At 41.1% G+C, this 57,671-nt stretch carries 41 protein-coding genes and 1 pseudogene (1 of these 42 running past the window's edge); 16 read left to right on the top strand and 26 right to left on the bottom strand.

Annotation, left to right across the window (positions count from 1 at the left end; translation table 11 throughout):
* From glpK to argC, 3 genes are all read left to right on the top strand, one after another.
* Window positions 1-104, top strand: partial view of a glycerol kinase GlpK gene (gene glpK, locus RMZ95_RS05700; RefSeq protein WP_322685010.1) — the final stretch only. The gene continues 1,411 nt to the left of window position 1, outside the view; only the last 104 of its 1,515 coding nucleotides appear in the window; the start codon falls outside the window, past its left edge; it ends in the stop codon at window positions 102-104.
* A gap of 103 nt (window positions 105-207) precedes the next feature.
* Window positions 208-792 (top strand): hypothetical protein, encoded by a 585-nt coding sequence (locus RMZ95_RS05695; RefSeq protein ID WP_322684998.1) that lies wholly within the window; start codon window positions 208-210, stop codon window positions 790-792.
* 90 nt (window positions 793-882) lie between these two features.
* The gene (gene argC, locus RMZ95_RS05690) at window positions 883-1,857 is read left to right on the top strand and encodes an N-acetyl-gamma-glutamyl-phosphate reductase (RefSeq protein WP_322684999.1); all 975 of its coding nucleotides are present in this window, start codon (window positions 883-885) and stop codon (window positions 1,855-1,857) included.
* A 178-nt stretch (window positions 1,858-2,035) separates the two neighbouring features.
* Here the strand turns inward: argC and RMZ95_RS05685 are convergent, their stop codons facing one another.
* The 6 genes from RMZ95_RS05685 to RMZ95_RS05660 all read right to left on the bottom strand — a co-directional run bounded on the left by RMZ95_RS05685 (window position 2,036) and on the right by RMZ95_RS05660 (window position 15,121).
* Entirely contained in the window at window positions 2,036-3,025 is a 990-nt protein-coding gene (locus RMZ95_RS05685) for a DUF1350 family protein (RefSeq protein WP_322685795.1), read from the bottom strand.
* A 162-nt stretch (window positions 3,026-3,187) separates the two neighbouring features.
* Window positions 3,188-6,055, bottom strand: a complete 2,868-nt coding sequence (locus tag RMZ95_RS05680) for a hypothetical protein (RefSeq protein ID WP_322685794.1) — start codon at window positions 6,053-6,055, stop codon at window positions 3,188-3,190.
* 198 nt (window positions 6,056-6,253) lie between these two features.
* Window positions 6,254-10,150 carry a TonB-dependent receptor gene (locus RMZ95_RS05675; protein ID WP_322685793.1) on the bottom strand — a complete coding sequence of 1,299 codons (3,897 nt, stop codon included), beginning with the start codon at window positions 10,148-10,150 and terminating at the stop codon, window positions 6,254-6,256.
* On the bottom strand, window positions 10,147-11,583 hold the full coding sequence (locus RMZ95_RS05670; protein WP_322685799.1) for a hypothetical protein: 1,437 nt from the start codon (window positions 11,581-11,583) through the stop codon (window positions 10,147-10,149). The genes RMZ95_RS05675 and RMZ95_RS05670 overlap by 4 nt, the downstream gene beginning before the upstream one ends.
* 268 nt (window positions 11,584-11,851) lie before the next feature.
* Complete coding sequence (locus RMZ95_RS05665) at window positions 11,852-12,415, bottom strand: hypothetical protein (RefSeq protein ID WP_322685792.1); 564 nt, start codon at window positions 12,413-12,415, stop codon at window positions 11,852-11,854.
* Between the two features lie 177 nt (window positions 12,416-12,592).
* The gene (locus tag RMZ95_RS05660) at window positions 12,593-15,121 is read right to left on the bottom strand and encodes a hypothetical protein (RefSeq protein ID WP_322685791.1); all 2,529 of its coding nucleotides are present in this window, start codon (window positions 15,119-15,121) and stop codon (window positions 12,593-12,595) included.
* Window positions 15,122-15,951: 830 nt separating this feature from the next.
* Here RMZ95_RS05660 and thrC (RMZ95_RS05655) point away from each other — a divergent pair.
* Window positions 15,952-17,262, top strand: coding sequence for a threonine synthase (gene thrC, locus RMZ95_RS05655; protein WP_322685790.1), 1,311 nt, complete (start codon window positions 15,952-15,954; stop codon window positions 17,260-17,262).
* An 89-nt stretch (window positions 17,263-17,351) separates the two neighbouring features.
* Window positions 17,352-17,627: a ubiquitin-like small modifier protein 1 gene (locus RMZ95_RS05650; RefSeq protein ID WP_322672862.1), complete on the top strand. Its 276-nt coding sequence runs from the start codon at window positions 17,352-17,354 to the stop codon at window positions 17,625-17,627.
* Window positions 17,628-17,846: 219 nt separating this feature from the next.
* On the opposite strand, the gene RMZ95_RS05645 is transcribed toward RMZ95_RS05650, so the two are convergent.
* The 4 genes from RMZ95_RS05645 to RMZ95_RS05630 all read right to left on the bottom strand — a co-directional run bounded on the left by RMZ95_RS05645 (window position 17,847) and on the right by RMZ95_RS05630 (window position 26,315).
* Window positions 17,847-20,879: a S8 family serine peptidase gene (locus RMZ95_RS05645; RefSeq protein ID WP_322685789.1), complete on the bottom strand. Its 3,033-nt coding sequence runs from the start codon at window positions 20,877-20,879 to the stop codon at window positions 17,847-17,849.
* A 149-nt stretch (window positions 20,880-21,028) separates the two neighbouring features.
* On the bottom strand, window positions 21,029-21,433 hold the full coding sequence (locus RMZ95_RS05640; RefSeq protein ID WP_322685788.1) for a response regulator: 405 nt from the start codon (window positions 21,431-21,433) through the stop codon (window positions 21,029-21,031).
* The gene (locus tag RMZ95_RS05635) at window positions 21,417-23,702 is read right to left on the bottom strand and encodes a GAF domain-containing sensor histidine kinase (RefSeq protein WP_322685787.1); all 2,286 of its coding nucleotides are present in this window, start codon (window positions 23,700-23,702) and stop codon (window positions 21,417-21,419) included. Before RMZ95_RS05635 ends, RMZ95_RS05640 begins: the two co-directional genes overlap by 17 nt.
* Before the next feature lie 945 nt (window positions 23,703-24,647).
* Entirely contained in the window at window positions 24,648-26,315 is a 1,668-nt protein-coding gene (locus RMZ95_RS05630; RefSeq protein WP_322685798.1) for an iron uptake porin, read from the bottom strand.
* A gap of 318 nt (window positions 26,316-26,633) precedes the next feature.
* On the opposite strand from RMZ95_RS05630, the gene RMZ95_RS05625 reads away from it, so the two are divergent.
* Window positions 26,634-29,006, top strand: coding sequence for a hypothetical protein (locus RMZ95_RS05625; protein ID WP_322685786.1), 2,373 nt, complete (start codon window positions 26,634-26,636; stop codon window positions 29,004-29,006).
* A gap of 113 nt (window positions 29,007-29,119) precedes the next feature.
* Here RMZ95_RS05625 and RMZ95_RS05620 read toward each other — a convergent pair whose 3' ends face one another.
* Window positions 29,120-29,314, bottom strand: coding sequence for a hypothetical protein (locus tag RMZ95_RS05620; RefSeq protein ID WP_322672856.1), 195 nt, complete (start codon window positions 29,312-29,314; stop codon window positions 29,120-29,122).
* 931 nt (window positions 29,315-30,245) lie between these two features.
* Between RMZ95_RS05620 and thrC (RMZ95_RS05615) the strand changes: the two genes are divergently transcribed.
* The gene (thrC, locus tag RMZ95_RS05615) at window positions 30,246-31,337 is read left to right on the top strand and encodes a threonine synthase (RefSeq protein ID WP_322685785.1); all 1,092 of its coding nucleotides are present in this window, start codon (window positions 30,246-30,248) and stop codon (window positions 31,335-31,337) included.
* Window positions 31,338-31,459: 122 nt separating this feature from the next.
* On the opposite strand, the pseudogene RMZ95_RS05610 reads toward thrC (RMZ95_RS05615), so the two are convergent.
* Window positions 31,460-31,909 (bottom strand): annotated as a pseudogene (locus RMZ95_RS05610) (hypothetical protein); the annotation flags it as partial.
* Between the two features lie 150 nt (window positions 31,910-32,059).
* On the opposite strand from RMZ95_RS05610, the gene RMZ95_RS05605 reads away from it, so the two are divergent.
* The 3 genes from RMZ95_RS05605 to RMZ95_RS05595 all read left to right on the top strand — a co-directional run bounded on the left by RMZ95_RS05605 (window position 32,060) and on the right by RMZ95_RS05595 (window position 34,506).
* Window positions 32,060-32,959 carry a YihY/virulence factor BrkB family protein gene (locus RMZ95_RS05605; RefSeq protein WP_322685784.1) on the top strand — a complete coding sequence of 300 codons (900 nt, stop codon included), beginning with the start codon at window positions 32,060-32,062 and terminating at the stop codon, window positions 32,957-32,959.
* A gap of 87 nt (window positions 32,960-33,046) precedes the next feature.
* The gene (locus tag RMZ95_RS05600) at window positions 33,047-33,553 is read left to right on the top strand and encodes a DUF4112 domain-containing protein (RefSeq protein WP_322685783.1); all 507 of its coding nucleotides are present in this window, start codon (window positions 33,047-33,049) and stop codon (window positions 33,551-33,553) included.
* A 20-nt stretch (window positions 33,554-33,573) separates the two neighbouring features.
* Window positions 33,574-34,506 (top strand): alpha/beta hydrolase, encoded by a 933-nt coding sequence (locus RMZ95_RS05595; protein WP_322685782.1) that lies wholly within the window; start codon window positions 33,574-33,576, stop codon window positions 34,504-34,506.
* 296 nt (window positions 34,507-34,802) lie between these two features.
* Here RMZ95_RS05595 and RMZ95_RS05590 read toward each other — a convergent pair whose 3' ends face one another.
* The 3 genes from RMZ95_RS05590 to RMZ95_RS05580 form a co-directional block, all read right to left on the bottom strand.
* Entirely contained in the window at window positions 34,803-35,033 is a 231-nt protein-coding gene (locus tag RMZ95_RS05590) for a hypothetical protein (protein ID WP_322685781.1), read from the bottom strand.
* Between the two features lie 423 nt (window positions 35,034-35,456).
* A complete protein-coding gene (locus tag RMZ95_RS05585; protein ID WP_322685780.1) occupies window positions 35,457-35,951 on the bottom strand; it encodes a hypothetical protein in 495 nt (164 codons plus the stop codon).
* Between the two features lie 356 nt (window positions 35,952-36,307).
* Window positions 36,308-37,405 carry a D-alanine--D-alanine ligase family protein gene (locus tag RMZ95_RS05580; RefSeq protein WP_322685779.1) on the bottom strand — a complete coding sequence of 366 codons (1,098 nt, stop codon included), beginning with the start codon at window positions 37,403-37,405 and terminating at the stop codon, window positions 36,308-36,310.
* 295 nt (window positions 37,406-37,700) lie between these two features.
* Between RMZ95_RS05580 and RMZ95_RS05575 the strand changes: the two genes are divergently transcribed.
* Together RMZ95_RS05575 and RMZ95_RS05570 are read left to right on the top strand one after the other, a co-directional pair.
* Window positions 37,701-39,392: an NAD-binding protein gene (locus RMZ95_RS05575; RefSeq protein ID WP_322672848.1), complete on the top strand. Its 1,692-nt coding sequence runs from the start codon at window positions 37,701-37,703 to the stop codon at window positions 39,390-39,392.
* A 112-nt stretch (window positions 39,393-39,504) separates the two neighbouring features.
* Window positions 39,505-40,104 carry an arsinothricin resistance N-acetyltransferase ArsN1 family B gene (locus RMZ95_RS05570; RefSeq protein WP_322672847.1) on the top strand — a complete coding sequence of 200 codons (600 nt, stop codon included), beginning with the start codon at window positions 39,505-39,507 and terminating at the stop codon, window positions 40,102-40,104.
* Window positions 40,105-40,219: 115 nt separating this feature from the next.
* Here the strand turns inward: RMZ95_RS05570 and def are convergent, their stop codons facing one another.
* Both def and RMZ95_RS05560 read right to left on the bottom strand, forming a co-directional pair.
* Window positions 40,220-40,750, bottom strand: coding sequence for a peptide deformylase (def, locus tag RMZ95_RS05565; protein ID WP_322685778.1), 531 nt, complete (start codon window positions 40,748-40,750; stop codon window positions 40,220-40,222).
* Between the two features lie 118 nt (window positions 40,751-40,868).
* Window positions 40,869-42,113, bottom strand: a complete 1,245-nt coding sequence (locus tag RMZ95_RS05560; RefSeq protein ID WP_322685777.1) for an HhoA/HhoB/HtrA family serine endopeptidase — start codon at window positions 42,111-42,113, stop codon at window positions 40,869-40,871.
* Between the two features lie 165 nt (window positions 42,114-42,278).
* On the opposite strand from RMZ95_RS05560, the gene dnaA reads away from it, so the two are divergent.
* Entirely contained in the window at window positions 42,279-43,661 is a 1,383-nt protein-coding gene (dnaA, locus tag RMZ95_RS05555) for a chromosomal replication initiator protein DnaA (protein ID WP_322685776.1), read from the top strand.
* A gap of 448 nt (window positions 43,662-44,109) precedes the next feature.
* Complete coding sequence (locus RMZ95_RS05550; RefSeq protein WP_322685775.1) at window positions 44,110-44,688, top strand: Uma2 family endonuclease; 579 nt, start codon at window positions 44,110-44,112, stop codon at window positions 44,686-44,688.
* Between the two features lie 131 nt (window positions 44,689-44,819).
* Here RMZ95_RS05550 and RMZ95_RS05545 read toward each other — a convergent pair whose 3' ends face one another.
* The 3 genes from RMZ95_RS05545 to RMZ95_RS05535 form a co-directional block, all read right to left on the bottom strand.
* Window positions 44,820-46,751 carry a caspase, EACC1-associated type gene (locus tag RMZ95_RS05545; protein WP_322685774.1) on the bottom strand — a complete coding sequence of 644 codons (1,932 nt, stop codon included), beginning with the start codon at window positions 46,749-46,751 and terminating at the stop codon, window positions 44,820-44,822.
* Window positions 46,720-47,154, bottom strand: coding sequence for a sugar ABC transporter permease (locus RMZ95_RS05540; protein ID WP_322685773.1), 435 nt, complete (start codon window positions 47,152-47,154; stop codon window positions 46,720-46,722). Before RMZ95_RS05540 ends, RMZ95_RS05545 begins: the two co-directional genes overlap by 32 nt.
* Before the next feature lie 258 nt (window positions 47,155-47,412).
* Window positions 47,413-47,853, bottom strand: coding sequence for a hypothetical protein (locus RMZ95_RS05535; RefSeq protein WP_322685772.1), 441 nt, complete (start codon window positions 47,851-47,853; stop codon window positions 47,413-47,415).
* Window positions 47,854-48,398: 545 nt separating this feature from the next.
* Here RMZ95_RS05535 and dnaN point away from each other — a divergent pair.
* Window positions 48,399-49,562 carry a DNA polymerase III subunit beta gene (gene dnaN / locus RMZ95_RS05530; protein ID WP_322672679.1) on the top strand — a complete coding sequence of 388 codons (1,164 nt, stop codon included), beginning with the start codon at window positions 48,399-48,401 and terminating at the stop codon, window positions 49,560-49,562.
* A gap of 72 nt (window positions 49,563-49,634) precedes the next feature.
* Here the strand turns inward: dnaN and RMZ95_RS05525 are convergent, their stop codons facing one another.
* The 5 genes from RMZ95_RS05525 to RMZ95_RS05505 form a co-directional block, all read right to left on the bottom strand.
* On the bottom strand, window positions 49,635-49,958 hold the full coding sequence (locus RMZ95_RS05525; protein ID WP_322672680.1) for a hypothetical protein: 324 nt from the start codon (window positions 49,956-49,958) through the stop codon (window positions 49,635-49,637).
* 205 nt (window positions 49,959-50,163) lie between these two features.
* Complete coding sequence (locus RMZ95_RS05520; protein WP_322685771.1) at window positions 50,164-53,466, bottom strand: GAF domain-containing protein; 3,303 nt, start codon at window positions 53,464-53,466, stop codon at window positions 50,164-50,166.
* A gap of 255 nt (window positions 53,467-53,721) precedes the next feature.
* Window positions 53,722-54,909 carry a TRC40/GET3/ArsA family transport-energizing ATPase gene (locus RMZ95_RS05515; protein ID WP_322685770.1) on the bottom strand — a complete coding sequence of 396 codons (1,188 nt, stop codon included), beginning with the start codon at window positions 54,907-54,909 and terminating at the stop codon, window positions 53,722-53,724.
* 104 nt (window positions 54,910-55,013) lie between these two features.
* Complete coding sequence (locus RMZ95_RS05510) at window positions 55,014-55,295, bottom strand: hypothetical protein (RefSeq protein ID WP_322685769.1); 282 nt, start codon at window positions 55,293-55,295, stop codon at window positions 55,014-55,016.
* 136 nt (window positions 55,296-55,431) lie between these two features.
* On the bottom strand, window positions 55,432-55,587 hold the full coding sequence (locus RMZ95_RS05505; protein WP_322685768.1) for a hypothetical protein: 156 nt from the start codon (window positions 55,585-55,587) through the stop codon (window positions 55,432-55,434).
* Window positions 55,588-55,897: 310 nt separating this feature from the next.
* Here RMZ95_RS05505 and RMZ95_RS05500 point away from each other — a divergent pair, with 310 nt between their 5' ends.
* The gene (locus RMZ95_RS05500; protein ID WP_322685767.1) at window positions 55,898-56,713 is read left to right on the top strand and encodes an SGNH/GDSL hydrolase family protein; all 816 of its coding nucleotides are present in this window, start codon (window positions 55,898-55,900) and stop codon (window positions 56,711-56,713) included.
* 135 nt (window positions 56,714-56,848) lie between these two features.
* Here the strand turns inward: RMZ95_RS05500 and RMZ95_RS05495 are convergent, their stop codons facing one another.
* Window positions 56,849-57,571 carry an A/G-specific adenine glycosylase gene (locus RMZ95_RS05495; protein WP_322685766.1) on the bottom strand — a complete coding sequence of 241 codons (723 nt, stop codon included), beginning with the start codon at window positions 57,569-57,571 and terminating at the stop codon, window positions 56,849-56,851.
* Between the last annotated feature and the right edge of the window lie 100 nt (window positions 57,572-57,671).

The following is a 57,671-nucleotide window of genomic DNA, read 5'->3' as shown; positions in this document are numbered from 1 at the left end:
AACGGCAAATTGAGCGTGTGTTTGAGCCGAAGAGTGATTTCTCTTTGTCCAAATTTGGTACTTGGCAAAAAGCAGTGAAACGTACTCTAGCTTGGGAGGAGTAGCCAATCCAAAAACGAGTTAAAGCGAAATCCATATCCTGAAACGGGGAAGGCGAAGGAACAAATACTATTACAATCAAGCAAATGGATGGAGTATTGATTTATCATGCCCTACAGTCAATTTAACATTGACCGAGTGAAACAAGATTTTCATCTGAGTACTGTCGAAGGAGTCCGCTTTTTCCCAGACTCGATTGAACCCATTACTCCAAGCTTCAGACTGCAAGGTATTTTAGAGGATCTACCGTGGGCGATCGCAGTAGATACAGAAAAAGCTCGTTCAGAGGCGATAATTAATCCTATCTTACTGGAAGTGCGACGCATCTTTAATTCGACAATTAGCGTATTTTCAGGAGAAGAGTTTAACGTTGATCCGAGTATTGGACTCAACGATGTATGTAACTTCCTACTTTGCCGTTCACCTGAACAATTAACGGTGGAAGCACCTGCAATTGTCATAGTTGAAGCGAAAAAATCAGATTTAAAATCTGGATTGGGACAATGCATTGCAGAAATGGTAGCTGCACAGCGATTCAACCAAGCAAGAGAACAACCCTTAACAGCAGTTTACGGTACTGTAAGCAGTGGAACCCAATGGCGATTTCTGAAACTAGAGGGTCAAACAGTCACAATTGATTTAATGGATTATTCTCTTCCTCCTATCGAACTAATTCTGAGCTTTTTGGTGTAGATGGTGAAAGCAGGTTAATTTCATTCAAAAATCGATCGTTAAAATAACTCTTACTTTGTCAAAATATCACTCTCACATAATAAGAAGCGCATGACTACTAAACCGAAGATTTTCATTGATGGGGAATCAGGAACCACAGGCTTACAAATATACTCACGCCTGAACCAACGGGATGATATCGAGTTAGTTAGCATTGAAGCATCTAAACGTAAAGATGCAAATGAGCGAACCAAACTAATCAATGCTGTTGATGTTATCATTCTCTGCCTGCCTGATGATGCGGCTCGTGAAGCTGTTAGCTTAGTCAGTAATAATAGGGTTAAGATCCTTGATGCTAGTAGTGCCCATCGCACAGCTAAAGACTGGGTATATGGTTTCCCTGAACTAAATCCAGGACAGCGAGAGAAAATCGCCAGCGCGCAGTTTGTCAGCAATCCGGGCTGTTATCCCACAGGATTTTTAGCTTGTATCCGTCCGTTAATTGCTAAAGGACTCCTGAACAATAACTTTCCCATCACCGTTAATGCAGTGTCAGGTTACTCTGGTGGCGGAAAGAATCTGATTAAACAGTATCATAGCTTCCACGAGCAGCAAGCCGGAGCAGAATCACTCTATCCTTATGGAATCTACGGTTTGCAGTTTGGGCATAAGCACGTCAAAGAAATGCATGAGTATTCAGGGCTAGCATCACCGCCGCTGTTCGTACCAGCTGTGGGAGATTTTGAGCAGGGGATGCTAGTACAGATACCTTTACCACTGGCAACTTTGGATAATCCACCATCAGGTAAAGTTATCTATGAAGCGATCGCTGACTACTACCAAAGTGAAAAATTCGTACAGGTTGCTCCATTCCAAGATTCTACACTGCTCAGAGATGGAACATTTCTGGATGCGATTGCACTGAACGGGACTAATATTGTTCAGGTTTTTGTATTCGCCAATGACACCACCAAAGAAGTCTTGCTAGTTGCTCGTCTTGACAACCTGGGTAAAGGCGCATCAGGAGCCGCAGTCCAAAACCTAAATATCATGCTCGGTTTTCCAGAAGAGTTGGGATTGTCATGAAAAAGGGTTAAGCAGTAGGGAGCAGGGGAGCAGGGGAAGCAAGGGGACAAGGGGACAAGGGGACAAGGTGACAAGGTGACAAAAGTTTAGAACTTACAACAAGTCTTTCCCCTTGTCCCCAATTCTCCTTGTCTCCAAGTCCTCTTTCCAATGCCCCATGCCCAATGCCCAATGCCCATTATCTTGATTTTTCTTTCAATTCTTCAAGCAATTGAATTACGTTATGCTCAAATGCTTTGTTTCGCTCTTGAACTGATTCAATTAATGGTTTATCAAAAAGATTAACGACATATTTAGTTAGCTGAATACCTAAAGGTCTTAAATGTCCACCTGCTACAGTGTTGCGAAAATTTTGCGGTGGCTTTTGCAGAATATTAGTAAACCATTTACAGGTTGATTTAGCAATATTGTCTGATTTGAAACAGACTAAACCCATGATATTAAATAGCCCACTATCCTTGATTAAATAATGAGTTTCTTCAACAGTTGGTTTCACACCCCAACCAAGATTGTCGATGATATCCGCTAAAAATTGAGGACGAATTGCGCTCCCTGTGTCAGCAATAGCAGGTGCTAATAGGATAGAAACCTGTCCTTTAATGAAGACACTGTTAATGTTGATATTCTTATGTACATAAGTGTAAATTAATTTTTTAACTTCATCCCTTTTTCGCGTTAGTTCATCAAAGAGAATGTTAATGTCTGCAATCACACTTTCTATCTGTGATTCATCGGAAGTTTTAAATAGTAGCTTCCGAATAAACTGCTCTCTATCTTGAGCATCTGGAGGTAGAGCAGTAAATCCTTCTAACAGCGAGATATATTTACAGCCAAGGCTATGTCCAATCCAAGAAAAGTTTTTATCATCTAGATAAGCTTCATAATCATATTCTGCAACACTTGCCATTTTCACAAGCTCTGGCAGAATTTCATACTGTTCTCTCATGAGAAAACCAGCTTCTAGATAATGGTTAAAAGTAAAATTAAACGGCAAAAGAATAATTGTATATCCTTGCTCAAATAGAGATTGAAGCAGATAACGATAAAAAAGCATAGGGCCAAATGTACCAAAGAAAGCCCCAGCAATAAATTGAATTACCCCTTTAGGCTTTGGATGTAGAGCAACCCAACTGTGAGAAACTGGTTTAAATCTCAGTTTTAGATTCATATTTACCATGACTTATTTGTAGGTATATGCTGAATCTCCAAACTGAAGTTATTGCTTTTCGGATTATTCAAAAGATATTTTTACAAAACTGCGATCGCTTTGTTACCGAACAGCCGGAACTTTCCTAATGGCCTTAATTCCACTAGTTAGCCGTGGTTAAAACTATTTCACCTTAGCGCGGAAGCGAACAAAACCATAAGAATTCGCTGGTGTGCCAGATCCAGTAGCTGCGGGTAGATTGGGAAAACTTGGGACTGTAATATTGACCACTACTGCCCCATTGGTGTTAGTACCACAGTATGATGGTGTACCTGCTTCATTAACTGTATAAAAATGTCCGCGATCGCTATCTCCTACATTAGTGAGATAAAGGGTAGGTGTAGTAGAACCAATAGCTAGGGCAATTCCTCGATCTGCTCCTGGTAAGCCACCATCGCTAGGAGTCATACCATTAAAAGCAGTAGGAATAAAATTAACATTAGTCGGAACTAAGTCACAGAATTTTACATTAGTTGCATTACCAAGACCATTGGAAAGGAAATATATAGTGTATTCCAATTCATCTCCCGGTTTGACAGTGCCAGCATTAATTAATCCTCGCAAGTAGCCAGCAGGCCATTTAGGATCGCTATCATCAGTAGCATAAGGTTCTGGTACATAGTTACTGGCATTAGTAGCAACGTCACTGCGACCATCCACAATATTAGTTAAATCTTGGTTATTGAGGCGGGTAATGCGTTTAATTAACAGCAATTTAGGATTAGAACTAACAGTATTTAATACTGTAAATAAAGTGGGGTCATCATCTGCCGTACTGGCAGGATTATTACCGATATTTACACCATTATCAGTAATTTGTAAGAACGAATTACCAAGAGTAGGTGGATTATTGGTAGCACCAGCAGAGTCTGCATCTGTGAACACTGTACCAACAGTTCCTGTAGGATTATCAGGTGTGTTAAAAGTAGCATTTGCTTGGTTACTAATTGGATTACCGCTATTGGCATTATTAATTGTGGCAGTAATTTTAATGGTAATCGTATCATTTACACGGAGAATTCCAGAATTTGTCACAGCAACAACACTAGCACCGTTGTAACTGGGATTGAGTGTAATGTTATTCCCTGAAGTTGCAGCAGTAATCACTGCACTCACAAAGGTTAATTGTGAGGATAATAAGTCGTTAATGGCAAAGTTAATTGCATTGCTATTACCTGGATTTAGGTTGGAGTAAGTGATGGTATATTCGATGCGATCGCCTACAGTCACTGTTCCACTAGTATCATTGTCTGCGAGGAAGCGAACAGATTTAGTTCCTATAACATTTGCTTGAGTGTTAGTAGTAATGACCAAGGGAGTAAGGATTGCTTGACTGGGGAAATATGTCCAAGTATCGATTCCCTTAAAGTCACCATAATTACTACTAAATTCATGCTCTCCCGTCGCACTATTGATCCCTCTAGCAGCATTACGCGGATTAGTAGCTCCCGTACCATTTAAGTTAATCGCCGTGCCGTTAGCGGTAGTATAGTTGTTGTCGTTGTAATAAACGGTAGTCGATCCAATCTGCTGTCCATTTTGATCTACAAGGTTAGGAAAAGCAGCAGGAGGGTTTTCCATTGTGATTTTAAACCCCAGTGGATTATTTTCAGCATCCAACATGGGAAAGTGATATTCACCCGATCGCGTTGTGATTATGGCATTGTATGCTGCATTTCCTGGTAGAGGTTGGAGATTTACCCCACTTGCATTCTTCCCATCCCAAAGCACCACATTTGATCCGACAGACAGCACATTTTGTATTACTCTATCGCTACTAGGGTCAAAAATGCCATCATTGTTGGTGTCAATAATTATTTGATAGCTACCAGTTGAGGCAGCATTGAAACTAAAATTGCCTCCCACACCCACAGAAGTTTGGTTCCCACTACCTCCATTACCCCCAGTGAATTTGAACGAAGTCGGTACTGTGGGAATCGTCGCGGCAATAGGAATACTCAAAGAATTGAGAGTTGCCGTGTCGGGTCGATTGAAGAAAACTAGGTGGGTAATGTCTGTTGTAGTATCAGAAACATTTGGATTTTGAACTTGCACATTGCCGGGAAAGATCAAACTATTATTACTAGCACCGCCAGCAGAATGATAAAGAGTGCTGTTATTTGTTGTGTCAATATATCCCCGGTTATTAGCAAAAAAGATGAAGCCAAAAGGATCGACTCCATTCATGTCAGTTTCGTAACGATACCCATCTTTGGTTTGAATATAAAGCTTAGAGTTGAGTCCTACGGGAGTACCACCACTGGCATTTGCCCCCATATTCATAGCAATATAGCTAGTAAATACTCGCCCTTTTTTGGCAACACCGTTACTATCTCGAACTGTGATATCCCAAGCAGCTACCCCCGAACGTTGGTTAATATCTGTAGGAAATGCCGCCGTTGTCGTTCTTGGTGGCGGATTATTTGCACCACTTGTATCTGGAGAATGAAACTCAACTTCGTAAATACCTGTTTCTGTAGCGACGAAAGTACAAGGGGTATAGCCATTGGTATTAGGCAAAGGGCCGGCCGTTTCTTTGACAACAGTGTTAATCAGACCAAAGCCATTCGTTAGAACATCACAAGAGCCATTTTGACTACTAAAGGGACTGCGGTAAACAATATCTTGTGGGTCTGAAAAACTAGTAATCACACTAGAGCCAAGATTAACTGTTTCTCCTTGTTGAACATAAACTTTGAGTATGGTTTTCCGAACAATACCTGCCAGTAGTAAATCTGACCATTCCAGGTAAGGTCTGTATCCGCCATCAGAAACTAACTCTTTGCTGCCTTCAGCCCAGCTAGGTTGGATACTATTCCCTAAAATACATAAAAAAAAGCCCAAGCTACTGAGCCATCGTTTTTGGCGGCTGCTTGTTAATGACTTTTCCATAGTTTTTTTTACTGGGTTGTCCGCAGTCAGAGAAAATTTATCATTGTCATCAATATTTACTGTGGCGATCGCTCTTAATTTCTTAAATAAAGATTTCATTATTTAGTTCCAATAAAAATACATAATATGTAAGTAATGATATTGAGTTTATAAATATACAAATACCAGAATGAAAATCGAAACGTTTTTGCACTAGATTCAAAGCGGATAAAAATAGTTACGACAATAGTATTCCCACAAGAAAGGGTTAAATTCGTAACAGAGGTTCATTCAACGTCTTTACATCAAATAACCCTTTTATATTTCACGCTTTTGCATCCCCCTCATTGCAGCCTTGAGTTTACCTACCAAAGTTTTCATCGCTGATTCTTGTGGTTGGCGCGCTACAGGTTTTTGTTGTCCAAAGCCGTCAAACAATTCGTTGAGCTTAACCGTAAAGCCTAAGTACGCGCCTCCCGCAGAACGTGTGCCAGAAAAATCCCGGTCATCAACTTTCCCAAAAACGTAACCAGCCGAAACGCGCAGGTTAGGCGTGAGGTAGTAGCCTGTTTCCAGAACAAAGCCTGTCTCACTATAGCTAGACTGACTAATTACACGAGCCTCACCCACCAAATCCCAGCTATATCCCAAACGATAGGTAGCGCGTACTTGGGCCAGATTTACTGTGCTAGTACCGGCTAAATCGTTAGCTATGTAAGAGGTACTGTTACGCAACGCATACTTCCCGTAGAATTCCCATTGCCAGTTAGGAGCGTAAATCGCTTCTAAAGCAAAGGTATGGTCTTGAGAACCCGTACCACTTCCTAACAGGATAGTGTCAGGGATGGTTGATGGATTTTGGCGATATTCATAACGCAATAAAGCATTAAATTTATCGCTATTGGGGTCGCGGTAGGCTAAACCCAACTTGAGGTTAGCAGTATCTCCCAATCCTGAAAGCTTTTGATTGGAAGAACCGGCTTGTTGATAACGTACTAAAGCTGTGAGAGCCGGAGAAATTTTACCCGCAGCACCTGCGGTAATTACTGTATTACTACCACCAGAAGAGGAACGATGTTCGTAACGGACGCTAGCTTGAAACTGCGGATTATCACTGTATTCCAGCCCCACACTGTAGCTATCGCCACCATCAAATCCGATCGCAGATGCAGCTTGACCAAAGGCGTAAGGTTGGGCATATTGTTGACCAGCTAAAGTGCGTCCGAAGAAGTTGCCAAATACGTGTTCGTAAGCAACGTTCAGCCGTAATCCAGAAGCAATAGTCCAACGGTTATTTATCCCAATTGCTCCTTGAGTAGTCATTTCGTTAGCACCACCCAAAATTGAGTAACGACCAGTCAAGGTAGTATCCGATCCGAGTTTGTGTTCGCCGTTGACACTCAAGCTGGTGATGGAATTACCCGAATATTGACCGCTACTGTAATACTGTTGGGCCAAACTGACGCTGACACCAGGAATTACCGCCCAATTCAACCCCAAAATGGTACGGTCTGGGTAAATAGCATTTTTTTGGGAAGATAAGCTGAGTTCATTTTGGGCTTGGAAAGTCAGGTTTTTAGCTAGAGGAACTGAAAAACGCGATCGCAGTTGATCGGAATTACTACTTAGGGTACTGTCGGGGATACGGTCTTCCAGACGACGGTGAATCCAATCCAGATCGATAGTGGCGCTACCCAGACGTTGTTGAATCCCAGCAGAAATCGTCGTCAGGGAATTATTAACCTTACTACCAGGTATCGCCTCATAACGCGGTGCAAATAGTTCTTCAAAGGTGTCTAGGGGTTGGGGAGCAATCCCAAAATTGTCTTCGCGATCGTATTGCGCTCTGACGTTGGTAGTTGAGGTGAGTTTAGCTGTAACCTGCGCTCCATAACGGGTTTGTCCTGGGACAAAACTGATAGTGGCATTATTGGCAAAACCCGTATCAGCAAAGCGATAATAGGCACGACCTTGAATCCCATTAGCAATCTTTCCTTCAACTTCTAAACGGTAGGCATCACCTCTAACTTTTCCCACAACATCAGAATCATTCGTGGAATGGGCATATTCTGCGATTAACTTACCGTTGTCACCTAAAGCAATCAGCGCATCTGCACCGTAGAGTTGAAAGTCGCGCACCCCATGATTTTCTTGAACGTAAGTTGCTCCTATCCAACTTTCCTGATTAAGTTTGCGGGAAAGATTATATTGCAAACGACCAGCATAGATGTTCCCATCAGAGTCTTCGCTGTCATATTGATAGCTAACAACAATCCGACGTACCAACACTTGTCCGGTTCGATCGATATCGGTACGAAGAATCGGTTCGCGGAATAATAAAGTACCGCGATCGTAGTCGATTTCGTAGTCTGGGCCTCGGTTAAGTTGTTTCCGTTCTAATACAGTCCCAGGACGATTGAGTTCTTCTAACTCGATAAAGACATTTTCACTACCGGCTTGTAGTAGTCTGCGAGAGAGGAAGTAATAACCACTAGTACCATCAGGAGCAATAGTATCCCGTTGAAATCCTTCTAAGTGGTCGCCATAGAAACCTGTAATTTGGAGGTTTCCTAAGTTGTAGTTAGCTTTAAAACCGTGGAGTTGACGGGTGATAGAAGTAAATTGCTGCGATCGCCGCGCAAATTCTTCTGTGTTATAGTCACCCCACATTGCATAATCAGGATCGGAGCCGGGGGTACGAGCTGAACGCTCAAAACGCAAAAATACACTGTCAATGGAAGGAGCGACTACATCAACTTTCGAGCTATCGCCGTAGACAGGATAGTTTTGCTCGCTGAATTGGTAAGTTCTAAACAGGCGATTATCGCAGTTGCAATCTTCATTGAGGCTACGAGAACTATTGTATGCGCCTGTAAACAACCATTCCCCGATCGCACCAGTGGCAAATATCGCTGAATGGAAATCTAATTGGGTTCCATTGTTTTTGTCAGGAGGGAGGAAATCACGGAAACTGCCGTAATAATTTGTACCTCTAGCTCCCAAACGTAAATCTATGACTCCAGTAACTAAACTCGGACGCAGTGCCGTTTCAAATTGTAGTTGAGTAAAGGCTTCTAAATCATTAGCGATCGCGCGAATTGTGACAGTTTCGGCTTTTAGCTGCGATCGCAACGTCGCTGTAAATTGCCCCGCTTTCGCCTCCACTTGAAATCCGGGTTCATCGGGTTTAAAGTCTTTCCCGATCAACTCCCCAGCAGAGGGTATGAGGGTGACAACAGCATCACGATTCGAGCGATTGCCACTTGCATCGGTGAGTTGACCCCGGATTGTAGCCGTAGAACGCCCATCCGCCGGGATACGAGACTCAACTGTTTCTAAAGTTAATTGCTGCGGCGCTCCCCGCACTGCAACTTGCACTGTTATAGGGGGTTCTGTTCCCCCAACAACCTGTGCAGAGATGGTGTTTGTACCTTCTTTTAACGAGACACCATACCATGTCTGCGTTACTAAATTGGTGGTAGCATCAGTTTCCGTCCGTCCTACTAAAGAAGGGTCTACCAACGCACCATTTACCCGCAATTCTACTTGACTACCAGCAGGAAACTGCACAACCACCGTGCTAGCTTGGACATCTACAACACTGTCAGCCGTCGGAGTCAGGATTTTGATTGCTGTAGAGATAGGGACAGTGGGGGACACAGGAAGATTTTCATTTACTTCTTGTCCCTTTGTCCCCGCGTCCTCTACTCCAGCAATTTTGCCTAAGCCTCTAGGCAAATCTACATAAGTTGCTGGTTGAAATGGTTGTATTTCCGTTGGAGAAGCATGAAACAGTGTCTCAGTATCTTTACTTCCGTCGTTCTTGATTCCTACTATTTTGCGTGAGCCACTGGACAAATCAATAGAAGTTTCTGGTTGAAATGGGTCTATTTCTGTTTCACTTGGCTGGATATCTGGAATTTCAGGAGCCGATGCTTTATGAGTTGAGGCAAATTCAAGAGGTGGAGAATCTTGCTCGGAACTTCCCAAGAGATCGGGAGAATTTGAATCTATACTTTTTTCAGCAACTTTATTCCGATCCGCTCGATCTTCAACACTTTTATCGGCTTGCAAATGGGAATCAGGGAAAAGAAGGTTTTCACTAGTGATTTCTGCTTTGACAATTGTCGGGTACAAAACAAGGCAGAGAGCTACTGGCATCGCCCCCATCAATCTCAGGTTAAATATAGTTATACAGTGCAGTCTGGTTTTCATTTCTTGACTGGCTCCTGAAATGTGGGGGTGACAGCAAAGTTCATGCGTACTAAGCCACCAGGCTCTAAATGCACTAAGCGAGATTGGCTATTTCGTTCGCGGAATTTTTCGTTATGAGCTAGGGTGTAACCCGCTACACTGCTAAGGTCTAGTACACCTGTGTGGTAGCCAGGTAAGGCATTAGCTAAGGAAAACAAACCATTAGGATCTGTAGTGATGCGGTTTCCATCCTCCAGAAAAATCACTGCATTGGGTACTCCAGGTTCACCACGCTGTTGTTCCCCGTCAAAGTTTTTATCAATAAACACCCGACCGATAATCGTGCCACAGTCAGAAACGATCCCTGGACGAATTTTCAATTGGTGGGTTGCTGGGCCATCCTTAGTACTAAAACGGTTATCAGCTCGTTGAGCATTAACGATCGCAGTGTTGCGACCAGTACCACGCAGTGCATCAGCTGTTAATTGAGCAGCGTAGGCAATATTCAAGACTTTTTCTGGGGAAATTGTTACGTCTGTGCGGAATGTCACTGTGTTACCGTTGCGTTCTGAAGCGATCGCGATTGGTTGACCATCCAACTCTCCCCGCACAGATTTCGGCAAAAACTGGAATCCTAAAGGTAGGTTGTCGGTGACAAATATATTAGTTAAACCAGCATCAGCGAGATTTTTTACCGACAGGCGGTAGATTACTGTATCTCCAGGTTCAGCAGTAGCGCGATCGCCTGTTTTGATAATCTGTAACTGATTGGCTTGACACAAATTTGTAGTGAATTCAAAGGCTAATAAATCCAGTCCCACCGTTTCTGCGTTGGGAACTAAAACAACTGTTTGCTCTACTCTGGTTTCACCCGTAATACTGATTGGTTGACCATCTAGAGAACTGGCCACATATCGCACGACATTATTACCTTGTGTACCAGTGCTATCAAGGATTTCAATCTTGACCCGTCGCTGTTTATAGATAGAATTTGGTGGTGGATTAACTACAAAAATGTAGGTTTTACCTGGAGCGGTTTGACCCTTATTCGGATCGAGTAGGAAATTGTAGACACCCGCAGGGTTATTCGTAACGAAGTAGGGATTACTATTCTCAGTATTCGGCGATTTCCCACCAGGAACGTTGTTATTAGGAATATCTGGTAACTCTGTTCGGGTCAAAGCAACCAAACTGCCCAATTCTGTCCCCGTTGGGTCGCTAGAGTTAGGTTCGTAGACCCCAACTGAAAAACCTGTATAGTCAGGTAAAATTGTCCCAGCGCAACCTAAAATCCGTCCTAATGGATCGAGTAAGGGGATAGGACTAACATTGATTTGCTCAGAACTTCCTTGATATTGATCGTTGCTAGCAGAATCTGTATAAGTATAAGTAGCTTGATTTATTAATGGCAAAGACGCAACCAGATTCTTAGTCTGTTGCGCGATCGCTGGCATAGATATAGTAGTATGCAAAAAACTTCCCAGAAGAACAGTAGCTGTTAACCGTCGCCACCAGCTACCGCTAGAAGTAATTTGCTTTTGGTTTTGAGGACGGTTCACTTACCACATCTCCTCTGAAATGTCAAGCTTGTTGTTAATAAAAGCACTTATTTATTCGGGGAAATCCAATTAAGCTAAAACCCTTTAAAAATCTCGTTTCCAGTGGAATCTGAAAATATTCTTGATTGCAGTTCTTTTTCGAGTCAGCAAGGCGGCGTGTTAATCAGCGCACTTGGGTTTGATAAGTTGCCTTGACTGTTGTCTTCGCTGCAAGTGACGGAATCTGCAAACGGATATGAGTGTAAGCAATGGCTGGGGCTGGTTTTGTTTCCACTTTGCCGCCAGGAAGAGTAACTTTAACCGTAGGATTTTCAACAAAGCTACGCCCACCATCAATGCTGTAAATAACTTTGGCATTTTTGGCGACATTGGTAGAATTCAGCACGTAGACCATTCCTTTAGGAATAGGTTGATTAAAAATCAAATTTTTCACTGGGCGATCGCTCTTATTTTCGCCACTCAAGGTATATCGCAATACATCTCCTGGTCGCACCACAACTTGACCTTTCAAAGGTTCCCATTTCTGGCTTTGCTTACCCTGTTGATCTTGTGCCACCACTTGCTTTTCTGCTTCTAAACGCAATTGAATTTGCCCTTGAGTTTTTATATTCTGAGCAACAGCACTTTCTGAATGCCATACATTTGCGATTCCCGGAATTTGTCCAAAAAATGGAACTGTAGTAATGAGAGCGAATGCTCCTAAACCTGCAAGAGAAACACGCTTCATATAAATAACCTCAAAAAACTTCCAGAATGTGAATTGTTGACTTATCTTTCCCAGCTTTTGCTAAGAAAAAGTCACTCTCCTATTTGCTTGCTGTTTGGGGTTGGGGATAAGGTCAAATGGTTCGCAGACTCTTCTGTACCAGAGTCTGCAAACTTCAAAGTCCCCAATCCCAACGAATTAGTTCACCTTGCGTTGGAAGGTAAATGTTCTTTGAATACCCGGTGCGATCGTGCCAGTGACAGTATCTATGTACTTAGCAACATCAGTGTTTGCCGTAGTTCCAGTCTGGTCAATACCAGAGTTAGTAGCTGGATTACCACTGAAAAATTGAATGGTTGCAGTCCCGGAATCCTTAGCTGAACCAACAATGTTGCTAGTATCAATTTGACCGCTGGCATCGTTGTCTAATGCCCAGTTATTCGGGAGTTTCGTACCATCTTCAGTAATTACAACTTTGTTAGCATTCAAAATCACATTCCCAGTTCCAGATTGAGGATCGGAAATATTTGTGTACTGAATTTGATACTCAATAATGTTTCCTGGTGCAGGCTTCTTCGGATCGATACTGAATGTGCCATCATTCCCCTGAACTACAGGCCCAGTTCCTTGTAAAACTCGTGACTGTTTCAGCAGTTTTAGGAAGCCAGTGTACACGCGATCGATAGTAATGTTAGATGAATCAAAGGTATTATCGTTGCCAGTATCCTTAATTCCATCACCGTTGGTGTCCGTCGTATAATTGTCAATCGAAGCAGTGATGGGTACTGGGAAGCCTCTATTAATATCAGTAGATAACTGCGTACCTGGAGGTAAATCAACTTCTACACCATAGTTGACACTTGCACCAGGAGCAACGTTGGGGATTGTAATTGCTGTACCAGCAGTTAATGCAAACGCTCCATTATTGTAGGTATAGACAGCAGACTGACTACCGTAGGTAATAGTCACCTTTGTATTATTCGGTAAATCTCCTGGAATTGCTGGTGGCGTTGGCTCTATCTTCAAAACACCTGAGTCAGTACCACTGTTCTTAACTGTATTGGTGAAGCCAACTGATTGTGGATCGAGTGTACTACCAGGTGCTGTACCAGCAGGAACGAGAGAAGATTTGTTAGTGAAGTCATCGTTAGTTAAACCTGATGGCCCAGTAGCATCTGGGGCATTTTGCGGCCCGTTGAGTAACGCTGAAGCAACAGGTGCTTGCACCGTGAAAACGTTCGCCTCACCACCTGTACCAGTACCAGTGTTGTTATTACCTGCGTCAGTTCCAGTTTCTGGAGATGCTGGAGTATTAATATAGCCATCATCAACGTTGCCGGGTGGTAGAGTATCGGGAATACCATCACCATTGCTATCAGTACCCAGAGGAGGAGTCATACTGCCTGGGGAACCGTTGTAGTTGCTGGGGTTTTGGTCGCCAGATTCGTCGTATACTGGGAAATTGCTACTGGGTGTTTGACCAAACAATTGAGCGATATTAGCGACGGTTAAGGGTGAAGATGCAGTTGATTCAACAGCTAGCTGAATCGAGAAGCCATTTACCGTTGTACCAGGAGCGATGGAAGTAATAGTCGCTGGATTATTGATAAAACCAACGCGAGTGACTGAGGCCAAAGAGGCTGGTGCTGTCGTAGTCCAACTAGCTGTATTAGCATTAGTTGTAACTGGATTAGTGGTGTAGACAGTTTGCCAACCAGGAGGTGCAGTTGGTGCTACTGCTAAATCTGTACCCGCAGGAATTGCATCAGAAACCAAGATATAAGTACCAGCAGCACCATTAACATTGATGCTTGTACCCGTCAAAGCTGAGGGTGTAATTCCCTGTCCTGTGGGATCGTTGGACTCAACTCGCAAACTCAAATCGTAGGTCAATTTATCATCTGTAATCGCAGTTGTGCCAGCATTGTTATAACCACTGCGAATCTTCAGAATGGTGGCTAAAGCATAAGTCTTCACCGTTAAACCAACCTTAATTTGCTCGGTGGCGCTAGCTTCCCGTGTACCATTAACTGGAGTGCCAGATACCTCACCAGTACTACCATCGGGGTTATCTACGGTGAATACGTCACCACCATCAGGACTCCGCAGTTGGTTTTGGGCATCACCAGGAGTATTACCAAGAGTAACGGTAATGACATCATTGGTTTGAGCGCCAGCTTGTACAGTTACTGGCACACGTACTAACACAGTACCGTTAACCGGAATAGAAGGTGTGTCTACGCCACCTTGAGGAACGTTTATCCAAGTTTGACCACCATCAGTGCTATATTGCAGGCTATTAACTGTACCACCATTTGGTAATGTACCCGAAACTGTACCCGGCCCAGTTGTTGTCGCTTGGTTGGGAATGTGGAATTTGGTGGGGTCATTACCTACGTTGGTCAAGGTGTAGGTGTAGATTAGTAAGTCGCCAACTGCAACATTACCGCCATTGTTATCTGTAACTCCAGACCCTGTAACGGTGATTCCAGCAACCTCTGCTACAGTGACAACGACAGTGTTAGAAGTGGCATTTATAGTTGTCCCTGGACTGTTAGGATCTTCGTAGGTTGCTGTTGCAGTGTTACTGATAGATGTACCCGCAGTCGTTCCGTCAGCTAATACGGGTGCGAGAAATTGGAAAAGGCTACCAGTTAATAATGCTGTTGCTACTAAAAATTGGTAAAATTTGCGCTGCTTATTTACGGATTGATTTCGATTTACCATATAAGTAGTTTGTTTGCTGAACTTGTATCTCGGATTTTGAAACAGGATAAAGTTCGGCAATTCCCTTTAAGGAATTACCGATTATGGCTGCCCAAAACGTTAAAGTTTTGGGAATGCATATTTAAGGAGTTAAATTATTGACACTCCTGGGAAATTATATTGAGACAATAACCAGAAATAACTTGTCTAGTGGTTTTACGCTTACCCTTGAGAATCAAAGCTGGCAATCGCAAATATGTGTAATTTATTACTATATTTTGCTTGGTTAGAGATGTAAATAGCAATGTAGCTTTTAAAGCAAAAAAAATCTTCCGTATAAATAAGTAACTTCTTGAGCTATGAGTGAGTGCATCAAAGCTGAAAAACTAACTTTATTTTGGCAACACACATAGCAATTTTAGTAGCCTGATTCAGATGCTAAAAACACTAAAACTTATATACAAAAGTGTTTTTAGGTCTTTGTTATCAGAAATATATACTGCCCTGGAGAGTCATTTAGATAAAAAAAAATTGAAAATTAACTAAGCGTTCTAGATCGCTTAAATAGGATAGCAATTTTAATAAATGCAATTTTATCACAAAAAAATGCAATTTTATCATAGTGTTTTTCAGTGTTAATGCTGGATAATGAAAGCCATTTTATTTTTTCATAACATTAACAATGTACGTGCAAATACTATAAATTGAGATTACTAGTATTAAAGTTTTACAAGAATCATTCCTATCAATACCAGACATATCCGATATTTTTAGTCGGGTATGTTTGACTGGTATTTTTGCTCGTGTTAATATCAGGCGACAAGTGACAGACAAACAGGGAAAGCTAGTTTATGACTCAGGCAATCAAAACCCAAACCCAAACCCAAACCAGCACTGCCTACTTTCAAGCCTTGAAGTGTAAGGAATGTGGTGCAGAATATGAACTCAAAGCCAGTAATGTTTGTGAGTTATGTTTTGGCCCTTTAGAAGTTAAATATGACTACAACGCCCTACGTCTGACTGTCACTCGTGAAACAATTCAAGCTGGGCCTAATTCAATTTGGCGCTACCGCCCCTTTTTGCCTGTCGCAACTGACAATGTTATAGATGTGGGAACTGGTATGACTCCCCTAGTTCGTTCTCACCGTCTTGCCCGTCGCCTGGGTCTAAATAAGCTTTATATAAAAAATGATGCCGTGAATATGCCCACCCTGAGCTTTAAGGATCGGGTGGTGTCAGTCGCTCTATCCAGAGCGCGGGAGTTAGGTTTCACTACTGTTTCTTGCGCTAGCACAGGTAATTTAGCAAATTCTACAGCTGCGATCGCAGCTCATGCCGGTTTAGACTGCTGTGTGTTCATCCCCGCAGATTTAGAAGCCGGTAAAATTCTCGGTAGCTTGATCTACAGTCCCACCCTCATGGCCGTCAAAGGCAACTACGATCAAGTCAATCGTCTCTGTTCGGAAGTTGCTAATACACACGGTTGGGGTTTTGTTAATATTAATCTGCGTCCTTACTACTCTGAAGGTTCCAAAACGCTAGGCTTTGAAGTTGCAGAACAACTAGGCTGGGAACTACCCGATCATGTTGTTGCTCCTTTAGCATCTGGTTCACTCTTTACAAAAATTTATAAAGGGTTCCAAGAATTTGTCGAAGTAGGTTTAGTAGAAAATAAGAGTGTTCGTTTCAGTGGTGCTCAAGCTGAAGGTTGTTCGCCCATCGCCCAAGCCTTCAAAGAAGGACGTGACTTTATTAAACCAGTTAAACCGAATACAATTGCGAAATCGCTAGCAATAGGCAATCCAGCAGACGGTATTTATGCTGTGGAGCTAGCTCAGAAAACTGGTGGTAACATTGAATCAGTCAATGATGCCGAAATTATTGATGGCATCAAGTTGCTGGCAGAAACCGAAGGCATCTTCACAGAAACGGCTGGTGGTACAACCGTGGACGTGCTGAAAAAACTGGTAGAAGCTGGCAAAATCGATCCAGATGAAACTACCGTGGTTTACATCACAGGCAATGGTTTGAAAACCCAAGAAGCAGTCCAAGGCTACGTTGGTGAACCCTTGACTATTGATGCGAAACTCGATAGTTTTGAACGTGCGTTAGAGCGATCGCGTACTCTCGATCGCTTGGAATGGCAACAAGTTCTCGTTTAGTTAGGAGTTATGAGTTATGAGTTTTTTATTCATGACTACCTAACTCTTAAATTATACTCCTCACTTTTAACTCTTCACTTTGTACTTCTATGGCTGTAACAGTTTTAGTTCCTACAACTCTTCAGAATTTGACTAATAATCAAGCTAGTTTAGAATCCAACGGTAGCACCATTGCTGAATTGTTGGACTCCTTAGAACAAAGCTTTCCTGGTATTAAATCTCGGTTGTGCGATGAAGAAGGCAAACTACGTCGGTTTGTAAATTTTTACGTTGATAGCGAAGATATTCGCCATTTAGATGGTATTAACACAGCCTTGAAAGATGGTGATGAAGTCAGTATTGTTCCTGCTGTTGCTGGTGGTTAATCCTGAAAACATCTACTTTGATTTAGCAAATGAATACATTTAGGCTTGCCGCTAATGGCAGGCTTATTTTTATTGGTTTCAAATTCAGTATATCGAAAACTTTTGTAAATGACTTTAACAGTAACTATAAAAGAATTCCTGGGAATTATTTAGCTTTTGACTGACCTACTCTAAAACTCAAAATAAGAGGAGTCTGTACAGAGATTGTTTAAATTCACATTAGATTCTCAACAATCCTCCACCAGAGATCACCAAAGCATAATCTTGTTGCTCCTGTTGAACCTCAGCAATAACCTCAATTCTCCACTCACCAATCTCAGGAGTTTCAACAATAATCCCTTCTACGTTATTAACTGTATCTGGTATGCCCTCACCTTCAAAATCATTACCAAGGAGATATTTGCTGGTAGGACGGTAGAGAATTAAGTTTAGATTATTGATTAAATCTTCTCCTGGGTAGTCAGTGTAAACAAGAGTTACTTTTAAGGGAACCTGACTATCAGAAATTTGTAGCTTATACTCAGCTTTCTCACCTGTTTTTAGACCATTCGCTTCATCAATAAAAAGTACTTGCGTCGGTTCTGCTGGATTTAAAACTTGTTGTAGCTTGATCCTTCCCCACCCTTGCTCATTATCAGCGAAAGGTTGAGACGATGGATGGGCAAAGCGGTAGTTAATATAAGTTGCAGAATGAATTAGTGCAGCTTTGATTAGAGCAGCGCTTGGATTAATAATAGACGGCTGATGCCTCTCTCGCAAATATTGCCTCACCAATGCTGCACATCCAGCGACCATAGGAGTTGCCATTGAGGTTCCTCCCATGTACATGTAATGCTCTTTAGCAGAAGGATAAGCTCCCCAAGCAAAATTATTGCTGGCAATCTGAGAGGATCGAGTTGAGAGGATAAATGTACCAGGAGCAATTACATCAGGGTGTCGGCGACCATTTTGACATGGGCCACGGCTACTAAAAGCTGCAATATCGTCTATTGAATCAACCATGCCATCAGAGTTGAAGGGAGGATGAGGAAAGTCCTTTGGCCACCAATTGCCATAAGCATCAGAAAATTGTCCATTACGATTATTTTCAGATGCTCCAACAGTCAAACAATTTTTAGCTGTTCCTGGAGAACTCACACTTCCTTGTTCTATTGCTGGTGTACCTGAAGAACGATGTTTGCCATCATTTCCAGCAGCTACCAGCACCAAAAAATTTTTGTGTTCCCAAACAAATAAATCCAGATCGTTACATTGGTAATCATAGCCTCCTGGTTCGCCCCCACCCCATGAATTTGAATGGATTCTTGCACCTTTATCATAAGCGTCCTCAAATAGTTGTTTGAGGTCGTCAGGAATACCGAATAGCCCTGACCTAGGGGGATTCTGATGATGGGAATTCAGATATGAAAGTTGATATTCAAGATTCCACTCGGGTGTTTGCTCAATTGCTTGGAAAATCAATTGAGCTTCTGTAGCCATACCAGCAGGAATAGAAGAAATCCCTAAGTTTCTTGCTTGCTCTCCGTTTCCTAAGGCAGTCCCAGCTACGTGAGTTCCATGTCCTGAATATGTATCAGATGCTCCGTCGTCAGCTCCAGGATTGAGAATACGGGAATTTAGAGATGATGGTATTGGGTAACTCTTAATCCAATTAACTCTTTCACGAAAGTCAAGATGAAGTGTTTCAGATTCTCCTGTATCTAATCCTGTATCGGCAATAGCAATTATCTCTCCTTTTCCGGTCAAACCAAGCGTTGGCCTAGGATTAGAGGGTATAATACCTTTGGCAATTACATGACAAGCTTCTTCGTTGAACAATTTTGGGATGACTTTTTCTTCTAAGGATTTTAATCCTATTTGATTAGCAATGATTTTCAGGGAATCTATTGCATTATTATCTGAACTAAGATCGAGTACCAGCTTAGTTGTTCCAGGTTGATCGGCAACGCGAATTCCTTGAGACTCTAGATTTTGAGCAGCAAGATCGCGATCTTCTTGAATAAAAAAATTGGCAATTAAGATACCTGGAAGAGGAGTGCCTCGATTTTGAGAACTAGGACGGTTTTGGGCTGCTTTTAATCTAGCTGTTGCGATCGCCTCTTTTGTAGCTGATTGACCTAGATTTTGAAGATATTGGGGTTGAACACGAATTTTCGGGACATAGGGTGTGACTTGAGAAACTTCCTCAAAGCTCCTGATGTGGTTAATAATATCTTCACTGGGAACAGACACGACAATTTCTAGTCGGCTTAAAGGCTGCAAAATCTTTGCACCTATCTCTTCTATTTTTTGCTTCCAGCTTTCGAGGACTGGATTCTTAAACCGCACTACTTGATCTCTCATATTGGAATATCCGGGGCTAGGGTTAGATCCTTCAGAAAACTTCAATCGCTCTACAGGAAAGAACGGCTTGATATTATTAATCGCCACCATCGAAGCTGAAATAATTGTGAATGCTGGATAGCTCTTAACAATTCGGACGTTTTGAAAACGTTCTAGCTCATTTTTAGAGCATAAAACTCGGTATTTTCCCTCCTTCCCCCAAAGTCTTTCTTCAATTCTTTGGCGAGCATACTTAAGTAAGTGCTGAATTTGGGGAGAATTATAGGGTAAATTTCCTTTTAATTTCTGTAGTTTATCTAACTCTACTTCTCCTCCCTGTTCAGCTGTCCACATAATAGCAGCCTGAAATTCCTGCTCATCAGTAGGGGTTATGAGAAGTGTTAATCTCCAGATTCTTTCACCCTTATTGCGTAAATCATGCAACTCACCAATGAGTTTTTCATTATTGCTGAAGTCAATCTTATTACTTAATTTTTCAAATGATTGGATATTCGATTCTACTAATGTCCCAATTCTATATATCAAATCTTTTTGTTCGCCGTCAGGAGGAAGTTGTCCAAGATCCTTTATTTTTTCAACCATTTCTTCAAGAACGCTGATATTTTTTTTGAAAGGCTCAAAATCACTGACAAGATCCTTTATTTTTTCAACTGTTTCTTCAATATCGCTAATATTTTCTTCAATATCGCTGATATTTTTTTCCAAAGGCTCAAAATCACTGAGTTGAGGGCTAATACCTTTGCTTAATTCTCCAATTGATTCAATTTTTTTAACTGGCTCCAACTCAACTTGTTTAATTAAACTTTTATTTCCACTTGCTTCAAGATCCGATTGAATTTTCTGAAGCTGATTTTTTGATTCTCTTTTAAAATTGCTGACACCTTCAATAAACATACTCAGAGTTCCCATTTTTTAATTTTCCTTTTCAACTTAATTTTTACTAACTGATAATGTTATACTTATAGGACTTACGTACTTCTGACGAAAAACCAAGCGTTGACGATTACTTTGCATCGTTCGTAATGACGTAAATTTATCGTCCGTGTGTCAGTCCTTATTTATTCAATATTTAGTATCTTTCTGACTTCTTTTTCAAGCTCAAAAGGGAGAAAATTATCTTTTTGAAAAAACAAAACATTGCTACCTCTACTGATTTTCTCTGCTAACTTTTCGTCAGAGACATTAGTAAATATTATGATTGGCAGAGAAGGATTTTGTTCTCTTATATTGTGATAGAAGGCAATCCCTGTTCTTAAACCATAATCTGTCTGAGTCTCATCAAAACTCTTTCCCGTTGGCATCATAATGTCTAAGATAAGAAGTTTGATTTGTGTCCGGTTCTCGGCGAAAAATTCTAAAGCAGAGTCTACATCGGACTTAAATTCAACCTTGTGTCCAGACAAAACTAAATCCTGAACATAACTATCCATTCTTCTTTTTTCATCATCAATGAAAAGAATCATTTGGAGCCTCCTTAAATGTTTTTGGTAGAATCAAATGAAACTCAGTTGGTTTAGAGTTATTGACTAACCTTAAACTTCCTCCTAATTGCTGGATAATTGCTATAGAAATGCTTAATCCTAATCCTGATCCTCCTACTTTCTTAATTGCGTCCAAAGAGCGAAATCCTTCTTCAAATATCTTATCTGCATCCTCTTCCGCAACTCCAATTCCCCAATCTTTGAATTTAATCATAAGGTTTTCTTTATACTCACTTGCTTCTAATAATATTTTGAATTGCTCTGGATCTTTTTCAGCATATTTAATTGCATTTATCAAGAGATTATAAATTACTTGATTTAGCATCACCTTATCTGTGAATATTGCCATTCTCGCAGCTTCACCAAATTCATATCTTACACCCTTTACATGTAAACCATACTCATTTAAAATAGGTTTAAGCTGGTTAACTGTTTTAACAACAATATCTCGAAAAACAATAACTGATTCAAATTTAGGCTTTTCGGAGTAACTCCTACCCAAAAAGTATTCAATTTGTCTAATTTGATAAAGAAGTAAATCACAATCAGTTAGTATATCTTCAAATTTTATTGCAATAGTACTAGGAGCTAAATTTATATCACTGAAGCGTCTCTGAAGAAAGCTAGCATGGCTTCTTATACCTACAACTGGAGATTTTAGCTCATGGGTAATTCTGTCAATCAGCCCTGATTTTCTACGTTCAATAGCATGAACTGCATGTTCAACAAACCCCTTCAGTATTTGAACGTCTTGCTCATAAATATACTGTCTATATTCTCTTTTGTAACCAGCTTCAACAGTCCCTATAACTAAGTTATTTAAAGGCTCAATCATTGGAATGAAGACTCTGATAAGATCCTTATGTCCAAACTTCTTAAATATTTCTTGATCTAGTCCTGGATCATCGTTATCAGGTACTTTAATTTGTTTATTTCGTATAATATTGGCTTGAATATCGTTACTATCTAGATTATGTAATGCCATTTTTTGAAAATCTTCTTTTTGATCTTTTGGAAGCCCAAATATAGAATGAGATATAATACTAGTTCGATCGGAATTAATTAGAGAAATATTAACCCAAGTGAATTCAAGAATTTCAGTAATACCTTTGACGACAATTTTTATAATTTCATCAAAATTTTGAGCTTTAGTAATTTCCCTTTCAATTTCTCGAATAGTTACCAATTTATTATAAAAATCAATTCTTTCAAGGCGTAAAGCTGTATGTCGTGCTAATAATAAGAGACGCTCTTGATATATCTCAGGAAAATTATTAACTTTTGAACTTTCAATGTTTAGTATGCCAATCCACTTAGAACCTGCTTTGACGTCTAAATTTTCTCTAATTGGCACTTTATCTATTAATATAGGAACAGATATCTGAGATCGTGTATCTGGCCAATGTCGATGATAAGTTTTTGACCATTCATCACTCAGAACATCATTAGCTATAATTGGTTTTCCTTCGATGAGTGCTTTGCTAGCAATACCTGTGCCAAATTCAATCTCTGAAGTATTATTTTCCTCTACTGACTCCAGTTTGCCATTCTGATGGTTTAAACGACCAATCCATATTCGTGGCTTCGAGCCTACCAGCTTCAATGCTCCTTTTCTTAATAGGCTCCAAACTTGATCAGTTTCAGAAGTCGCTGTCATCTCAAGCATAATAGCTGTCAGATTCTGAAGTTTTTCCCTATCGTCAAAAATTTCCTTTTTGTCTTCGATAAATTCTTTTTTTTGAATACATAAAGAAGCAAAATTTGCCAGTATCTTAAATAAATCTTTTTCCTGCTTATTGAACTGTCGAGTGTCTTTTGTAAATACATCAATAATCCCAACAATTCTTGTTTCAATCTTTAATGGAATAGTTAGAAAAGAGATCCACTGTCTTTTGTTGAGTTCATCAATATCAGCCAACCTAAAAGTTGCTTCATTTACATTGAGCAAAGACAAGACTTTATCTCTATTAAAAATATACTGTACTCCTGGATGTCCCAAATCCATCTCAATTCTCTTGTACTTATCATCCACTTCTCCATAAGTAGCAATCACTTTAAACTTTGGCTTATTCTGTTCTTTGTTCCAGATAATGCATATCGGAACAGACAAAAGATCACAAACTTTCTCAGGAAGGACTTGAATCAATTCATCAGCAGAGGCTGAAATTAAGCTTTGTGACAAATCATTTAAAGCTCTCAGTGTTTTGCTATAAAAATTATTAGAATACTTCTTATCTTTGATGCTTGTCATTACCTTTTTTCCATTAGGAATTTATTTTTAGAGTGCATTCAAGTTTTTATGCATAAAATCAACAACCCGAAAATCATTCTTGAACAAAGATAAGACGTATGTATTACGGTTTATGTACCTATTCTACCTAATAAAATTTATACTAAAGAGCTTAAACATATTATCGAAAAATCAAGTTTGTAGGCACATTTACTCAAAAAATTAGGCATTTTTAGAATAGTGGCATAGGTTTATATAACTATAATGGAATGTAGGTACTTTACAACCAAGTAAGCCCAATTAGCGCTGCTTGCTCTACAAATAACATTGCAGCTACACCCTCATCAGTAACCTCAACCATCTAACTATTTATTATGCGAAAACTTTTCGTATATTAAACTCAGCTATCCAAACAGAAAAATGTTTACAGGCATTTTAAGGCATTTTAATCATAAATATCAATATTTTTCGGGATTTTGACTAGATTCAAGGCTATGTTTTCTTTCATAATCAACGCCATCCAAGGGCAGAGTAAGTGCCGAAATAGATGCATTTTTAACGGATTAGTCAACCAAAAAGTTGCTGCTTCTACTCACTATCAGGCTTTAAATACAATTCTTTTTCTCTACAAAGAGGTAATAAAACAAGATTTAAATTTAAAGATTGATATAGTAAATGTCAAAAAATATAAGTTTTTACTAAAATTTATTACAAAAAAATAAGTTTTAGTAATACCTGACGAACTCTCCCGCTTATTGCGACTCTTTAGGCGATCGCTTAACCCTATTTTGTCACTCTAGCAGAGGAAAAGTAGAAATCAGGGTGAGTCAGGAAAATAAAAATTGAACTGGTGAGGTTATAAATAATAGATTGAAGTTTAGAAAAACTCAAGGACAATTGTGGAATAGGAAATAACTGTTAATACCATGATAAGCCGCAGAGGCTTCTTATTATGTGAAACTAAAACTAAAAACTAAAAGTACTCCGTAGAATGCCGATAGTAACTGAGTCACTATCTGGTGTGTTACCAGGCTGGATAAGATGAATGATTCCTGGTGTAATGCTAATATTATCTGTTAATTGAAAACGATAAAATGCCTCAATTTGAGTAGTTGTGCCTGGTTGTCCACCTGCTCGTCCTAAACCTGTATTGATAAAATCAGGGACATTATTTCCTACAGGTAAGTCACTACTAGTGATTTTAGGAGGTTGACCGACATAAATTCCTCCTAAATTTCCTTTCTTCAATAAATCAGGGAAATTCAGAAACACCATATAATTTGTCGTTTCTACACTTCCTGATTGCCCAGGAATATAAGATTTAGTATAACCACCCCACGCGCCTGCACTAATACGGGGAGAAATTTGCCAAGTGAGAGTCGCACCCACAGCGTTAGTTTGTAGCGGTGCTGATTTTCCAGTAGTGGTATTAACTGTAGTTAAGCATTCATCACCAACAAAGGTTAGCAAACAACCATCTGAAGCGTAATTATTAATGTAATATAAACTTAAATCTAGAGTATCGGTTGGTGTCAGCAGTAATTGCACACCTGTAGTGGTGGTTCCATCAAATAAACCGCTACCTTTACCAGGATTTCCTGGTTGATAACTAGTATAAATTGCCTGCAAACTAGCGCGTTTAGCAAATTGCCAATCAATAGCTATACCACCGTGACCATATCCCATATTTAAAATTGGGTTTCTTTGGGCAAAATAAGATAATGGCCCTGTTGCAGCACTTTCTACCCGATTGGGGCCTCGGAAAGCAGCTGGCATACTTACGCCCTCTGTTCCTACCATTACTGCTAATTTATTTGTCACCAGCCAATGAAAATTGAGGTCACTTACAATCAAATTCTCTGTAGGAAATTCGTAGCCAAGTAAAACATCATTCCGAGAAACACTATTGGTAAATCTAGGCCCACTAGTACCGTTACCATCTAAAAGACCTGTAAACAAGTAACTGCTAGGAGTGATTTGACTAGTTAAATACAGTTGCGCCAAGGATATAACATCAATATTTGTCCCTCTATCATCTGTATCTTTTTGTCCATCTCTAGGATTAACATCACCACGATTATTAGTCCGTCCTTGAATGCCAACTATGAGTAGTCCACTGAGTTTAGTTGTTGTTGAGAATTGGTTGGCTTCGATTTCAGCAGTTTTGGCTTCTAAATTATCGACACGACCCCGCAAAGTTGCTAATTCAGGAGCAAATTCTGACTGTAATTTTTGTAATATTGCTAAATCTTCGCGAGTGACTAAATCGCTGGTGGCTGTAGTGATTAATTCGTTAACTCTATCTAAACAAGCGTTTACACCCGCAGCAAATTCATACCTAGTTAAGGCGCGATTACCGCGATAGCTGCTATCTGGATAGCCGGCTATACAACCATAACGTTCTACTAAAGACTGCAAGGCTTGGAATGCCCAATCGTTGGGTTGTACGTCCTTGAGTTGAGATACCGATGTAACTTGGGACATCGGTTCTTCTGGAGAGAGGGAGGGGGATGAGGAAATAATATTATCGCCCTTAACTCCTACATCCTGAGTAGTTTCTGGATTGATGTACTCTTGTGCTAATGCTTTTTGTGCAACTCCATTTACTCCCGCAATTAGTAACGATGCGAGCATCCAGGTTTTGCGATAACTGCGGCTAATAAGTCTACCTTTCAATTTTTTACACTCTGCTCACATACTTAAGTGAAGAGTGTATTCGCGATTATCTAGGGTTCACATGGGGACATTTACGGATTTTGTCCCAAATTAGACTTAATGCTTCTGGGCAACTTTTGAAAGGGCGAGTATAACAGGGTATTGGGTATTGGGTATTGGGGACTGGTTACTGGGGACTGGGTACTGGGGACTAGGTACTGGGGATTAGGAAAGAGTTTTCTTAATACCCAATCCCTAATCCCCAATCCCCAATCCCTAATCCCTAATCCCCAATCTATGGCAAATCGTTCACGCAAGCTGAAGCCAAAAGCCTCTAAACTAAATCAACCTCCTGCTGGTGCGATGAAACGCGTCGCTAAAAAACCCCAGAAAAAGCTAAAACGAGGAAGTTGGTTGTCATCAATATTAGCGATGCCTACGGCGGCAAGCTACGCAATTATCTTAAGTAGTGCTAGTCTAATTATGGCTTTTGCCTGGATTAGTGTTCTCTTCATCTTCAATCCAGACGAAGTAAGCTGGCTAAATAAAATTTTACCTGCATGGGCACAAATCCCCCTTGGTAAACACGAACGCCCCCAAACTCTCAAACAAATTCAACTGGATTTGAGTAAAAAAAACCAAATATTTGGGGAAACTCTACCTTTATATCAGGATGTGAAAACCTCATTTTTACTACCAGTTTTTCAACAACGTGCTAATTGTCAATCTGATTGTAAAGAACTGGTGGAACTCAGGGTTTACGAACGCTCAGAAGAGTTAGAGTTTAAATCTCAGTCAGAAAATTACTACTATTTAGCGACTCAATTATCTGTAACTGGCCCAGATGAATCCTTTGTGATTTCTTCTTTGCTTGATGGAACTTCAGAACCCCAAGATATCAGTATTTCCCTACCTTTAACTGAAGTGCAACGCTTTGAAGGTAAGACACCATCATCAGGGGTTTGGTTTGATTTGCGGGGTAAACGCCAACAAGCAACTGATACGATCCGCTACGGTTACGTCGTATACTACAATCCAGAACGCACAAACTTACTACAAATGTTGTCTTGGACTAGTCCTAACGGACAATTGCCAAAATGGCAGCAGGTAACTGGTGATGGTACAAAAGAGTTAGTTATCGATCAAACAGTAGGTTTAGAACCGCATTTACAAGTTTACCAAGTCAAACCTCTGAAGTTATTCCTCAAACCAATTCAATTGGAGGCGATTAGCCTCCAATCATCGACCTTCAAGAATTCTGGATACCAAAGTGCCTTGTCAATTGCCCGTAGTGGATTGTGGACACCAGCTTTTGAATGGTTGAAATTCATCAAGAAACAGCGCAAAGGAGTTTTACCAGAAGCGGCGCAAGCACAAATGGATTTGATTCGCTTGCATTCTCAACTTACTAAAACCCAAGCCCAGAAAATTTGGGCAAGTCCTAGTCAAGAAGTGCTGGCAGATTTGATTGATGGTCGCTGGGAGAAAGCTTTACAGGTGTTTGAAACCTCGCCACATAATGCCCAAGAAATTGCCATTCTACTCAAAGCTGATGAAAAACGGTTGTGGAATCGCACAGTGGCAGCGTTGCAGGTAAACCCAAATAGACGAGAGGTGCAAGCTTGGTTCGCGTTGATTTTAGCAGTTCAGCGAGGAGAAGGACATGCTAATTCTTGGTTAAAGGCGCAACCAAAAATTACCAAAGAGAATCTTGACTATATTCAAGGTCTGTTGGCAAGACTCAATGGTAAGGGTACATCGCAAATATCCTCTACTCACCCTAGTCAGATTGTTGGTACGGTGCAACTAATCACTCAAGTTACTAACACCGAATGGCTGCAACCAAATTCCCCAGGAGATTTGAAACTTACGGATAACCAAGTTTGGTATCAGGTGGAGGTAAGTGCATTTAATGATGGGAAACGCTGGCTAAATTTCCCCTTTGAGAATTTCAACCCACCGAAAACTGACGCCGCCAAATTTTTCTGGAAAACTTTGGGAATCAGTTCTGACCCGGAAATCCAGATTGTAGTCTGGTTGCCAAATGGAGAGCAAAAAATTACTATAGCCGCTATCAAAGCGGTGCAACTACGGGGTAAAGTTTTGCGCCTCTTAGCTGCTGGCCCCAAAATTCCAGATAATCCAAACGATGTTCTCCAACCCAAACCTTTAGCTTTGACAAATGCCGCATTGGAATGGGTGCAACCATCTCCTATTACTCTACGAGAACTGCATCAACAAAATCCCCAAGGGGTGAAGATAATGCTATCGAGTCTGTGGCAATCTTTACAAAAATCAGGTGAATTTCCGGTGGGTGCTATTCCTAGCTTTGAACAGATGCAGGAAAAATTAGGTGATTGGCCCGTTCAAGTGATTGATTTAACAAATAACGCTCAACCAGAAATAATCCTGACTATCTCACCAGAAGCAATAGCATCCTTGAATCAGGGGACACCTGAACAGAGAAAAAACACAGAGCAGCGCCGCGACCGGACTATAATTTTGTCTGATGTAAATAAAGTTATTTACACTGATTTTACAGGAAATTACTTACAAAGACTCTCTGCGATCGCCAAGCTTTCAGGGGTGCAATCCTTAGCTTTACTGGTAGAAAATGCTCATAACTACAGTTTGAGGCGCTGGTCAGAGAAAAATCAGCGCTTTGAATAACGCACCCCTGACTCAAATTTCCCCTTTACTCAAATTTAAATTAAAGAGGAGAAAAGCGACGCCGAATAGCCCGTCGTAGACATCACTATCTAATCGCTATCTAGAAGACTGACTTATTCTTCTTTTTGGTTGGTTTCGGCTAAACGTTGGTGCTTCAGATTTTCCAATTGCTGCAACAGAGAGTCTACCTCTGCTTGTAAATGCATCAATTTAGCTTGCTGATCGTCTTGATAATAAGACTTGGTTAACTTACTGACCCAGGCAGTCTGGGACTCGCCATCGGAAACACTAGATAAATAAGTAGGCATCGCTAATTAAATCCACTATTTAACTCACACCATTAGAAATATTATAATAATGCTCTTTTAAGCTTTATTACATTATTGTATATTTTCAATCAATTACTCTAATGGATTTTGCGTTCAATCATAAAAGACGGTGATTATAATCGCTGTGTTCCAAAAAAACACTGACTCAAGTGTGTAAAGCTTCCTTCCGCTGGACGGTACTTAGGAGTAGTTAATTTATAGTCTGTCAATTATGGTTGTACTAATGATTATCGCCGTTTTTAGGGAATTTACGCAAGAAATTATATGTAGACTATATCAAGAATTATGCTAAATCATGAAAAAACCTAGGGCGAAGCACTTGCATTTAGTGCAATCTCTCGTAGAAAGGGAGGTGGAAGGCTAACATCAAAAAGAGACAGCCTCTTAAGTATTTTCCTATCTTCACTGAAACGTATGGGTGTGAAAATACATAGATAAGTTTGAATAAAATAATTCACTAAACGCAACTTTAAACACGGATAAATAAGAGTTTCAGAGAGTTATGACATAAGTCTGATATGGGAATTAGGCTTGATTTCTAAATTTACTTCTATAGACAGAGAACAGGGAATAAGCAATAGGATAATTACGTACTCAGTCTTGTTAAAAAATAAAATAAGAGTCCTATAGATTTACAGATGATTTTTCATCTCGTCATTCTCCTCTAAGGTAATTTGTTGAACCGAAGGTCGCCGTGGCGGTTTATGATAAATTAACGTTCTAAATAAAAATAGCAAGTGAAACGCCTGCACCACAAAAAATAATATTCTTAACAAGATTCTTTGGGATTAGGGAACTCTAAATCGGCAGCTGGTAACGAAAAATCTACTTTCTTCCTCTTCCCATTTTGCGTTTCCCGATCCCACCCTTTCTAAATATCCAATCCTTACATTAAGAAATTTTAAATCCCGTGACTTTGAGCCTGTCTGTTGCTACATCTCATCGCCAACCCTGGCCCGGACTGATAGAAGCCTATCGCGAATACTTGCCTGTCAGCGAAGAAACACCGATTGTCACTCTATTGGAGGGCAACACACCTCTAATACCAGCGCCAGCGATCGCAGAACGCATTGGCAGACAAGTACGGGTTTTTGTAAAATATGACGGTCTCAATCCCACCGGCAGCTTCAAAGACCGGGGGATGACTATGGCAATTTCCAAGGCCAAGGAAGCAGGGGCAAAAGCAGTAATTTGTGCTAGCACGGGCAATACCTCAGCCGCCGCCGCCGCTTATGCTAGACGCGGAGGCATGAATGCCTTTGTACTGATTCCCGACGGTTATGTGGCACTGGGCAAGTTAGCTCAAGCATTACTATATGGCGCAGAAGTATTGGCAATTAAAGGTAATTTTGACCAAGCCCTAGAAATTGTCCGCGAGATGGCCGAAAGCTATCCGATCACTTTGGTGAATTCGGTCAATCCCTACAGGTTAGAAGGACAAAAAACAGCAGCCTTTGAAATTGTCGATGCATTGGGTGACGCACCAGACTGGTTGTGTATTCCCGTGGGAAATGCGGGGAATATCACAGCATATTGGATGGGATTTTGTCAATATCATCAAGCCAGAAAGTGCGATCGCCTACCCAAGATGATGGGATTTCAAGCCGCAGGAGCAGCGCCCTTAGTCCACGGTCAGCCAGTGGCGCATCCCGAAACCCTAGCGACAGCAATTCGCATTGGCAACCCTGCTAGTTGGGAGTTAGCGATCGCCGCCCAAACTGCCAGTCAGGGAAATTTCCACGCCGTTACCGATGCCGAAATTCTCGACGCCTATCGACTTTTGGCAGCATCAGAAGGTATCTTCTGCGAACCTGCTAGCGCCGCTTCTGTAGCCGGGTTATTGCAAGTAAAAGACCAAATTGCCACAGGGGCAACAGTGGTTTGTGTCCTCACAGGCAATGGACTAAAAGACCCAGATACAGCCATTAAACACAATCACAGTCAATTTCAACAAGGTATCGCGGCAGAACTGGGCGCAGTAGCTAAGGCAATGGGATTTTAGGGCATTGGGAATTGGGCATTGGGCATTGGGCATTGGGAAAGAGGAGGCAGAAGTTCTTTAATTTTGAATTTTGAATTTTGAATTGATTTCTCTCCCTGCTCCTCTGCTCCTCTGCTCCTCTGCTCCCCTACCCCTGCTCGTTCGTGTGTCAAGCTATCAATAGCATCACCCAAGGCAGTAGTCAGGCTATTGCGGGTTTGGGCGTGATTATCCTGCTCAGTTTTCAAAGCTTGCAAGAGGCGATCGCGTTCTTTAATTGCGGCGATCAGTTTAGCTTGCAAGTCTTCCACAGATTTTAGCTGTTCTATTTCTTGTTGGATAGCTACTGGTGTCCCAGCAGCTAGTGTTTCTATTTCAAAACCTTGGAGTTTATGCAGTTCTGCCTTGAGAGAGGCGATCGTCTGTTGGGAAAGTTGAGTATCTGTACGGCGTTGTTCTGCTTCTGTATTGTAAAGCTGACGCCATTTTTGGGCACTTTCCCAAGCTGTATCGCGCTCGTGTTGCAGCTGTGCCATCTGCTCTTTGATTACCTGGATTTCTGTCAACCACTGTTGTGTTAAATCTTGATTCATACATTAATAGTCATTAGTCATTAGTCATTGGTCAATGGTCATTAGTTAGAAACTCTTGACTCGGTATTCTTGCGGTAGAAAGACAGATGCGATCGCTACGCAAAATTTAGCACAGTAGTTAATCAACCCAACCAGTTTTAACTCTAAATTATGCCAAAGCTTCGTTTTTTTCGCTTCTTTGGCCACCTTAATTGGCGCACGATTAAAAAAACTTTTTCCCGAACAATCGAAAGGCGACTTTTTGGACTCGCCTCGGAAATCGCCTTTAATGCCATGCTATCGCTGTTTCCAGCAATTCTTGCTATCATCACAGCCATTGGCTTATTGGCAGAATCTTTACAAAATACCTTTAAACAGCTGGCGGCACAACTAAGTCAAGTCCTACCCGATCAAGCCCTGGAGCTGATTCGTGATTTTGCTACCACAGAAATTACTAACTCCAAAAACAGTGGTTTATTTTCTCTAAGCTTTGTATTAGCAATTTGGACTGCTTCTGGGGCGGTGAGTACCGCAATGACAGCCCTCGATCAAATCCATCAAATTCCCTCAGAAAACATCCGCCCCTTTTGGAAAGCCAAGCTTGTCTCTCTGGGATTAACAGTTGGTACTATGTTACTTTTAATACTAGCTTCTTTCTCAGTGTTTACCAGCGATTGGCTATTGGGAATAGTAGCGCGCGAAAATAGTTCTTTAATCTTTTTGTTGCATATTTGGCTACTGTTACGCTGGCCTTTAACTTTAAGTATTGTCGCTGTCGCCTTTGGCTTTGTCTATCGCTATGGCCCAAGCGAGTGGAACTCAGGCACGCCAATGATGCCTGGAGCAATTTTAGCAGCTGTTTTTTGGGCAATGTTGTCTGCCCTATTTCGGCTTTATGTGGCGAATTTTGGCAATTATAATAAAGTATATGGTGCTGTAGGAGCAGTGATAGTTTTAATGCTCTGGCTGTCAATGAGTGCTGCTGTTCTGTTAATCGGCGATCAGTTAAACGTGACTGTCGGCGAAGATATGCGCTTAAAAGCCCAGCCGCAATCGAAAGTAAAATATTAATTCGTAAATCCCTGAGAAAATGATTTCAAAAGCTCAGTAGGGGAGTAAAATATCTAACGATTCAATACAAAGTAAGCGATCGCCTCCATGCCTGATTCTCCTCCTCGATTTCCGATGATTGAACCTGATGCCAAAGCACCCACCTTGAAGCGCCTGCGTCAGCTAAGTCGGCTGCTGGATAATGTTATTACCATTCCTGGCACAAAGATTGGTTTTGGTTTAGATCCGATTTTAGGACTCATACCGATTGGTGGTGATTTTTTGGGAATAATGTTTTCTAGCTACATTATTCTAGAAGCAGCACGGCTAGGCGTATCTAGAGCAACTCTAGGTAAAATGGTTTTGAACGTAATCATTGATGGCTTGGTAGGCGCTGTCCCAGTTTTGGGAGACTTTTTTGATGTTGCCTGGAGAGCTAACACTAATAATATCAAGCTCTTGGAAGAATACTTAAAGTTTCCTAGCGAGCAAAAGAGTGCAGACAGATGGTTTATCTTTGCCGTTTTGGCTGGATTATTGCTCATCTCCATTGTCTTAGTAGCATTGCCTGTGATCCTAATTAGAATCCTGTGGAACGCCTTTACAGGCGGTTAAATTGTTTATTGATAATAAGAATGAAAGATTGGTGGCAAGCTACTTTTCCCAAAGGGCGGCAAAGTTTAGTTATTACTGATGCTAAAGGGTATCCTGTACAAATTGCTTATGGCGAAAGAGGTAGAGGTAAACCGCTAATTTTATTACATGGTATGGGGAGTTGGAGCTACAATTGGCGGCACAGCGTAGCAGCATTATCTAAATATTACCGAGTAATTTGTTTTGATGCCAAAGGTTTTGGTTTTTCTGAAAAACCATTGTCTCGTAAAGAACACAACGGTCATCAAGTTATTGAGTTTCAAAGAATTATTCAGGCATTATGTAATGAACCCGCAGTCATTGTGGCCGAATCTCTAGGGGGATTAGTTGCCCTTGCTCTTGCTCAAGAAAACCCGCAGTTAATCGGACGGCTTATAGTAGTAAACGTACCTGTTTTTGCCGAACAGCTACCCCATTGGTCTATGTGGTTGCTTGCCCAAATGCCTTTAGAAATAATGCAAACAATTGATTCTTTACGTCTGACATATTTGTTTGCACCTCTATTTAGAGAAGTTATGGCAATAGAAAGACGTAGAGTATTATTCGATCCCTCAATTTTAACGCAGGAAGATATCTATTGGATAACTTACCCGTTTACTGAATTGCCTGGTACGATCGCAAAAGTTGCCGAAGAGTTACAAATAGCCGCGCGAGAAATTGAGAATTGGCAAGCAAATAAGCCAAATATGCTCACCAAAATTCAAAATAACCTGAGTGCAATTAAGTGTCCCACACTAGTTTTGTGGGGTGAGCAAGATAGTTGGTTTCCTGCTAGTCATGGTAAAAAATTACATCAACATATCCCCAATTCTAAATTACAGATTTTATCTAACTGCTGTCATGATGCCTCAACTGGGGCTTCTGCGGTGTTGAATAAAACGATTCTTGAGTTTTTACAAGATACTAACTTTTAAAGAAGGATTCAGAAGCCAGAATTCAGAATTCAGTAATATTAATCTGGTGATTCAGACGCTCTCTACTTCGCGCAGCGTGTTGCAGATAGACGATGCGCGTAGCTTGCTTTTGTGCAGGAGTGCTACTGTTGCGCTATATACCAGTTGCACAAAATTCATTCTGACTCCTGAATCCTGACTCCTAAATTCTGTTTTGATAAAAAGAGAGTGGGAGGAAGCATATCAGTCAGCTTTCAAACTCCCACTCTATCATTTGCTGCTGAAGTGAACAGGAATGTATACAGACGTTACCCCTATTAGGGGCTAATACGTAGTTCAACAACGCCTGCACGCATTGAATATTCCTGTTGCAGCAAATGCCAAACCTGATTATTGAATTTATTTAGCAAAGAATTGTTGGAGATAGCTTTTTGTTTTTGTAAATCACTCAATAAATAGTGTTTTACAAAAGGAATTTGCTTAGGTGGTAGTCCCTGATAATCAAACCCTTGAAGTCGTTTATCTTCATACAATTTAACTTGAATCATCAAAAGCTGGTTGCCATTTTGGCAAGTTTTTAAATTTCCTAATTGCTCATATCTAACTTTTGAAAAGCAGTTAAACCGCTATATAGCAAATAAATTATTCGTACATATAGCGGTTCTTGTTTAAGTAGGGGCACGTTATGTTCCCTACACCTTTATCTCGTTCTCAGTCTCCGACTGGGAATGCCTAATGGGAGGCAGAGCCTCCCGAACTCGCGGCAGAGCCGGCAGGAGCAGCATTTCTAGCCAGAGGCTAGAAACGAGATTTTTGCATACCGTGCCCCTACACCTTGCGATATGACCTCGTACCACATCTGAATGGAAAACGCTATAACAAGATTCCCGACTTCTTCAAGAAAGTCGGGAATCTAAGCCTAGCTAATTGGCAAAAAGTGTTAATTTAACGGGGTTTACTTTACCGTAGTATTAAGACTGGCGTAAAATAGCAGACAATGAACTATTTTTACGAAGATCCATCAATTCTGCTAAGGATTCTGTGCGCGTATCCAGGTGGTGCTTGTGTTCTGCTGGGAGAACAGTTACCAGATGCTTTGTTTTAGGTTGCATCTGCATTAGGGGCATTAGTTGTGGCTGTGGCACAAAAATTGGCTGACTCTTGGGAAGATTTGGTTCCAATTTTTGGTGATGCTTCTGTGCCAAGCGTACCTGATGGCGATTAACCTGTTTTTGAACTTTTTGCGGTTGCTTGGTGCGGTTAAGCATTCGGAAAATCAGCAAAGAACCACCACCACAGCTGAGAACGATCGCAGCAACCATCCATAAAGGTGTAGGATTACTACTCTCAGAGGGCACACCGATTGGTTCTTCAACGATAACTGGGATTTTTTCTGGTTCTTCTTGTGCTACCGGGCCAGCATTACCTAAGCTGTATAAGGCAAAGGCACCACCACCTAGAAACATGGCTAAACACCCGGTTAACAATAGCCAAGGATGATGTGCAACCAGATATATCAGAACATTCGAGCTGTTTTTTAGTCTCGATTTCCTGTTTGTCAGCTCTGGAGTAGCCCTTTTAAATTGGGTTCGCTCGCGCTGTACACTCTGACTTTTTTCCATGATTACTTTCAGATTTGTACCCCTCTAGTGAATAAATTGTACTGGAGGAGTCAAGCATCAGGTATCCGTAACAAATTTCAGATTTTAGTAGCTTTTTTGTAAAACATCAGCTACAAAATCTGGCTAAATTTTGCCAAAGTTCTGTATTTATTGTGACTTTTTACCGTACTAATCTGAAATCAGTTTGCTGATTTATTCTGTCAGCTAGGAGAATGTCTTTCAAGAGCAAGTTGAATTAACCGATCGACTAATTCTGGAAAGGAGACTCCACTATGTGCCCAGAGTTGAGGATACATACTTGTCGCAGTAAAGCCTGGTAAGGTATTGATTTCGTTAATAAATACTTCTTGTGTTGCTTCCACATAGAAAAAATCTACCCTTGCTAACCCAGCAGCGTCAACAGCGGCAAAAGCTTGTAAAGCCATGTCCTGAATTTGACGGGCGATCGCCTCTGGAAGCTGTGCTGGGATCAGTAAATCTGCCCGACCTTCAGTATATTTAGTTTCATAATCATAAAAATCGCTGTCATAAGTAATCTCTCCAATGACAGAGGCTTGGGGTCGATCGTTACCTAAAACGGCACACTCAACTTCTCTAGCGACTACTCCAGCTTCTACAACTAGTCGGCGATCGTAACTGGCAGCACTATCTAAAGCAGCTTCTAATTCTGGGCGCGATCGCACTTTGGCAATACCCACCGATGAACCCAAATTAGCAGGCTTGACAAAAGCTGGATAACCTAATGTTGCCTCAATTTCATCACACAGTTTCGGAAATACGCACGGATTAGACCAAACCTGCGATCTAGTTACCGCCTTGTATTTTACCTGTGGTAATCCCGCTTGCTCAAAAGCCATTTTCATGGCAATTTTATCCATTCCCATTGCCGAACCTAACACCCCAGAACCGACAAAGGGGACTTGCATCAAAGTCAGTAACCCTTGAATTGTTCCATCTTCACCGTTAGGGCCGTGGAGGATGGGAAACCAAATATCCACTTGGGCAACTTGAGAGGGAGATTGCCAATTGCTCAGAGTTTGGGCTTGAGGGTTGGATGTCAGGTTTCCAACAGAAGTTGATGCCGATTCCAGTAGCGGACTGCCGGTTGCTAAAACCTTTTCGGGTGCTTCTCCTGCTAGCCAGCGGCCATCTTTTTGGATGTAAAAAGGCAATATTTCGTACTTACTAGCATTTTCCCCTGCACTCAAGGCGTTAGCGATCGCCCGTGCTGATTTGATCGAAACTTCATGTTCTCCCGAACGACCGCCAAACAGTAACCCCACCCGCAGCTTAGTCATTTTCGGCTCCTCCACACTTCTCAAGCAGATAGCGTATCACAACCTACAAAAATTGCCATATTTTTCTAGATTATTTTATCGAGGAAGGCAGGGGGAGCAGGGGAGAAGTTGCAGTAAGTTTTTCCCCTCTGTTTCTCTGCCCCCTCCCTCCTGCCCTCCTGCCTCCTGCCCCCTGCCTTCTGCCTCCAATTAAAACAATCGTGTTGTCAGCTACAGTAATATTCCAGGAAAATGGGCAACAATATTGATAACTAACTAGAAATGCAGCCCTACCTGTAAAAGATGCTGCCGTTTCATGAAACCCAGAATTATTGTTTGTGGCTTAGGACGTACCGGATATAAAACCTTTCGTCTGCTGAGACATCAGGGAGCCTTCGTTGTTGGCATTCATCACCAATCTATCCCCGGCGAAACCGCAGGAGATGTGATTGTTGGAGATTTACAAGCAGCTTCTACCTTGACAGCAGCAGGCATTCAACAGGCACATACTTTAGTCATCGCTGGATCTAAAGATGCTCTGAATTTATCTATTATGATGCAAGCGCGGGTGCTGAATCCCCAGATTCGGATTATCAACCGTTTTTATAATACAAATTTAGGAGAGCGCCTAGATCAAAGTTTGCCAGACCATTTGAGTATGAGTGTTGTCGGATTAGCAGCACCCGTATTCACCTTTGCAGCGCTGGGAAACCGAGCGATCGGACAAATTAAATTATTTCAGCAAACTTGGCCAATTCACGAAGAATACATCGATCAAAACCACTTCTGGAAAGGTCGAAAGCTGAGTGAATTGTGGTCAGACCGATCGCGGATGCTAATTTATTACTTACCAGTCAAAGGTGAGATGGATTTGGTATCAGCTGTCATAGCTGGCCAAGAAATCCAAGTAGGCGATCGCATAATTATTGGTACACAACCCCGCATCCGTTCTCCCCGGAGATCGTTGATTAGAAAACTGCTAAAAGTTATGACTAATTTTAGGCAGTTTCAGGAACACGGGCGATCGGTAGTGGTGGGTGCTATTGCACTATTGACGGTTATTGCGATCGCTACATTCACTTATATGTCGGCTGAGTTGAGTTTGTCTCCTGTGGATGCTCTATATTTTTCTGTCGGCATGATTACCGGAGCCGGTGGTAATGACAAAGTAGTAGAAAATGCTCCTAACAGTATTAAGTTATTTACTGTTGTGATGATGCTGATTGGAGCAGTAGTGATTGGTATTTGGTATGCCATGCTCACAGATTTTGTCTTAGGAAGCCGCTTTAAGCAATTTTGGGATGCAGCCCGAATTCCTCAGCGATCGCACTACATTGTCTGTGGCTTAAGTGGTATTGGGGTGAGAATTGTTCAGCAACTCCACGCCAGCGGACATGAAGTTGTCGTCGTTGAACCCGACTCCAACAGTAAATATATCAACACCGCCCGCGAACTCGGTATCCCTGTGATTCAGGGTGATGCCAGCTTCCGCACAATACTCAAAGCTAGCAATATAAACTCTGCCGCCGCAGTGATTACTGTTACTAGCAATGATGCTACCAATTTGGAAATTGCCCTCAAAGCCAAAGGTTTGGCACCCAGTATTCCGGTGATTGTTCATTATGGCGATCCTGATTTTGCTGGCATAGCCCAACAGCTATTTGGCTTCGATGCAGTGCTGAGTCCGGCTGAATTAGCAGCGCCAGCTTTTGCTGCTGCTGCGCTAGGGGGACGTATCCTGGGCAATGGCATCACAGCCGATAGTCTTTGGGTAGCTTTTGCCACTGTAATTACAGCTTCACACGTCTTTTGCGGTCAATGGGTGAAAGATGTAGCAATGTCTGCTGACTGTGTACCTTTGTACGTAGAAACAAACCACCAAACTCTTCATGGCTGGGATTTATTAGAAACTAATCTCAGTGATGGTGACGTTTTATATATGACAATGCCAGCAACGCGGCTATATCAATTGTGGCGGGGCGAGCAAGTTTGTGAAGCACATGCTTAAGACAATTCCCACAGTCATTGTACCCTCATTCGTGACATTGATGTAAACTTAAGCCAAAAGCCTTTTCAAACCTCCTTTCTAGCCAATTATTAAAATCCAAAAAGGATCTGTTGTGAAAGCTGCAATTAGACTAGCTAACGAAAGTGATGCTTTAAAAATGCTGGCAATTTATGCGCCTGTTGTGTGGGAAACTTCAATTTCCTTTGAGATAGAGCCTCCCAGCAAAACGGAATTTGAAAAACGCATCAATAACTATCAACAGCAGATGCCTTGGCTAGTGTGTGAAATTAACGGTGAGATTCTAGGTTATGCCTATGCTACTCCCTACCGGACTCGTGCTGCTTACCAATGGTCTGTAGAATCATCCGTGTATGTAAATGTTGAATATCGCAGAAAAGGAGTTGCTAAAGCTTTGTACACTTCTCTTTTTGGCTTGCTGCAACTCCAAGGATTTTATAACGTTTTTGCTGCGATCGCTTTACCCAACCCAGCAAGTGTAGCTATGCATGAGGCTGTCGGTTTTTCGCCTCTAGGTGTTTTTTACAGAGTTGGGTATAAATTTAGTAAATGGCACGATGTTGGCTGGTGGCAATTATCTCTGCAACAAGAGCCACCGTTATCAGTAAATCAGCCTCTTTCTTTGCCAGAAGTGCAAAAATCATCTCTGTGGAATCAAGCTTTAAGAAGTGGACTCTTGCTACTTCGCGTTTAACTTGGTGTTGCCCTTAGCTATTTAACATTTATACATAATTTTCCGTAAAGGTCGGGAAGGGGGTTAGGGGGTTAGGTTAATCGTTAGCTTCTTCACCACCACTCCCCACTCCCATTTATTTGTTAACTACTCGTTGTTGGTATTCCTGCTCAGTAATCATATCAAGAGTGTTCTCTAGGCGATCGACAAATATAATACCGTCGAGATGATCGTACTCGTGTTGAAAAATCCGAGCGATAAAATCGGTTAATTCTTGCTTTTGTAAGTTGCCTTCAGAGTCAGCGTATTCGACTTCAATAGATTTATACCGAGGAACTAACCCCCGAATTCCTGGAACACTTAAACAACCTTCCCAATCTTTGACAACTTCAGTTGAATGAGCAATGATTTTGGGATTAATCATGGCAGTAGGTTCCATTTCCGGGGCGTTGGGATACCTGGCATTAGGACGGGAAGCCACAATAAATAAACGATAGGATTGTGCTACTTGAGGCGCAGCGATTCCCACGCCGTTAGCCTTGGCAACAGTGGCGATTAAATCTTCAATTAATTTTTGAATCTGCTCATCTTGAATATTTTCAACCCAAGCAGCTTTTTGGCGCAATGTTGGATTGCCTAATTGAATTATTGGGGCTAATTCAGTCATGATAAAACTCCTTTTAGGAATGGGGAATTGGGCATGGGGCATTGGAGAGTGGAGTATGTCAGTTGTTTTTCAAATGACCAATGACAAATGACTAATGACTAATGACAAATGACAAACATCATCCTTCACGTCTGACTGGCAAAGGAGCAGGTTGAACTCCAACTTGGACAATTTGCCCATTGCGTTCCACTTCTATGGGTAATTTCGTACCGATTTTGCTCTTTTCTACTAGCTTTTGTACTTCTTCAATTTTAGTAACAGGCTGGCTGTTAATGCTTTTAATCACATCACCGACTCGTAAACCAGCTACAGATGCAGGCGATCGCGGCACAATCTCAACCAGCAAAACGCCGTCATCTGCTGTAATATTTAAGCGATCGCCTGCGACATTTTTGATTCTTTCTTTATTTTCTGGTGTCAATGTCACCATCTGCACACCCAAATAAGGATGATCCACCTTGCCTTTAGCAATTAATTCTTGGGCAATCCTTTGCACAGTATTAATGGGTATAGCAAATCCCAAGCCTTGAGCGCCTCGGATAATCGCTGTATTCATTGCAATCACTTGACCGCGAGCATTGAGCAATGGCCCACCGGAATTACCAGGGTTAATCGCAGCATCCGTTTGGATGTAATCAACGCGCTTGTCACTTGCACCGATATCGCTACTAGAACGCCCTGTAGCACTAATAATTCCAGATGTGACAGTATTATTCAAGCCTAATGGATTACCAATGGCAATTACAGCCTCTCCTGGTTGCAAGGCATCGGAGTTACCCACAGCTAGAGTTGGCAGATTATTCGCATTAATTTTGATCGTTGCTACATCCGTTACTGGGTCTTCACCCAAAACTTTCCCATCAAAAGTCCGGCCATCTTTGAGTATAACAGTCACTCTATCAGCACCATCTACGACATGGGCATTGGTAACAATTTGACCGGAAGAATTAATAATAAATCCAGAGCCACTACCGCGCTCTACCCTTTGTCTAGGCTGTGGGGTTCCTTCTCCAAAAAACCGCCGGAAAAATGGATCGTTGTTAAATTCGTCTGGTACGCGAGAAGTGATTGTTCGGGAAGAATCAATGCGAACTACCGCAGGCCCTACCTGTTGCACTACTTTTACGACAAAATTAGGATCTCCAGATGAAGAAAAAATCGGCGGGGGGACAATTACCGGATTAGGTTGTGTTGTGTTTTGGACTTGAGTATCGCTTTGCTGATTATCAACAGTCCTAGCAGGTAAAAGAGAGCAGCTCCCCAGGAACACCACTGCTACCCCGTATGAGAGCATCCACAACCTATGGGGTAAGCCTCTGGTTTTAATTTTTTTGGGTGCTGAGTGATGGTTTGTTATCTTCATGTATCGTTGCTTCTCCCTTGTCAGTCAGTGGGTGTTAGGATCTTGCCTACTGGGTATGTCCCAAAATGGTTACAACTTAAAAGCTTATTTTAGGTCTAGCGTGTCTCAATGCTAAATTAGTGCTTTCTTTTCTATTGTGACGATTAGCAGCAAAGGTGGTGGATAATGGAAATTCCCATAGAAAGTCTGTGGAGTCAGGTACTAGAGCGCCTAAAGCTTGAACTATCCCGACCTACCTTTGAAACTTGGATCAAAACTGCTAGTGCAGAGCGATTAGAAAATAATTGTTTGGTTATCCGCACTCCTAACCCATTTGCTCGTAATTGGTTACAGAAGTATTACATCAATACGATTGCTCATGTAGTCCAAGATATTCTCGGTCATCCCGTAGGAATTTACATTACTGTTGCTCAAGGTGATGAAGTTTCTCATTTTAGTGAACGAGAGGTTGCTTGGGAATCACCAAATTCCAGCAGTATTTCTGAAGCTGTTCCCGATCGCAATCATCAAACTACTGACTTAAACTCTAAATATGTCTTTTCGCGGTTTGTAGTTGGTGCTAACAATCGCATGGCTCATGCTGCTTCTTTAGCAGTTGCAGAATCTCCAGGTAAAGAGTTTAATCCTTTATTTTTATGCGGTGGTGTCGGCTTGGGTAAAACTCATCTGATGCAAGCTATTGGTCATTATCGCTATGCAATTTTTCCTAATTGTAAAATATTTTATGTTTCTACTGAGCAATTTACTAATGATTTAATTACAGCTATCCGTAAGGATAGTATGCAAAGTTTCCGAGAGCATTACCGAGCGGCTGATGTTTTATTAGTGGATGATATTCAGTTTCTTGAAGGGAAAGAGTATACCCAAGAAGAATTCTTTTATACTTTTAATACTCTACATGAAGCTGGTAAACAAGTTGTCATTGCTTCCGACCGTCCGCCTAACCAGATTCCTAGCTTGCAAGAACGTCTTTGTTCTCGGTTTTCTATGGGCTTAATTGCAGATATTCAAAAGCCCGATTTAGAAACGAGAATGGCAATTTTGCAGAAAAAAGCTGAGGATGAAAATATTAATCTTCCCCGCGATGTGATTGAGTATATTGCTTCTAACTATACTTCTAATATTCGAGAATTAGAAGGAGCTTTAATTCGGGCGGTAGCTTATATTTCTATTTGGGGTTTACCGATGACGGTAGAAAATATCACGCCAGTTTTAGAACCGCCTAACGAAAAAATGGCAGCTACCCCAGAAGCAATTTTAAAGGTGGTGGCGGATAATTTTGATGTTTCAATAGATGACCTCAAAGGTAACTCGCGACGAAGAGAGATTAGCTGGGCGCGTCAATTAGGAATGTATCTCATGCGCCAACACACGGCTTTGAGTTTGCCGAGAATTGGCGAGGAATTTGGTGGTAAAGACCATACAACGGTAATCTATAGTTGCGATAAAATTACCCAACTTCAAGAGAGCGATCGCACCTTAGTACAAACTCTACGGGAATTGAGCGATCGCATCAATATGACTAGCCGTTCTCAAAAACCATCGTGAAGATGTATTGTAAGTTTTCCACAAGCAGCAGTCTGAATTATGAGCTTTGACGGCTGAAGAATTAGTCAAGAATATTAAGTAACGTCTAAAAATTGATTAAATTTAACTTAGATTGTGGAAAAAACTGTGGAAAACTTGATATTTTGCTAGTAAAACTTAATTAAGTATAATTACCTTGTGGAAAAGTAATTGAGTTTTTCCACAAGTTTTCCACAGATAGTCTTGCCTAATATCAAACAGAAACAGTATTTGTAGGGTGTGTTAGGCGTAAGCCGTAACGCACCATTCTTAAGGCTTTGGTGCCGTACTCTTTGCGCTCACACCCTACGTATCTTTTGAAAAATCAAATAGTAGTCCTATTGGCAAAACACCATCACCAAAATGTGGAACGTAGCCCATCAGAAAAAGGTAAAATCTATGTTTAGAGTGATGATTAAGTAAAAAGTTTATGACCACAGCAATTAAAAAACTCACTCTGGACGAGTATCTTGTCTATGATGATGGCACAGATGTTCGCTATGAACTTGTGGATGGAGAGTTAGTTGAAATGCCACCGGAAAGCGATAGGAATAACTTGATTTCTCTCTATCTACTGTCACAGTTTCTCAAGTTTGTCCCGATTCAACTGATTCGGCATAAAGATACAGAACTCGTGGTTATAGGCAACCGCACTCGTGTACGGCTACCTGATTTAATGATATTGACACAAGAGTTACTAGAAGCGATCGCAGGCGGACGAGCGACAATCACTCCTGATATGCCTTCTCCAACATTAGTGGTTGAGGTCGTCTCTCCTGGAAAGGTAAATGAGGATAGAGACTACCGCTATAAGCGTTCTGAGTATGCCGCACGAGGTATCCCTGAATACTGGATTATTGATGCTCAGAAAGCTCGAATTACCCTGCTGACTCTGGTAGATGGACTGTATGAAGAAACTGTATTTCAGGGAACAGACATTATTAAGTCAGAGACTTTTCCAACGCTGGATATGACCGCAGTCCAAGTATTGACGGCTGGACAAGTCTAAATTCCAATTATGCAACAATGCAGTAATATGGACTGACTCTGACCATTGATCGCACAGAGCGCGAGAGAAAGAAGAAAACAAGGGAAAATAAAAAAGCGAACAGTACAAAAGGGCAAAAGTGTAAAGGGCTACTAAGTCGTGAGCGAAGCAGCAACCACAACCCGAAAACCCAAGCCGCCGAGCATACTCTCACGCGCAATATTGCCCCGAAACGCCGAGCGGCAACCCACAGGGCTGTCGCCCCACGAACCACCACGCAGGCTGCGATTATTATTCTCACCCTCCCAAAGGCTGCCGTCTGTTGGCGCTCCGTTATAATTTTCGTGCCAAGCATCCTGACACCATTCCCATATATTGCCATGCATATCAAATAAACCAAAGGGGTTTGGTGGAAATTGTCCAACATCTGTTGTCTGCTGACGAAATTCACCATTTGTCCCAGAATTATAAATGTTGTTTCCGTTATAATTCACTAAATCAGTTGTAATCGTCTCACCAAAATAAAATGGGGTAGTCGTCCCCGCACGACAAGCATATTCCCATTCTGCCTCACTAGGCAAGCGATAGGTTTTCCCGGTCTTGTTAGACAATCTGGCACAAAACTCAATTGCATGATCCCAAGAGACTTGTTCAACAGGTCGATTTGGGCTTATGAAGCGCGAGGGATAGGGTTTTAAATCAATATTTACCTTTTTCAGCCCAGCTACAATAACCCATTGGCTTTGTGTAACTGGAAATTTACCCATGAAAAAGGGTTGAACGGTGACGGTGTGCTGTGGACTTTCAGAATAGGATCGTTCTGGTTCATTCTCTGGGGAACCCATCAAGAATTTTCCACCAGGAATTGCAACCATTTCCAGAACTAGACCATTACCCAAATTTTCTGAGAAAAACTCGGCTCGTTGCTGACTACGATTGATTAGTTCTCCCTTAGTATTTACCGTCACTACCTCAAACTCAAACGGCTTTGATTCTATGGCTACAGTCGGTTTTTGCTGACCAATAATTCGTTTTTCTATTGAAGCTATATCTTCATCTCTCAGCCCTAAATATTGCTGATAATCTCTCAAGTCATTAAATGTAGTTTCACTTAGAGTTGTTTCAGCTGCAATTGCCTCAACTAGCGTTGCTTCATATTCTTCTAATTTGTGCTGATACTCCTGATAAGGTTGTTTAACTTCGGCTTCGATGGCATCGGCAACCTCTGAGGTAAGTTTTAATTCAAGGCGTAGCGAATTTAGCATCCGACGGGCGGGTATGGTAAACTTGCCGCGATTGATGCGATTTTCTACTTCCCTGCGATACTTCAGCTTTGGGTCATCTTTAGGCGACTTTGCCAACAGAATCTTATGACCTTCTTCAACTGGGTAGAACTTGGGGGTCATTGCAGGCGCAGCTTCTTGCACTTTTATACTGGCATAATCATGCAGTTCATCAATAGAAATCCAGCCATCAGTATCTTTATCGGCTGCGCCTGTTTCAATACCTTCTACTAAATAGCGGGTGTAAATGGAGAGTTCTGAGCCTTCTTGCTCAAAGGAATATTGGGTAGAAGTGGAAGAAGTTAAAATTGCCCTGCCTTTACCACCTAGTTGCTCTTGCACATTGATGATACCAGCATCTTTGACACTCATGCCTTGAGCGATCGCGCCACTAAAGCAACAGTCTAGAATTACAACTTGTCTCTGCGATCGGCTATCGTTAATATCGTCGTGCAAAACACTAGCTGCAACTGCTGAAGGTGTTACCAGCTTGCCATTTTGTGTTTTGGTCGCACGAGTTGATAAGTAAAGTTTGCCTCTATCATCTTTAATTCCATGCCCAGAAAAGTAAAATAGCAGCAAATCATCTTTCTGGCGGCTACTGAAAAGGTGGTAAATAGCATCTTCTATTTCCTGCCTTTGAGGATTTTTCAGTACTGTGATATCTGCTTCAGTAAAGCCACCCATTTCTGGATTTACTAACACTCGCTGTATCGCCTCGACATCTTTAACAGCAGCAGGTAGCGAGTTTAACCCCGGCTCATACTCACTAATCCCGATTAGCAGTGCTACCTTCGCCATCTTTACTATCTTGTGTCTTTTTTGTATTGTTCAGAAAATCCTGAGCTTGCTGCATAGCAAATTCAAACTCTTTGCGACTGCTGGCTTCTAAGTTAAGTTCTCTGCCATCAGGTGCTTTGAGTGCTAGTTTAATTGGTTTATTGCCAAAGCGATCGCTCAAAAACCCAAATAAAGCCTTAAAATTGGCTGGATTTACTTGTGCGTTTAACAAATGCCATAAAAAATCGCCACCAACTTTTGAATGCTCTGGGGCTTCTGTTGCAGCCACTAAACCTACTTCTTCTACTCCATCAACTTCTCTAAGCTGTGGGAGCAAATTCTGTGCCTCTGCTTGCAACTCCTCTTCGTCTAAACCCAGTTCCGACAGGGAAATAGTCACCTGAACATTAGATGTGGTTGCCATTATGAAGCATCTTAGTGGTGTTAAAAGTATTTCTGATGAATTGTAATATTTTTTGAGCTACGGATATTACACCAAGCGAATAGAATTTGTAGCTACATAGGCAAAACCCACTTTTGCTGAGTTAAAAACCTTGATTTTCGATTCGTTCGCCTTGAAGTTACTCAAATATATTCAGCCAAGAGGTAACTCCTTGAACGGGAGAGTGACGATGTTGTGAATCTCCCGTTTGGTAGGTATTGTTTTCCTATTGGATTTTAGCTAACTTATATTTGCACCCGAAGCCCCATTCATAGATCCATTTGCAGAAGAAGGCTGAATAGAATCGGCTGCTAAAGAATTGGTGACTTTGGAATTGCCTAGTACGCCTCGCTTCTTCTTGGTATTACCTCGTCTAGCACCACCCGCCATCTCGTATTCTTGGCTGATTTTACCGTAACGGCTGGCAACTCCTAGTAACATTTTTTCTGACATGGTTATTACAGCCTGTTCTGCGTTATTCACGTCATCAGTGAGTTTGTCAATGGTAGATAAAGCAGTATTGTAGGCAGCAAGCTTAGACCGGAGATCGTTAATTGTCGTATTATAAGCTTGTATAGTTAGTCCTTCCTCAAAGTCAAGTTCTACGCTGATAGATTGTAAACTTTCAATTCGGCGATCGGCTCGTTCTAAAACGCTGGAATTTCTTTTGCGACGTGCCATAATCCATCTCTGCTACTAGATTTATAGTACTGTTTTATACAAAAATATATTTTATGTCATGGGGAAATACTACAAATAAGTTGCGTAGACATAGACCATAGTAGGCATCCCATCTCCCAAAGTTCAGTTAATTTAACTTAGATTATTTTGACATTTTAGGTAGTAAATAAATTCATAAGTTCATTACAACAAATGCTGCAATGATTTAAGGGTTTCTTATACATGGAAGAATGTGTGTTGCAAAGTATTAAGCCTTTGCAGCAAATGCTTATATATTTTTTGGAAATACTTAAGGGTTTCTTATACATGGAAGAATGTGTGTTGCAAAGTATTAAGCCTTTGCAGCAAATGCTTATATATTTTTTGGAAATACTTAAGGGTTTCTTATACATGGAAGAATATTTGTTGCAAGTGTTTCAATTATTACAGTTTGAAGCGTAGAAGCGATACTTGTGGCGGACTACGCCTAAGCGCTAATCAAACAAATAGCGATCGCCTATAAACATAAGGATGTTAGGATATCTTTCACAAGCTGTATCTGACTTATGAAATTAGTTTGCTCCCAAAGCGATCTCAGTACAAACCTCTCACTTGTTAGTCGTGCAGTACCTTCACGACCAACTCATCCAGTACTTGCCAATGTGCTGTTACAAGCGGATGCCCAAACTAACCAAGTAAGCTTAACAGCCTTCGATCTCAGCTTGGGAATCCGCACCAGCTTTAACGCAGAGGTATGGGAAAGTGGGGCGATCGCACTTCCTGCTAAGTTACTTGTAGACATCACCTCTCGTCTTCCAGAAGGCGAAATCACTTTAGACGATGAATCAGCCTTGACAGGTGCAACATCTGGTGGAGAAGGTTTAATTGTCACACTCACACCTAAGAGTGGACATTACCAAGTCCGAGCAATGGGGCCGGAAGAATTTCCCGAACTCCCTGTAATTGAAAATACAGAAGTAATTCATCTCACCACCACCGCATTAATTGAAGGATTACGCGGATCATTGTTTGCTACCAGTGCTGATGAAACCAAGCAAGTACTCACGGGAGTGCATTTAACAGTTAAACAAGACACCCTAGAATTTGCAGCTACAGACGGACATCGCCTCGCAGTCGTAGAAACTAGCAACGAGCGTCCTTTAGGCGGAACTAGTGAAGTAGAAGTGACAGTACCAGCTAGAGCATTACGCGAACTTCAACGAATGTTAGCTCATAGCGCCTCATCAGATGAACCTGTAGCTTTATATTTCGATCGAGGTCAAGTTGTATTTGCATGGCAAAATCAACGCTTGACTAGTCGCACCTTAGAAGGGCAATATCCTACTTATCGACAATTAATTCCGCGCCAATTTGAGCGACAAGTAACAATCGAACGGCGACAATTTATCAGCACTTTGGAGCGGATTGCTGTGTTAGCCGATCAGAAAAATAATATTGTTAAACTCAGTATTGATAGCGCAGCTCAAGAAATTACTTTATCTTGTGAGGCTCAAGATGTAGGCAGTGGTAGAGAGTCAATGCCGGCACAAATTTCTGGTGAAAATATCGAGATTGCCTTTAACATTAAATATTTGATGGAAGGCTTGAAAGAGTTACCATCTTCCGAAATTCAAATGCATTTAAATCAAAGCCTAACTCCAGTGATTTTTACACCATTGGGTGCTTTGAAAATGACCTATTTAGCTATGCCTGTGCAACTTAGAAGTTAAAAAAATTGTAAGGTAGCACATCTTTGCTACCCTACAGCGTATTTTTGTTTTCACAGCAGATATGCATATATATTAAGTAATCCATATCAGATTAACTTTGTCCCCCTTCATCCCCACACGTACTATAAATTCATGTCCATCATCAGCAAAACTCAGCTTCCACAAATAGGTCTGAGTTTCTCCTTGTTTGAGATGACCGAAGTAAGTAGTTGTATAGCCCTCAGACATACGTGCAATTAGTGGGGAACTAACTTGGTCAAAATTTTCTTTGGTAATATCAGCTCTGTAGTCTGAATCACCTACTGTAAGAAAAAGATCGTAATTTCCCGTAGAGGTGGCATCTAAGATAGTCTGCAAACAACTAATGACGTTTTCAGAGGGATTTATCGAATTCATAATTATGTATGCTCCTAAGCGTTAAACCCTAGTCAAGTATAAATCAGGTTACTAGCTATCTATCACTTGTCAATCAAGCTACTATGCTTTCACCCCAAAACTCAAATTTTTTGCAGAAAATCAAAATTATTACATAACTTTGCATTCTTCTATTTCCAAACCAGGAATAATCTGCACTATGCAAGTTGATTTTTTGTTTCTATGATTAATTGATTTGTTTAATTGGAATTTCAATCCAAAATTCTGTACCTAACCCCGGTTGAGAATCACATTTAAAAACACCACCGTGTTTATCTACAACAATCTGATAACTAATTGATAATCCCAAACCAGTGCCTTTTCCCACTGGCTTAGTTGTGAAAAAGGGATCGCAGATTCTTGCTCTGAGAGCTTCGGGTATTCCTGGCCCATTGTCTGCAATCCGAACTACTACACTCTTGATATTGCCTTCAAGTTCTCCAAAAGCAGTACGGATAGTAATTTGACTGCTATGAGGTTTTGATTGAGATTCTGTGTAATCTTCTAAAGCATCGATCGCATTGCTTAAAACATTCATGAATACTTGATTTAGCGGCCCGGCATAGCACTCTACTAAAGGAAGGTTGCTGTATTCTTTGACTAATTTAATCGCCGGACTTTCTGGTTTTGCTTTCAAGCGATGTTGCAAAATTAGCAAGGTGCTATCAATGCCCTCATGAATATCAACTGGTTTTTTTTCTGCCTCGTCAAGGCGAGAGAAATTCCGTAAACCCAAGACAATCTGCCGGATGCGATCGACCCCAATTTTCATCGAAGATAGAGTTTTGGGCAAATCTTCTATGATAAATTCTAAGTCGATCTCTAAGGCGCGATCGCTAATTTCAGGACTAGGGTTGGGAGTATTTTGCAAATAAAGGTCTAGGATACTAAGTAAATCTTGGGTGTAATCGTTGACATGATTGATGTTGCCATAAATGAAGTTCACGGGGTTATTAATTTCGTGAGCCACACCAGCTACCAATTGACCTAATGAAGACATTTTCTCAGTTTGGATCAGTTGGGTTTGAGTTTGCTGTAAATCATGCAAAGCTTGAGCTAGCTTTTGCGTCTGCTCTTTGGTTTGATTATGCAATTGGGCTTGTTGGAGTGCAACCCCAAGCTGATTGGCAATTTGAGTAATAAATTTAATTTCTGAGGCTTCCCAATGGCGGGGTGCAGAATTCTGGTAAGCTGCTAATAAGCCCCATAGCTGTTGCCCGATAAATATAGGTGCGATCGCATAAGCTCTTGCTTGAATTTGCTCTAAAGCCGTAACATGGCATTGAGAGTGGCCAACTTCATAGATGTCATCGACTACAAAGGTTTCATTGTGACGATATCGCCCACCTTGGGTTTCCTGTAAATAGCTATCCAGCCAAACTGTATTGCTATCATAACTTACTAGCTTTAACCAGTTATCACCCACAAACTCGGCGATATATTCACCACTCCAATCAGCCTCGAAGCGGTAGACTGCAACTCGATCTGCTTGTAATGATTTACAAATTTCTTGGGTGGTTGTCTGAAAAATCGCATCTAGATCGAGAGATTCTCTAACTTTTGCCACAACTTCAAACAATACCCGTTGTTGTTCTGCTGCTTGTTGTAAATCTAATGTCTGTTGTTGTGTCTGAGAGAGTAAATTAGCTTGCTGGAGTGCTACGCCCATTTGGGCGGCAATCTGACTGAGGAAGTTAACTTCAGAAGTTTTCCATTGCCGAGGGCCAGTGTGTTGATAAGTTGCTAGTAAACCCCAAAGTTTTTGCCCAACAAAAATCGGCGCAAGCACAAAAGCGTGAATTTGAAACTGCTCTAGATTGTCGATATGACACTGAGCAAACCCCATTTTATAGATGTCATCGACTGCAAATGTTTCATTGTGGCGGTAACGTCCTCCCTGTGTGTCTTGTAAGTAGGTGTCATTCCAAATTGTATTAATACCTAGTTCGGACTCATTCGACCAGTATGGACTAGCAGCCTCAAAATCTCCGACAAATTCACCACCCCAATTAGAATCGAAACGATAAACAGAAACGCGATCGGCTTTGATTAATTGACAAACTTCTTTAGTTGTGGTTTGAAAAATCGTATTTGTGTCCAGAGATTCCCGAATCTCGGTAATAACTTTAAACACAGCCTGTTCTTGTTCAACAGTCCGTTGTAACTCAGCGGTGCGCCTTTTAACTTGTTTTTCTAAGTTTTCATTGAAGACTTGTACTTGTTGGTATAATTCATACTGCTGAATTGCAGAAGCAAAGTGTTTACTGAGGTCTCTAGCCAGTTCAATCTCTTCAACCGTCCATTTTTGAGCTTGTGCTTTTTTAAATTCGCGCCAAACCTCAAAGGATTGTCGGGGATACTGTTGCCTTTGATCGCTATCATGCTGCCCCGCCCATAAAGTTTCTGTATCTACTTCATTGCGGAAAATACTTAGGTAGCCCAGCAACTGCTGACGATACAGGAGTGGGATCATCAACACGCTGCGAATTTTAGTTGGTTGAAAAGCAATTTGCAAACTTCGCAAGCCAGGAGTGTTATATATATCTGAAATTGCCCAAACATCGTAGTTAGTAGACTTGTAGTGTTCCTGCCAGATACTATACTGTTCGATGAGTGGATATATAGTTTGTTTTGGCATTACAGGTTGCTCTCCACAGATATAAAGCTTTATACAAGTATTTCCTGGTATTAAGCATTCTGTTAAGCTGGTGACGTTGCCATTGTGGAAATCAAAAGCTTCATTTCTAATACAAAGCCTGCCACCAATACCATTAAAGGCAGCAACAGCCGCTTCTAGGGCTGGCTGTAAGACAATCGTCGGCAGTGAATGTAATAAGGTAGCAATGCGGTTAACGATCGCTTCTCGCTCGGCTGTTTTGCGAACTTGAGTGTGAAGGGTACTTTGAGCGATCGCCATTGACAGCTGCTCGACTACCACTTGTATAGCTTCTAGCTCATATTCTGAAATCAAACGCGCTTGGGAATTATGAGACACCAGCAGTCCCCAAAGTCGATCTTGATAAAGAATAGGCGCTACTACAGAGGATTTTACCCCCATTGCCGTCAAATATTCAATATGGCAGGGGTCTACAGGGCGGTAACGGATCTCCTCTGAAATATCTCCATTATCCAAGTCACGCAGGTGAATTTGACCAATCTCTTTAGTCTCAACATTCACAACAGAACGCACCCGTGATTTGATAAATAGTTCGCGGGCATAAGATGGAATGTCATCGGAGGGAAAATTTAACCCCAGTAGCGACGGCAAACAATTTTTATTAATTGATTCAGCAATCACTTGACCACTACCATCAGGATGAAATTTGTAAATCATCACTCGATCGGTTTTTAATAGCGATCGCACTTCTGTTGTTGTCACTGTGATAATTTCTTCTAACTCTAAGCTGCGTCGGATACGATTTGTAATGCGGCGTAGTAAACTTTCTTCATCGCGACATAAGGGTAAATCTTGTTGGGGATTGGAAGTCATTGTTATAGCAAAATAAATTAATAATTTGAAAACTGGCATAATTAAATCTAAAGACATTGTGAAATTTATTTCATCAATTTGTCTTCAGTAAAACTACGGTCAAATCATTAATAAAAATATTTTTTTGGCTTTTATTAAAATTTACCAAAAAATCATAAAAACAGACGCTAAAAAGATGGCGTCTGTACTAGTTACAAGAGAAAATTCTTGCTTTTTAGTTTTAACTTTTTGTTGACAGAGTAAAGTCCAACAAAATTAAACTCTTGTGTTGTCAGCAAAGCGGATTTTTAGATAGTCATTTTCCATCTTTGCTCCGCCTGGTTGTAGTGCTGCTAAGGCTTGTGGCAAAACTAAGTTACGACGATGGTTGCCAATAGTAATGTTTAATTCGTCTCCAGTTTTACTTAGTTGAACTTGGTCTTTAGGAATACCAGGTAAGTAAAGTTCTAAGCTGTATTGGTTTTCTTCTTGCACTACTCTAAGAGTTGTTTCTTTGTAATAAACCTGAGTTGGATCTTCATCTTTATAAAGAGTTTCTTTCAGGCGTTCTAATGAAGCTAATCCACACATTTCCTCAGAAAATAGGGAAACTTCTTTCACAGGCAGAGGGTGAAAATCATCATGAATTTCTCGGCGATATTGCTCCTGACTTTCCTTCCAACGTTGAAAAAATGGGTCTTGAACTTCATTGGGAATAATCCGATTAGCCACGACTAAATCTGTTGCAACGTTATATAAACTCAGATAAGCATGGGCACGGAGAGACTCTTTAATCACCATTTTTTCGGGATTAGTGACAAGACGAACTGAGGTTTGAGTATTATCTGTTAATACTTTTTCCAGAGCTTCAATTTGTTCATAAAACTCAAAAGGTGCATCCATTACTTCTTTATCAGGTAGCGAAAAACCAGCAATTGGTCTAAACAAAGGTTCAACCAGAGGTCGAAGTGCCACCGAGATGTTTTGAAATGGTTTGTAAAAACGGCGCATATACCAGCCACCGACTTCAGGTAAACTCAGCAACCGCAGTGCTGTGCCGGTGGGGGCTGAGTCGATAATTAAGACATCAAACTCACCTTCATCGTAATGGCGTTTCATCCTTACCAAGCCAAAAATCTCATCCATCCCTGGTAAAATTGCCAATTCCTCCGCCTGTACGCCATCTAAACCCCTTGCCTGTAAAACTTGGGTAATATAACGTTTCACAGCACCCCAGTTTCCCTCCAGTTCTTGCAGTGCATCCAGTTCAGCACCCCAGAGATTTGGGCGAATTTTTTGGGGTGCGTGTCCCAGTTCCATGTCAAAACTGTCTGCGAGGGAGTGGGCGGGATCTGTACTTAAAACCAACGTCTGATAGCCTAGTTCTGCGCAACGGAGTCCAGTTGCAGCAGCAACGGAAGTTTTGCCCACGCCGCCTTTACCAGTCATTAAAATTACACGCATAGATGTTTTTATCCTGCCTGAGAATTTTTTACATTTATTTACATTATCGACTGTTTAAGGAAAATAAATGTTGTTTCAACACGTCTAGGCATTATTATGAGTATTTACCCTAACTCATCCGTTGGGTTTTGCTGCAATAACTGGTCAAGCTTAGTTTCCAGTGCTGAGAGTTTTTTAAGAATTGTAGGGCGATCGCCATCAAGAGAAATTAGTAAATTGGTTATTCTCTCTTGTATATTCGTTAATTGTGCGACTGCATTCTGAATTTGGAGCATTCCTTCTCGGAGTTCTTGGCGTTCTTGACGTGCTTCCGCCATTTCATCTAACATAGCTTGGACTGTTTTAGCATTACTCTCAATTAGATGTTTGAGTTCTTTATCAGTCATTGCGATCGCGCTTTGAAGTTGAGTTTATTATTAACTCTAAAGTATTGAGGGATTTTGTTTCAATCCCCCGTAGGGCAGCACATCTGTGCTACCGGGTACTATGGTTTAATTACCTAAAAATTGCGATCGGAGCTGTTTACTGGCTCAACATTGTAAAAGCTTGCTCAACAAGCATCTTAGCTTTGTGCAAATTCAACAGCTTTTCCTGTTTAAATCTATCGGCGTAATTCATTTTCCTATCTTCGAGCGTTAGCCGAATCAGTGCTATTTGCTCATCTGTAGGTGAACTCATCTTGTCTATTGTTGCGCCAATATATTGAAAAGTAGTGAAAGTGGGAGCCTTTAACCATCTTCACTCTTGTATTTGATGTAGTGTTAATTGCGGGAATTGCATCAGAGAAGTGATGCAAGAAACTTTGTATCCTGGTTTTCCTGTCGGCTTGATACTATAGCATCTTCTTAATACAATTCAGTTAAGAGAAGTTTTAGGTTGGGTAAAATTTGCAATCTCTTGGGAAAAAATTTCATCCACTCATCAATAATCAGAACTATTGCCAAAAAAATATTGTCCAAGAATAAGTTATAATGCAAAAATTTCAGGGATGATGAGCAAAGCCAACATTGTATATGTATGTTTATTCCTCTTGATGATGATTGCCTTGTTTCAAATGCTAAGAAGGCAGACTCAGGCAAATTATTTACCAGTAACTGAACAGCAGGCAATCAGAGTTTTATTTATTGGCAATAGTTATACATATTTCAACGATCTTCCTTGGTTGACACAACAGTTGGCTGCTTCAGCGAAAGAACCTAAAACGCTGGAAACTGAAATGGTTGTGGTTGGTGGAGCTACACTTCAAAACCACTGGAAACGTGGTGAAGCACTCAGGCTTTTGAAAGCAAAACGCTGGGATTACGTAGTACTGCAAGAGCAAAGTACTTTACCAATTACTAATCCCAAGGAAATGTACAAGTACGCTAGTCTGTTTGATGCCGAGATTAAGCGAGTGAATTCCCAAACAGTGTTTTACTTAACTTGGGCAAAGCAAAATCAACCAGAAACGCAACAGATATTGACTGATGCTTATATGAGCATTGCTCAAGAACTGAAAGCTAAAGTTGCACCTGTGGGAATAGCTTGGCAAAAAATTCAGGAAGCGAATCTGAAATTAAACTTTTACAATTCCGATAAAAGCCACCCTAGTCCGATTGGATCGTATGTAGCAGCGTGTGTATTCTATACAACATTTTATCATAATAGTCCTGTAGGCTTGACTCGTCGTATATATAATAGCGACTCTAGTACGCCACAAGAAAACAACAGAATTGAGTTAGAAAGTTTAAGTGAAACAAATGCCGAAATAATTCAACAATTAGTTGAGCATATCGTCAGAAAGAATTCAGAAGTCAGTATTTAGGAGTCAGAATCAATTAACAAAAATTAAAAAGTAAAAACAGTGCTACAGATAAATAAATTTAGAATAGTAATGTTGGGTTGAGTGACAAAAATCCCAAAAAAGCCTTGATAATTTTGGGTTCCGATCAACTTGATGCTATGTTTTATTAATACTCTCTAAGTTACGTTGTGTTTGGGCATAATTGCACTTTGCTGAGAGAGGGCAATCATTACAAAGAGGATTTTTTGCCCTGCAAACCATCGCTCCAAAATCTAGCAAGGTTAGATTCCACTTGCCAACTTCTTTATTAGGAGCAATTCTTTCTGCTGCATTCCAGAGAATCTTACAGCGCGATTTTACTCTTTCTCCTTGCAACCCAAAGAAGCGTTCGAGAATACGAGCGACGTTAGTATCGAGTACGGCTAGCGGTTGACTGAAGGCTTGAGAACAGATAGCACGAGCTGTATATTTACCAATTCCAGGCAATTCAAGCAACTGCTTTTCTGAATCGGGGATTTTTCCGCCATACTGCTCTAAGATGATGCCAGCACACTTTTGTAATCTTTCAGCGCGGAAGAAAAGGCCCAAAGGTTCAAGCAATTCGCTCAATTCATTAATGCTTGCTTTTACTAGTTGCTCAAGCGTTGGATATTTCAAGAGAAATATATTGTAGATAGGAACAACCGTAACTGCATCTGTTTTTTGTAGCAGATATTCTGCAACGAGAATTGCGTAAGAATCGCAAGTCTGCCGCCAAGGAAAATCGCGTAAGTTTTGCGTTCCCCATATAGAGAGATGGTGGCGAAACCATTTAATTTTTACAGCATCCAAATTTGATACTGCGTTTTCTTGAGTTTCTTTAGCCGCACCCTTCACCATTGTTTTCTCAACTTAAATCTAGCAGACTTTTACCACCATTTTCAGAAGAAGTACGCAGCCATTGTAAAAACTCACCAGTTAACGTGGGAGTTTCTCGCAA

It is taken from the genome of Nostoc sp. DedQUE07 (assembly GCF_034530975.2).
Taxonomy (GTDB): domain Bacteria; phylum Cyanobacteriota; class Cyanobacteriia; order Cyanobacteriales; family Nostocaceae; genus Nostoc.
This window is presented reverse-complemented; position numbering and strand designations above follow the sequence as displayed.

What these genes read in the sequence shown, in the direction of transcription:
- RMZ95_RS05695 (WP_322684998.1), top strand. Translation starts at nt 208, where the DNA reads ATGCCCTACAGTCAATTTAACATTGACCGAGTGAAACAAGATTTTCAT.
- argC (WP_322684999.1), top strand. Translation starts at nt 883, where the DNA reads ATGACTACTAAACCGAAGATTTTCATTGATGGGGAATCAGGAACCACA.
- RMZ95_RS05685 (WP_322685795.1), bottom strand. Translation starts at nt 3,025, where the DNA reads ATGAATCTAAAACTGAGATTTAAACCAGTTTCTCACAGTTGGGTTGCT.
- RMZ95_RS05680 (WP_322685794.1), bottom strand. Translation starts at nt 6,055, where the DNA reads ATGAAATCTTTATTTAAGAAATTAAGAGCGATCGCCACAGTAAATATT.
- RMZ95_RS05675 (WP_322685793.1), bottom strand. Translation starts at nt 10,150, where the DNA reads ATGAAAACCAGACTGCACTGTATAACTATATTTAACCTGAGATTGATG.
- RMZ95_RS05670 (WP_322685799.1), bottom strand. Translation starts at nt 11,583, where the DNA reads ATGCCAGCGATCGCGCAACAGACTAAGAATCTGGTTGCGTCTTTGCCA.
- RMZ95_RS05665 (WP_322685792.1), bottom strand. Translation starts at nt 12,415, where the DNA reads ATGAAGCGTGTTTCTCTTGCAGGTTTAGGAGCATTCGCTCTCATTACT.
- RMZ95_RS05660 (WP_322685791.1), bottom strand. Translation starts at nt 15,121, where the DNA reads ATGGTAAATCGAAATCAATCCGTAAATAAGCAGCGCAAATTTTACCAA.
- thrC (WP_322685790.1), top strand. Translation starts at nt 15,952, where the DNA reads ATGACTCAGGCAATCAAAACCCAAACCCAAACCCAAACCAGCACTGCC.
- RMZ95_RS05650 (WP_322672862.1), top strand. Translation starts at nt 17,352, where the DNA reads ATGGCTGTAACAGTTTTAGTTCCTACAACTCTTCAGAATTTGACTAAT.
- RMZ95_RS05645 (WP_322685789.1), bottom strand. Translation starts at nt 20,879, where the DNA reads ATGGGAACTCTGAGTATGTTTATTGAAGGTGTCAGCAATTTTAAAAGA.
- RMZ95_RS05640 (WP_322685788.1), bottom strand. Translation starts at nt 21,433, where the DNA reads ATGATTCTTTTCATTGATGATGAAAAAAGAAGAATGGATAGTTATGTT.
- RMZ95_RS05635 (WP_322685787.1), bottom strand. Translation starts at nt 23,702, where the DNA reads ATGACAAGCATCAAAGATAAGAAGTATTCTAATAATTTTTATAGCAAA.
- RMZ95_RS05630 (WP_322685798.1), bottom strand. Translation starts at nt 26,315, where the DNA reads ATGCTCGCATCGTTACTAATTGCGGGAGTAAATGGAGTTGCACAAAAA.
- RMZ95_RS05625 (WP_322685786.1), top strand. Translation starts at nt 26,634, where the DNA reads ATGGCAAATCGTTCACGCAAGCTGAAGCCAAAAGCCTCTAAACTAAAT.
- RMZ95_RS05620 (WP_322672856.1), bottom strand. Translation starts at nt 29,314, where the DNA reads ATGCCTACTTATTTATCTAGTGTTTCCGATGGCGAGTCCCAGACTGCC.
- RMZ95_RS05605 (WP_322685784.1), top strand. Translation starts at nt 32,060, where the DNA reads ATGCCAAAGCTTCGTTTTTTTCGCTTCTTTGGCCACCTTAATTGGCGC.
- RMZ95_RS05600 (WP_322685783.1), top strand. Translation starts at nt 33,047, where the DNA reads ATGCCTGATTCTCCTCCTCGATTTCCGATGATTGAACCTGATGCCAAA.
- RMZ95_RS05595 (WP_322685782.1), top strand. Translation starts at nt 33,574, where the DNA reads ATGAAAGATTGGTGGCAAGCTACTTTTCCCAAAGGGCGGCAAAGTTTA.
- RMZ95_RS05590 (WP_322685781.1), bottom strand. Translation starts at nt 35,033, where the DNA reads ATGATTCAAGTTAAATTGTATGAAGATAAACGACTTCAAGGGTTTGAT.
- RMZ95_RS05585 (WP_322685780.1), bottom strand. Translation starts at nt 35,951, where the DNA reads ATGTTTCTAGGTGGTGGTGCCTTTGCCTTATACAGCTTAGGTAATGCT.
- RMZ95_RS05580 (WP_322685779.1), bottom strand. Translation starts at nt 37,405, where the DNA reads ATGACTAAGCTGCGGGTGGGGTTACTGTTTGGCGGTCGTTCGGGAGAA.
- RMZ95_RS05575 (WP_322672848.1), top strand. Translation starts at nt 37,701, where the DNA reads ATGAAACCCAGAATTATTGTTTGTGGCTTAGGACGTACCGGATATAAA.
- def (WP_322685778.1), bottom strand. Translation starts at nt 40,750, where the DNA reads ATGACTGAATTAGCCCCAATAATTCAATTAGGCAATCCAACATTGCGC.
- RMZ95_RS05560 (WP_322685777.1), bottom strand. Translation starts at nt 42,113, where the DNA reads ATGAAGATAACAAACCATCACTCAGCACCCAAAAAAATTAAAACCAGA.
- dnaA (WP_322685776.1), top strand. Translation starts at nt 42,279, where the DNA reads ATGGAAATTCCCATAGAAAGTCTGTGGAGTCAGGTACTAGAGCGCCTA.
- RMZ95_RS05550 (WP_322685775.1), top strand. Translation starts at nt 44,110, where the DNA reads ATGACCACAGCAATTAAAAAACTCACTCTGGACGAGTATCTTGTCTAT.
- RMZ95_RS05545 (WP_322685774.1), bottom strand. Translation starts at nt 46,751, where the DNA reads ATGGCGAAGGTAGCACTGCTAATCGGGATTAGTGAGTATGAGCCGGGG.
- RMZ95_RS05540 (WP_322685773.1), bottom strand. Translation starts at nt 47,154, where the DNA reads ATGGCAACCACATCTAATGTTCAGGTGACTATTTCCCTGTCGGAACTG.
- RMZ95_RS05535 (WP_322685772.1), bottom strand. Translation starts at nt 47,853, where the DNA reads ATGGCACGTCGCAAAAGAAATTCCAGCGTTTTAGAACGAGCCGATCGC.
- dnaN (WP_322672679.1), top strand. Translation starts at nt 48,399, where the DNA reads ATGAAATTAGTTTGCTCCCAAAGCGATCTCAGTACAAACCTCTCACTT.
- RMZ95_RS05525 (WP_322672680.1), bottom strand. Translation starts at nt 49,958, where the DNA reads ATGAATTCGATAAATCCCTCTGAAAACGTCATTAGTTGTTTGCAGACT.
- RMZ95_RS05520 (WP_322685771.1), bottom strand. Translation starts at nt 53,466, where the DNA reads ATGACTTCCAATCCCCAACAAGATTTACCCTTATGTCGCGATGAAGAA.
- RMZ95_RS05515 (WP_322685770.1), bottom strand. Translation starts at nt 54,909, where the DNA reads ATGCGTGTAATTTTAATGACTGGTAAAGGCGGCGTGGGCAAAACTTCC.
- RMZ95_RS05510 (WP_322685769.1), bottom strand. Translation starts at nt 55,295, where the DNA reads ATGACTGATAAAGAACTCAAACATCTAATTGAGAGTAATGCTAAAACA.
- RMZ95_RS05505 (WP_322685768.1), bottom strand. Translation starts at nt 55,587, where the DNA reads ATGAGTTCACCTACAGATGAGCAAATAGCACTGATTCGGCTAACGCTC.
- RMZ95_RS05500 (WP_322685767.1), top strand. Translation starts at nt 55,898, where the DNA reads ATGATGAGCAAAGCCAACATTGTATATGTATGTTTATTCCTCTTGATG.
- RMZ95_RS05495 (WP_322685766.1), bottom strand. Translation starts at nt 57,571, where the DNA reads ATGGTGAAGGGTGCGGCTAAAGAAACTCAAGAAAACGCAGTATCAAAT.